Source organism: Agromyces luteolus (assembly GCF_009729855.1).
In the GTDB taxonomy this organism is placed as follows: Bacteria; Actinomycetota; Actinomycetes; order Actinomycetales; family Microbacteriaceae; genus Agromyces; species Agromyces luteolus.
On sequence record NZ_WODA01000006.1, the window covers coordinates 167,765 to 224,650 of the forward strand.

The window sequence follows — 56,886 nt, forward strand, 5'->3', positions numbered from 1 at the left end:
GACATCCGGTCGAGGGCGCCGGGCACGAGCCGGTAGTACGCCCAGGTGCCGCGCTTGCTGCGCTCGAGGAACCCGGCGGTCGTGAGGATCTTCAGGTGGTGCGAGACGGTCGGCTGGCTGAGGCCGACGGGTTCGATGAGGTCGCAGACGCACGCCTCCTCGCCCTCGGACTTCGCGACGATCGAGAGGAGTCGCAGCCGCGTGGGGTCGGCGAGCGCCTTGAACGACGCCGCGAGCCGCTCGGCGCGAGCGGCGTCCATCGGCTCGGTCACGAGCGGGCTGCAGCACGCGCCCGTGCTCCCGACCGGGCCTCCGTCGACACCGAGGCCGACGCCGACGGGCGTGAGTTCGAAGGTCGTCATGCGACCGATCCTACCTCGAATATTGACAAACTTCGATGAATGAGCGCACACTGGACATCGACGAACTTCGATATGTCGGAAAGGCCCGCCATGACCCTGCTCGACCTCACCCGCCCGGCGACGCGCTCAGAGCGCCTCGACACCCTGCCCGTCGCGATCATCGGCGCCGGCCCGATCGGCCTCGCGGCCGCGGCCAACCTGCTCGAGCGCGGCATCGAGGTCGTGGTCTACGAGGCCGGCGAACGCGTCGGGGCGAGCATCCGCGAGTGGGGCCACATCCGGCTCTTCTCGCCGTGGCGCCTGCTCGTCGACTCCGCCTCCCGGCGACTGCTCGAGGCATCCGGCTGGGAGCACCCCGCAGAGGACCGCCTGCCCACGGGCGCCGAGCTCGTCGAGCAGTACCTCGAGCCGCTCGCCGGGCTCGAGCCGATCGCGTCGCGCATCCGCTTCGGCGTCGACGTGACCGCCGTCGCGCGCGAGGGCATGGACCGCACCCGCACGGCGGGGCGTGCGGCGACGCCGTTCGTGCTGCGCGCGCGCGAGGCATCCGGTGCGGTGCAGGATGTCGCGGCGCGCGCCGTCATCGACGCCTCGGGCACCTGGCGCACGCCGAACCGACTCGGCTCGAGCGGCCTCGACCCGCTCGGGCTCGACGAGGTCGCGGACTCCGTGACGCACGCCCTCCCCGACGTGCTCGGCGCCGACCGCGCCCGCTTCGCGGGCCGCCGCGTGACCGTCGTGGGCGCCGGGCACTCCGCCGCGAACACCCTGCTCGCCCTCGCCGCGCTGGCGCGCGAGGTCCCGGAGACCCGCATCACGTGGGCGATCCGCAACGCCTCGGCCGTGCGCGTCACGACCTCGGAGGACGACGGGCTCGCCGCGCGGGCCTCGATCGGGCGGCGCGTCGACGACCTCGTCGCGGCCGGGCGGATCGAGGTGCTCGATCGGTTCGAGATCGTCCGGCTCGGCCGCGCCGCCGACGGCGGCGTGCGCATCGTCGGCTCGCGCGGCGGCGAACTCGTCGAGCACGAGGCCGACCTCATCGTGAATGCGACCGGGTTCAAGCCCGACCTCGACATGCTCCGCGAGATCCGGCTCGAGCTCGACGACGTGGTCGAGGCGCCGAGGCGCCTGGCGCCGCTCATCGACCCGAACGTGCACACGTGCGGCACGGTCGGACCGCACGGCTTCGCCGAGCTCCGCCAGCCGGAGGACGGCTTCTTCCTCGCCGGCATGAAGAGCTACGGCCGCGCGCCGACGTTCCTCCTCGCGACCGGCTACGAGCAGGTCCGCTCGATCGCGGCCTGGCTCGCCGGCGACGCCGCGGGCGCCGCGAACGTGCAGCTCGAGCTCCCCGCGACGGGGGTGTGCTCGACGAGCCTCGACGGGACGAGCGGCTGCTGCTGACCGCCGCCGAGGTTCGGCCGCGGCATCTGACTTCGACATTGAATAGACCACAGTCTATGCTTTGATCGAATCCGATCGAAGCGAGGTCCCGATGTCCGACACGCCCACCGTCCTGTTCGTCTGCGTGCACAACGCCGGCCGCTCGCAGATGGCCGCCGGCTACCTGCGCGAGCTCGGCGGCGGTCGCGTCGAGGTGCTCTCGGCCGGCTCTGCGCCGAAGGACGAGATCAACCCGGTCGCCGTGCAGGCCATGGCCGAGGAGGGCATCGACATCGCCGGCAACGCGCCGAAGGTGCTCACCACCGAGGCCGTCCGCGAATCCGACGTCGTGATCACGATGGGCTGCGGCGACGCCTGCCCGATCTTCCCGGGCAAGCGATACGAGGACTGGGAGCTCGACGACCCCGCCGGCCAGGGCATCGACGCCGTCCGGCCCATCCGCGACGAGATCCGCCGCCGCATCGAGGTGCTGCTCGGCGAACTCCTCCCGGAAGCGGCCCGCGCATGAGCACCCGCGACGGGCAGCTCGCCCTCGACGACCCGCAGTCGGTCCTGCACCGCGGCGCCGAGCGCCTCGCCGCCCGCTACGACGGCATCGTCAACGCCGAGACCGTCGAGCGGATGGTGTTCGAGTCGTACACGGCGCTCGCGCGCACCGCGAAGATCTCGGTGCACCTGCCGAGCCTGGCCCAGCGGTTCGCCAACGAGCGCCTGACCGCGCTCGCGCAGGCGAAGGGGGCCATCCCCAAGACCGTGCCCGAGGTGCTCTACGTCTGCGTGCAGAACTCCGGGCGCTCGCAGATGGCGGCCGCGCTCACGCGCGAGCTCGGCGCGGGCCGCGTGCACGTGCGCTCGGCCGGGTCCGAGCCGGGCAGCGGCATCCTGCCCTCGGTCGTCGAGGTCATGGCCGAGCAGGGCATCGACCTCGGCGAGGAGTTCCCGAAGCCGCTCACCGACGACGTCGTCCGTGCCGCCGACGCCGTGATCACGATGGGGTGCGGCGACGCCTGCCCCGTCTACCCCGGCAAGCGCTACCTGGACTGGCGCCTCGACGACCCCGCCGAGCTCGACCTCGACGGCGTCCGCCGCGTGCGCGACGAGATCCGCTCCCGGGTGGAACGACTCCTCGGCGAGATCGCGCCGTCGCCCTCGCGCGACTGAGCCCTACGCCGTCGGCGGTCGCTCCGAGTCGGAATCCGCCCCGGTCGCTGCGCCCGCGGCGGACGGGACCGGCTTCGGGATGATCCGGAACTCCGGCGCCTTCGACACCAGCAGCCACGCCGGCAGGATGATCACGCAGAGCCACGGGAGGAGCGCGAGGTCGCCGGCGACCGCGGCGGCGACGAAGAGCGCGAGCCATCCGTCCTTCGCCATCACGAGCAGGATGCCGATGAGCGCGCTCGCGACGCAGAGCGCGATCGGCAGCGACGGGATGAGCGCGTGCGCGAGCATGCCGAGCGCCGCACCCGTGAACGCGGCGGGGAAGATGCGACCGCCGCGGAAGGCGGCGCTCGCCGCCACGACCAGCGCGACGAGCTTGACGAGCACGATCACGACGAGCTGCCCGGCGTCGTAGGCATCGGGGTCCTCGAAGAGCTCCCCCATCTGGTCGAGCCCCTTGAACAGCGTGATCGGGCCGCCGATGAGCCCGAGGAGCCCGAGCACCAGGCCGCCCGCGGTCGCGATGAGGATCGGCTGCCGGAGCGAATGGAACGCGCGGTGCGCGAACGGGAAGAGGAACGCCCCGACGAGGCCGATCGCGACGCCCGCGATGGCGATGACGACGCCCGCGAGGAGGAGGATCGGCGTGGTCGGCGCCGTGGGCAGCGTGAACTGGAGCGGCGGCGCGCCGAGCACGTGCATGGTGCCGGCGGCGGCCGCCGCCGACGCGAGCGGCAGGAACAGCTTGTCCCACAGCGCCCCGCCGCCGCGGACGGCGGCCAGCGTGCCCGTGAAGAGGAGGGCGGCGGCGACCGGCGAGCCGAACAGGGCGCCGATCGTGCCGGCGGCCGCCATGAGCATGCCGAGCTTCGCGCCGACGCGCGGCATCATGCGGCCGAGCAGCGCGACCGTGAGCGCGACGTTCACCGCGATGATCGGGTTCTCCGGGCCGAGGCTCACGCCGCCCGCGAGCGCGAGCGCGGTCACGATGATGAGCCCCGGCAGGGTGCGGAGCTTCAGCGGCTCCGCGACGAGCTCGGTCGTGGCCGAGTCGGGCCCGCCGTGCCCGGGCAGGAACTGGAGCCCGAGGCCGACCGCGAATCCCGTCGCCGTGAGCACGACGACGATCCACCAGCCGTCGGGGTCGACGCCCAGCGCGTCCGGCAGCGCCGTCCACAGCACCTGCTGCAACCCGCCCGCCGCGATGTCGAGCGCGCGGAGGACCAGCGCGCAGAGTGCGCCGATGACGATCGCGGGCACGAGGAGCAGGAGGAGCTGGGCCGGGGTGGGTGCCGGCATCGGCACCTCGTCCGTGTCATCCGCCATCGTCGCCCCCCGATCGCCCCGGCGCGCCGCCCCGCCGGCACGCTAGGCACAGCCTCCCACACCGGTGCGCGGCGCGGCGAGGGCCGGGAGGCGGATGCCTCGGCGGCTCAGCCGCGCTCGAGCGGGCGCCAGACGACGACCGCGTTCTCGCGACGCACGCGGGTGCCCGATCGGAGCGTGACGACCTCGCCCTCCGATCCGGCCGCGAACACGCGGCGCCCGGGACGGTTCAGCATCTCGTCGGCGAGCGCGCGCTCGAGCTCGCGCACGCGCTGTCGCAGCTCGTTCACCTCGTTCTCGAGGCCGAGCACGCGGCGGATGCCCTCGAGGCTCACGCCCTCGCTCGAGAGCTGCTGGATCTCGCGGAGCTGCGCGACATCCCGCATCGAGTAGCGACGCGACTTGCCCGCGGTGCGCTTCGGGGAGACGAGGCCCATGCGGTCGTACTGGCGGAGCGTCTGGGGGTGCATGCCCGCCAGCTCGGCCGCGACCGAGATGACGAACAGCGGGCTCTCGCCGTCGACCTGCATCAGGCGCTCCGGGCCTTCCCCAGGAGGTCCTCGCGGGGGTCCTCGTCGGGCAGCTGCGCCGCGAAGTCGCGCAGCTTCTCCTCGGCGTCCTTCGACAGGTGCGCCGGCACCGCGACCTGGACGACCGCGAGCAGGTCGCCCGTGCCCTTCTTCGTCTCGACGCCGCGGCCCTTGACGCGCAGCACGCGCCCGCTCGGCGTGCCGGGCGCGACCCGCAGCTTGACCGGGTCGCCGCCGAGGGTCGGGACCTGGATGGTGGCGCCGAGCGCCGCCTCGGCGAAGGTCACCGGCACCGTCACCCGGAGGTTCAGCCCGTCGCGCTCGAACACCGGGTGCTTGCGCACCTTCACCGTGAGCACGATGTCGCCGGGCTCGCCGCCGTCGGGCGACGGATGGCCCTTGCCGCGGAGCCGGATCTTCTGGCCGTCGGCGACGCCCGCCGGCACGTTGACGCTGATCTCACGCCCCTCGGCGGTCTGCAGCGTGATGCGGTCGCCCTTGGTCGCCGTGATGAAGTCGAGCGTGGTCGACGCGGTCACGTCGCGGCCCTTCGTCGGGCCGCCGTAGCCGCGGTAGCCGCCGGTCGGCTGGCCGAACCGGCCGCCGCCGAAGAGCCCGCCGAGCAGGTCGTCGTAGTCGCCGCCGGCACCGCCCTGGCGGAAGGTGTAGCGGGTGCCGCCGGCGCCCTGCTGGCCGAACATGCCGCCGAAGACGTCCTCGAAGCCGCCCGCGCCCGCCCCGCCGGGCGCCGTGAAGCGGGCGCCGCCGCCCATGGCGCGGACCGCGTCGTACTCCTTGCGCTCCTCGGGATCGGAGAGCACCGAGTTCGCCTCGCTGATCTCCTTGAACTTCGCCTCGGCCGCGGCATCCCCCGGGTTCTGGTCGGGGTGGTACTTGCGCGCGAGCTTGCGGTACGCCTTCTTGATGTCGGCGTCGCTCGCGTCCTTCGAGACGCCGAGGGTGGCGTAGAAGTCCTTGTCGAACCAATCCTGGCTGGCCATCGGCGCCTCCTTCCTGCTGAATCTAGTGGGGTCCGCCCGGTGGTCGAGTAGGACCGGAGGCCCGTATCGAGACCGGGCCCGGTGGTCGAGTAGGACCGGAGGCCCGTATCGAGACCCGCGCTACCCGACCACCGGTGGGATGCCGCTACGCGGGCGTCTTGACGACGACCTTCGCCGCACGGAGCAGCGTGCCGCCGAGCAGGTACCCGGTCTCGACGACGTCGGCGACCGTATCGACCTCGACCTCGTCGGAGTGCTGCTGGAAGATCGCCTCGTGCCGCTGCGGGTCGAACGGCTCGCCGGCCTCGCCGAACTTCGCGAGGCCCAGCTTCTCGACCGACGCGCGCAGCTTGGCCGCGATCGTCGCGAACGGGGTGTCGCCCTCGAGGTCGCCGTGCTTCTCGGCCCGGTCGAGGTCGTCGAGCACGGGCAGCAGCACCGCGACCGTGGCGCCGATCGCGCGCTCGCGCTCGACCTCGCGGTTCGCCTCGGTGCGCTTGCGGTAGTTGGCGTACTCCGCGGTGACGCGCTTGAGGTCGGCGAGGTGCTCGGCCGACGGGTCCTCGACCTCGGCCTGCGCCGCGTTGAGGATGTCGTCGACGGTGAGGGTCTCCTCGTCGCCGTCGGCGGCCGTGTCGGAGTCGGCAGCCGTATCGGCGTCGACGGCCTCCGGCGAGGCGGATGCCGCGGCATCCGCCCCCGCCTCGGGCGCCTTGCGAACCTCACCCGTCTCCGGGTCGATCCGCCGCGCGCTGCCCTTGGAAGGCTCAGGGCGGATGATCGGCTCGTCCTGGTTCTGGTTCTCGTCCGTCATGGTTACTTCTTCTCGTCCTCGTCGTCGATGACCTCGGCGTCGACGACGTCCTCGTCGGAGGACTCGGCGCCCTCGGCGCCCGACGCGGTCGCGTCCTCGCCGGGGTTCGCGCCCGCCGTGGCATCCGCCTGCTGGCCCTGCGCGTAGATCGCCTCGCCGAGCTTGCCCTGCGACTGCGAGAGCTTCTCGAACGCCGACTTCACCGCGTCGTCGTCGTCCGCCGCGAGGGCCGACTTCAGCGCGTCGACGTCGCCCTGGACCTCCGACTTGACGTCGGCGGGGAGCTTGTCGTCGTTCTCCTTGATGAGCTTCTCGACCGAGTAGGCGAGCTGCTCGGCCTGGTTGCGCGTCTCGGCGGACTCGCGGCGCTTCTTGTCCTCGGCCGCGTGCTCCTCGGCATCGCGGACCATGCGCTCGACGTCCTCCTTGGGCAGCGCCGAGCCGCCCGAGATCGTCATCGACTGCTCCTTGCCGGTGCCCTTGTCCTTCGCGGACACGTGCACGATGCCGTTGGCGTCGATGTCGAAGGTGACCTCGATCTGCGGGATGCCGCGGGGGGCCGGCGCGATGCCGGTCAGCTCGAACGTGCCGAGCGGCTTGTTGTCGCGCGTGAACTCGCGCTCTCCCTGGAAGACCTGGATCGCGACCGACGGCTGGTTGTCGTCGGCCGTCGTGAAGGTCTCGCTGCGCTTGGTCGGGATGGCCGTGTTGCGCTCGATGAGCTTCGTCATGATGCCGCCCTTGGTCTCGATGCCGAGGCTCAGGGGGGTGACGTCGATGAGCAGCACGTCCTTGCGCTCGCCCTTGAGGACGCCCGCCTGCAGGGCGGCGCCGACGGCGACGACCTCGTCGGGGTTCACGCCCTTGTTGGGCTCCTTGCCGCCGGTCTCCTTCTTGACGAGCTCGGAGACGGCGGGCATGCGGGTCGAGCCGCCGACGAGCACCACGTGGGCGATGTCGGAGAGCTTGATGCCGGCCTCGCGGATGACATCCTCGAAGGGCTTCTTGGTGCGGTCGAGGAGGTCGGAGGTCATGTTCTCGAACTGCGCTCGCGTGAGCGTCTCGTCGAGGTTGGCCGGGCCGGACTCGGTGAGCGAGAGGTAGGGCAGCTGGATGCTGGTGCTCATGGAGGAGCTCAGCTCCTTCTTGGCCTGCTCCGCAGCCTCCTTCAGGCGCTGCAGGGCGATCTTGTCCTTCGAGACGTCGACGCCCGTCGTGTCCTTGAAGCGCTTGATCAGGTGCTCGACGATGCGCTGGTCCCAGTCGTCGCCGCCGAGGCGGTTGTCGCCGGCGGTCGCGCGGACCTGGATGGTCGAGAAGTCGTCGTCCTTGCCCACCTCGAGGAGCGAGACGTCGAACGTGCCGCCGCCGAGGTCGAAGACGAGGATGAGCTCGTCCTCCTTGCCCTTGTCGAGGCCGTACGCGAGCGCCGCCGCGGTGGGCTCGTTGATGATGCGCAGCACGTTGAGGCCCGCGATCTCGCCGGCCTCCTTGGTCGCCTGGCGCTCGGCGTCGTTGAAGTACGCCGGCACGGTGATGACCGCGTCGGTGACGGTGTCGCCGAGGTACTGCTCGGCGTCGCGCTTGAGCTTCTGGAGGATGCGCGCCGAGATCTCCTGCGGCGTGTACTCCTTGCCGTCGATCGCGGCCGACTTCCAGTCGGTGCCCATGTGGCGCTTGACCGACGAGATTGTGCGGTCGACGTTGGTCACGGCCTGGCGCTTGGCGGTCTCGCCGACGAGCACCTCGCCGTCCTTGGTGAATGCGACCACCGAGGGGGTGGTGCGGAAGCCCTCGGCGTTCGCGATGACGACGGGCTCGCCGCCCTCCAGGACGCTGACGACCGAGTTCGTGGTGCCGAGGTCGATTCCGACTGCACGTGACATGTGTGTATCTCCTTCTGCCGGGGGTCTCGCGTGGTGCCCTCGGCGATCGGCCCGGCGTTCCCCGCCCGCGGCCGAAGTCAGTGATCGGCGAGACTTGAGCCTCGCCGACTCAAGTGTCGAGCGCGCCCGAATCGATGTCAAGTCGGGACCGCAGAACTTGAGCGTACTTGACTCAACTCTCGGCGAGATCACAGTATTCCGCTGCGCGCCGCGCTGCCGCGCCGGCGCTCCCGCGCAGCGCGTTCCGTGCGTCGTGGCGGGGCCGACGGGCGAACCCGTGCGCGAGGGCTACCGCCAGAGGTTGCCCGAACCTAGAGTTCAGGCACGAGCGACGCACGGGAGAGGGAGACAGCATGGGATCGAGGACGAGACTGGTCGGCGGCATCGCGGTGGCGACGCTGGCCCTGGGGGCACTGGGCGCGGCGGGCGCCGTCGCGGCGCCGGGCAAGCCCGGTGAGTCGCGATACACGTCGGGTTCGTCCGGCGTCGGCGACGCCTACTTCCCCTACGCGGGCAACGGCGGCTACGACGTGCAGCACTACGACCTCGACCTCACCTACACGCCGCCGGGGCCGGACCCGGCACCGCTCGTGGGCGAGTTCGAGGGTGTCGCCACGATCGACCTCGTCGCCACCCAGGACCTCGACCGGTTCAACCTCGACCTCCGCGGGATGGACGTGCACGCCCTCAGCGTGAACGGCAAGCCCGCGGCATCCGTCGCCCCGCCGCTCGCCGGCGCAGAGGTCGACGGCGCCGCATACTGGCATGTGCAGGACGACGCGGCACGTGTCTGGGAGCTCACCGTGCAGCCGCGGCCGAAGCTCAAGGCCGGCCAGCAGGTGCAGGTCGTCGTCGAGTACGGCGGCACGACGACCCGGCCCCGCGACATCGAGGGCGCGCTCTACGGCTGGGTGACCCAGCGCGACGGCGCGATGGTCGTGAGCGAGCCCGAGGGTTCGATGACCTGGTACCCGGTGAGCGACCACCAGACCGACAAGGCCACGTACTCGTTCGAGATCACGGTGCCCGAGGGCAAGGTCGCGGTCGCGAACGGCATCCAGCCGAAGCCCGAGGAGACCGCCGACGGGTGGACCACCTGGTACTGGGATGCCCCGGACCAGCAGGCCAGCTACCTGACCACCGCCTCGGTCGGCGACTTCGACCTTCGCGACGCGTACACGTCCGGCAGCGGCGTGCCGATCATCGACGCCGTCGACACGAAGCTCACGGCCACCCGCCTCGCGACCACGAACGCGAGCCTCGGCTGGCAGGTCGACATGATCGACTTCTTCGAGTCGAAGTTCGGGCCCTACCCGTTCGTCGCCTACGGGTCGATCGTCGACAACGACAGTGTCGGCTACGCCCTCGAGACGCAGACCCGGCCCGTGTACTCCACGCAGGCGAGCGAGGGCACCGTCGCGCACGAGGCCGCGCACCAGTGGTTCGGCAACGCGGTGAGCCCCGAGCGGTGGCAGGACATCTGGCTCAACGAGGGCTGGGCGACCTACGCGACCTGGATGTGGAACGAGGAGCAGGGCAGGAACACGGCGCAGACCACCTATGACAACTGGTACGCACCCGCACGAACCCAGGCGTACTGGGACCTGCAGATCGGCGACCCGGGCGAGCTCGGGCTCTTCCTGACGCAGGTGTACAACCGAGGCGCCGCGACGCTGCACGCGTTGCGGCTCGATGTCGGCGACGACGCGTTCTTCGAGGCCGCCCAGCTCTGGGTCGAGCGCTACGACGATTCGGCGGGCACCTCGGAGGACTTCCAGGCGATCTACGAGGAGGTCTCGGGCGAGGACCTCGACGACTTCTTCCAGGTCTGGCTGTACGACCAGCAGAAGCCGCCGGCCACCTGGACGACGCCGTAGCGACGGGTCCTGGGCGGGTCGTTGTGCAGAACGACCCGCCCGGGCATCCCGCCCGCCCTACGCTGAGCGGATGACCCGACTCACCCACCCGCGCATCGTCGCGCCGGTCGTCGCCGCCTTCCTGGCCCTCGGTCTCGCCGGATGCACCGGCGCCGACCCCGCACCGTCGACCTCGCCCGAACCGACCGCGTCCACCGACGCGCCGGCCGACTCCGCGAGCGCGGAGCCGACGCCCGACCCGTCGGTCATCCCCGCGACCTGCGAGACCGTGCTCACGCCCGACGCCTACCAGAAGCTCGCCGCCGACGGCCTCGAGGCCCGCGCCGCGACGCTCTTCGATCCGATCGCGACAGACATCGCCGACGAGGGCGGGCTCGTCTGCTCGTGGGGCAAGGCGAACACCGACAACGTGGTCGACGTCGCGCAGCTCGCGATCGGCGACGACGAGTCCGAGTGGATCGCCGCGCTCGGCGACGCCGGCTACGAGCCGAACGACGACCCCGTGCCCGGCGGCTACCGCGGGCAGCCCGACGCGGCGAACGGCATCAGCCCCGTGGTCGTCATCGAGGCCGGCACGCTGACCTACGTGAGCTCGCCGGTCTACGCGGCGTTCCTCCTCCCCGCGAGCTGACGCGCGCGAACGGCCACGGCACCGCGCATCCAGCGCGTGCACGGGCGTCGGCGCGTACCCTTGGACCATGCCGACCGACGCCCCCGAGACCCCCGCCGGCTCCGCGGGCATCCGCCAGGTCCGCCCGAAGACCGAGGGCTGGAAGCAGGCCAAGGGCCCCGACGGCCGCCCGCTGCTGCAGTTCGCGTCGCCGAAGCGCGGCAAGCCGCCCGCCCACCTCGCCGACCTCGCCCCGGAGGAGTGGACGGCGAGGGCCGACGAGCTCGGCGTGCCCGCGTTCCGCCTGAAGCAGGTCGCGCGCCACTGGTTCACCCGGTGGACGAGCGACCCCGCCGAGATGACCGACCTGCCCGCCGACGGCCGCGAGGAGCTCGTCGCGGGCCTGCTCCCGCCGCTCCTCACCGAGGTCCGGCGCCTCGAGACCGACCGCGGCGACACGATCAAGTTCCTGTGGAAGCTGCACGACGGCGCCCTCGTCGAGTCGGTGCTCATGCGCTATCCGGGTCGCATCACGCTCTGCGTGTCGAGCCAGGCCGGCTGCGGCATGAACTGCCCGTTCTGCGCGACCGGGCAGGCGGGACTCACCCGCAACATGTCGGCGGCCGAGATCCTGGCGCAGGTCGTCGAGGCGAACCGCGTGATCGCGTCGGGCGCCCTGCACGGCAAGCGCGCCGACGACGGCACGCCCGAGCGCGTCTCGAACATCGTCTTCATGGGCATGGGCGAGCCGCTCGCGAACTACGCCCGGCTCATGCGCGCGGTCCGCGCCATGGCGGCGCCCGCGCCGAACGGGCTCGGCATGTCGGCGCGCAACATCACGGTCTCGACCGTCGGGCTGGTCCCCGCCATCCGCAAGCTCGCCGACGAGCACGTGCCCGTGACCTTCGCGCTCAGCCTGCACGCGCCCGACGACGGGCTGCGCGACGAGCTGATCCCCGTGAACTCCCGCTGGAAGGTCGACGAGGCCCTCGACGCCGCCCGCGAGTACTTCGAGAAGACCGGCCGTCGCGTCTCGATCGAGTACGCGCTCATCAAGGACATGAACGACCACGGATGGCGCGCCGACCTGCTCGCCGAGAAGCTCAACCAGCGCGGCAAGGGGTGGGTGCACGTCAACCCGATCCCGCTGAACCCGACGCCCGGCTCGATCTGGACCGCCTCCGAGGTCGAGGTCCAGCGCGAGTTCGTCCGACGCCTCTCCGACGCGGGGATCCCGACGACCATCCGCGACACCCGCGGCAAGGAGATCGACGGCGCCTGCGGGCAGCTGGTCGCGACCGAGGACGACGAGGCGGCCGCGGCGCGCGCCTGAGCGCTCCGACCGCCGCGATCCCGCCCCGACCCCGCCGTGCAGGAACGATGACCTCCCCGACGACGACCACGCGCCGCCGCGCCCGAACAGGTGCCCGACCGCCCCGGCGGCCGCTCGGGACGATCGGCCTCGCGATCGGCCTCGCCGCCGTCGCGCTGTTCGCGGGGATCCGCATCCTGACGCCGGAGGACCGCGGCGACGCCCTCTCGGACGCGGTCCAGGACTTCGTCACGCTCTCGGCGAGCGTCGTGATCGAGAGCCTCCCGTTCGTCTTCCTCGGCATCGTGCTCTCCATCGCCGTGCAGCTCTGGCTGCCGCCGGACTTCCTCATGCGACGGCTCCCGGCGAACGGGTTCCTGCGGCGCGCGGTCATCTCGCTCCTCGGCATCCTGCTTCCCGTCTGCGAGTGCGGGAACGTGCCGCTCGCGCGCGGGCTCCTCCAGCGCGGGCTGACGGTCGGCGAGTCGATGACCTTCCTCCTGGCGGCGCCGATCCTGAACCCGGTCACGATCATCACGACCTACCAGGCGTTCGGGTGGCAGGACGGCATCCTCGTCTGGCGCATCGTCGGCGGGTTCGTCATCGCGAACCTCGTCGGCTGGGTGTTCAGCCGGCATCCCGACCCGACGTCCCTCCTCACACCGGCGTTCCAGGCGGCGTGCGCCCGCGAGCATGCGGATGCCTCGGCGACGCCGCGGCGCGGCGCGCGCATGTTCGTCGAGGAGACCTCGGCGATGCTGCCCGCGCTCTTCGTCGGGTCGGCGATCGCCGGATTCATCCAGGTCGCGGTCTCCCGCGACATCCTGATCACCCTCGGCCAGAACCCCGTGCTGAGCGTGTTCGCGCTCATGCTCCTCGCCTTCGTCGTCGCCCTGTGCTCGAACGTCGACGCGTTCTTCGTCCTGGCGTTCGGCTCGACCTTCATGCCCGGCGCGATCGTCGCGTTCCTCGTCTTCGGGCCGATGGTCGACGTGAAGATGCTCGCGCTCATGCGCACGACGTTCACGACCCGGACGCTCGTGCAGTTGACCGCGATCGTCGCGCTCGCGAGCGCCGCGCTCGGGCTGGCGGTGAACCTTGCTGCATAGCCTCGTGTCCCGTTGGAAGGGCGTCGCGCTCACCCTGGTCTCCGTCGTCGCCGTCCTGTGGCTCGCGGCCACCGGACAGCTCGGCCTGTACATCAACCCCGACCACGCCGGCTTCGCGGTGACCATGACCGTCGTCGGCGGCATCCTCGCGCTCGCCTCGCTCGCCCTCGCACCCGTGCGGGACGACCACGACCACGACCACGACCACGACCACGACCACGGTGGGGCGGATGCCACGGGCGCGGCCACCCCGCGACGCCGCGTCGCCGCCACCGCGTCGGCGATCGTCGTCGTGGCCGGAGCCACCGTCGCGCTGCTGGTGCTCCCACCGGCGACGCTCACCGCGCGCACCGCGATCGACCGCGACGTCGAGGTCACGGCCGCCGAGCTCGCGGTCGACGCACGGAGCCTCGCCGGCGCGGATCCGTCGACGTTCGACCTCTCCGACTGGGCGCTGATCGCGAACCAGTTCGACGACCCGGCCGAGTTCGCCGGGATCGAGCTCGAGCTCGCCGGTTTCGTCTCGCCCGTGCCCGGCGACCCCGACGACAGCTTCTACATCACGCGGTTCAAGATCACGCACTGCGCGATCGACGCCCAGCCGGTCGGGGTCCCGGTCCACCTGCCGGGCTGGAGGGACCGGTTCGCGGTCGACGACTGGGTGGTCGGCACGGGCGGACTCGTCGCCGACCCCGCCGACCAGGACGGCCTGGCGCTCCTGCCGGGCACGGTGGCGGCGACGGAGGAGCCGGAGCAGCCGTATGTCTACTGACCTCCGGAGCCCGCGCGACGCGGATCGGGCGCGGCGAGCCGACGGTCGCCGGTTCCGGCGCGGACTGGCGGCGACGATCGGCGTGCTCGCCGGGGCGTCGGTCATCCTCGGCGCCGCCTCGCTGACCCAGGGCCCGAAGGTGACCGACGCGGCCATCGACGTCGAACGTGCCACGAGGCTCGCCGGCTCGCGACTCGTGCTCGACCTCAACCAGCCCGTCGACCGGGTCGACGGCGACGTCGAGGTGACGCCGGGCGCATCCTCGGAACTCGAGATCGACGGCAACCGGCTGATCGTGTCGTTCGACGAACCGCTGCCGTACCACGAGACGGTGACGGTGACGATCGACGGCGTGGTCGGCACGGCGCAGCCGGCGGCGGCGACGATCGAGTACCGGTTCACCACTGCGGACGAACCCGTGCACACCCTCGTCCGTCGCAGTCCCGACGGACGACCCGATGTCGTCCGGCGTGCGCACGTGGGCGACCCGACGCCCGAGGACGTCCTGGAGGCACCCCGGCTCCGATCGTTCGCCCACGCCGGCGACGCCGTCGTCGGCGTGGCGATCGAGGACGACGACTCGAACACGCTGCGCGTCGCCGGGATCGGCGACGCCACGCAGACGGTCGCGCTCCCCGAGCCGGGGACCGTGAACTCGATCGCCGGCTCGACGACCCAGCCGCTCGTCGGGTTCACGTTCAACGCGACCGCCGCGGGGGCTGAGCAGGCCCCGCAGAGCGTCCTGTACACGCTCGACGTCTCGGGGGCGACGGCGGAGCCCGTGCCGGTCCTCGGTCCCGACGGCACGCCGGTGTCGGTGAACGACTGGGTGTTCGTCCCGGGCACGACGTCGGTCGTGGTGCAGGACGTGGACGGAGCGGTGTTCCTCGCCGACGCCCTCGGACTCTCGCCCGCGCAGCCGCTCGGGACCCACGCCGAGCTCCGCGGCATCCTGCCGGGGACGACCGACCTGGTCCTGGCGGATCCGGATCGGGGAACGATCCTCGACCTCGCGACCGGCGAGACCCGCGAGAACCTCCTCCCGTCCGCCGAACTCCCCGACGAGGCCTACCCGGGACGCGTCGTCCAGCTCGACGACGATGGGACCCACCTGCTCGAGGTCCTCATCGTGTCCGGCGACGGCGCGGGGTCCGTCGCCACCGAGGCGCTCCTGGCCAGGGTCGGCGAGGCCGAGACGGTCGTGCTCCACGCCACCGGCGGCGACAGCCGGCGACTCGCGACCTGCCTCTCGCCGAACGGTCGACTGGTCGCCGTCGAGACGGCGCCGATCGGGGCGGAATCGGACGGCTACCCCGGCGCACCCTCGCTCCTCGGCCGGCTCACGACGGTCGTCGACGTCGAGACCGGCGAGGTGGTCCTGACCCAGAACGGCGGCTCCTCGGACTGGTGCCACTGAGCGCCCTTTACGGATGCCGCGGTCCGGCGTATGCTCATGCGGGCCGCGCCACGCGGCATCCGTCGCCCGATCGGGGCGACCACCACGCCCGCAGCGGGCCGAGACCGGAAGGAGTGAAGCGATGAACACCGTCCTTGTCGCGCGTATCGCAGACACCCTTCCCTGCGAGGCCGCCCGCTAGCATCAGCGACCGGTGGCCTCCACGATCTCGGAGACACCACCGTGAACATGCTGTCGTCACTGGACGATTCCGCCGCGCGATCGCGCGCGGCCACCGCTGCGCCGTTCGGCGCGGCATCCGCCTCACTCGCCTTCTCGGACGTCGAGCCCGGCGAGGACCAGCGCTGGTCGACCTGGCCGGCGACCCAGCCCAGCGAGCGCGGGCCGCAGCCGCGGCCCGACTGGCTCGTCACCTCCGCCGCGGCGATCGACACCGAGCTCGGCATCGTGAAGACCGGCAAGGAGGCCGACCTCTGGCTCATCGAGCGCGCCGTGCCCGGCGCGCCCGCCGACGTGCCCGGGAACGCGACGCTGCTCGCCGCGAAGCGGTACCGCGGCGCCGAGAACCGGCTCTTCCACCGGTCGGCGATCTACACCGAGGGGCGCGGCACGCGTCGCTCGCGCGACGTGCGCGCCGTGCAGCGCTCGTCGTCGTACGGCCGCGAGGTCGCACGCGTCGAGTGGGCGTACGCCGAGTTCGCCGCGCTGTCGCGCCTGACCGAGCTCGGTGCGGCCGTGCCGTACCCGGTGCAGGTCGGCGAGACCGAGGTGCTCATGGAGTTCATCGGCGAGGGCCGGGTCGCTGCACCTCGGCTCGCCCAGGTGCGAGCCGCGCCCGACGAGCTGCGCGAGCTCTTCCAGCAGGTCGCCGCGTTCATGCGGACGCTCGCGCACGCGGGTCTCGCGCACGGCGACCTCTCGCCGTACAACCTGCTCGTCGACCGCGGACGCGTCGTCGCGATCGACCTGCCGCAGGTCGTCGACGTCGTCGCGAACCCGAACGGGTTCGACCTCCTGCACCGCGACTGCGTGAACGTGTGCGAGTGGTTCACGAGGCAGCGGCTCGAGTGCGACGCCGAGGAGCTCTTCGCCGAGCTCGTCGGCGACGTGACGCGGTGATCGAACCACCAGCCACGGGATGAGAGACTGTGGGAGTTTCAGCGAACGACCCTGGGGAGATCATGACCGACACCGGACCCGACCTGAGCGGCGACTGGGACCTCGACCCGGCTCACACGCGCATCGGCTTCTCGGCCAAGCACGCGATGGTGGCCAACGTCCGCGGCGCCTTCAACGAGCTGACCGGCGCCCTGCACGTCGACTTCGACGACCCTGACGCGTCGACGGCCGAGATCGTGCTGAAGGTGGCGAGCATCGACACGCGCAACGCGCAGCGCGACGAGCACCTGCGCAGCGCGGACTTCTTCGACGCCGAGACGTTCCCCGACATCACGTTCCGCAGCACGCGGATCGAGGAGGTCGGCGACAACGCGCTCGTGGTGTCGGGCGACCTCACGATCCGCGACGTGACGAAGCCGATCACCATCCCGATCGAGTTCACCGGCGTCGAGACCGATGCGTTCGGCGCGCTGCGCGCCGGCTTCGAGGGCACCCGCCGCATCGACCGCCGCGAGTTCGGCCTCGAGTGGAACATGGCGCTCGATTCGGGCGGATGGCTCGTCTCCGAGAAGATCACGCTCGAGTTCGAGCTCTCGGCGATCAAGCGCGAGAGCGCGGCGGCGTCGGCCGCCTGACGCGGGGGTTTGGGGGAGCCGGCGGCGTGACCGCTGCCGGCTATTGCGCGCTGCGCCGGAGGCGCTAGCCTGCACGGGATCGACGCGGATCGGGCACCGACCGGGCGCGCCGTCACCGCCCGTTCACCCCACGTCGGAAGACTCCCCCCATGACCGACCAGCCCCAGTCGCCCGAGCCGCCGCGCCCCACCCGTCCCGGGGGCGTCACGCCCCCGCTCTCGACCGCCGAACTGCGCGCCGTCACCGGGCTCGAGCTGCAGGGCGAGCGGACGATCCCGAAGCGACAGGTCTGGTCGTGGGCGCTCTGGGACTGGGCGACGCAGCCGTTCAACTCGGTCATCCTCACGTTCGTCTTCACGGCGCTCTACCTCACGAGCGACTGGTTCCTCGACCCGGCGGTCGCGGAGCTCGGCGAGGGCGACCCGGCGTACGAGCGCGGGCTCGCCGAACTCGCGAGCGGCCTCGGCTGGGCCATCACGATCGCCGGCGTCCTGATCGCCGTGCTGGCCCCCGTGCTGGGTCAACGAGCGGATGTCGCCGGCCGGCGCAAGCTCTGGCTGGGCGGCGCGACCGCGGCGCTCGTGGCCTGCATGCTCGGCCTCTTCTTCGTGCAGGGGACGCCGTCGTTCTTCCTGCTCGGCGTCTCGCTGATCGCCGCGGGCACGGTCTTCAGCGAGATCGCGGGAGTGAACTACAACGCGATGCTCGTGCAGGTCTCGACGCCGAAGACGGTCGGCAAGGTCTCCGGACTGGGTTGGGGCCTCGGCTACCTCGGCGGCATCGTCGCGCTCGTGCTCGTCGTCGTCGCCACGACGTTCGACTGGTGGGGCATGCCGACCGACGACGGGCTCGTCTTCCGCGTCATCGCGGTCGGATGCGCGGTGTGGACGCTCGTGTTCGCCTGGCCCGTGCTCGTCTACGTTCCTGAGGCGCCGCCCGCGCCGGGGCGCGAGCGGGTCGGGTTCCTTCGGAGCTACGCGGTGCTCGTGCAGGACATCGTGCGGCTCTGGCGCGAGTCGCGCCCGACCTTCTGGTTCCTGCTCGCGAGCGCGGTGTTCCGCGACGGGCTGGCGGGCGTCTTCGCGTTCGGCGCCGTGATCGCCGCGGTCGCCTTCCACTTCACCTCGGACGAGGTCCTGATCTTCGGCATCGCGGCGAACCTGCTGGCCGGAGTCTCGACGATCGTCGCGGGCCGCTTCGACGACCGGTTCGGCCCGCGCGCGGTCATCCTGACGGCGCTCGGCGGGCTCGTCGGCGCCGGGCTCATCGTCTTCTTCCTGCATGACGCCGGGAAGCTGCCGTTCTGGATCTTCGGCCTCATCCTCACGCTCTTCGTGGGGCCCGCGCAGGCGGCGTCCCGCTCGTTCCTCGCGCGCGTGACCCCGGCCGGTCGCGAGAGCGAGATCTTCGGCCTCTACGCGACCACGGGCCGGGCGGCGAGCTTCCTGTCGCCGCTGCTCTGGTCGACGTTCATCGCGATCTTCGGTGCGACCTACTGGGGCGTGCTCGGCATCGTGCTCGTGCTCGCCGCCGGGCTCGTGCTCATGCTGTTCGTCCGTGTGCCGCAGCGGGCGACGGATGCCGCGGCCGGGCCGACCGCGCGATAGACGCGAACACGACGACGGCGCGCCGCCCCGGGGAGGGGAGCGACGCGCCGTCGGGCTTGGGGGGCCGGACTACGGTCCGACCGTGACCGTCACCTCCTGCGTGGTGGTGTTGCCGCTCGGGTCGGTCGCCTCGAAGACGAACGTGTACACGGCGCCGAGGCGGGCGAGCACGCGCGCCTCGGTGTCGGAGATCACCTCGACCTGGGCCTTGTGGCCCTCGGCCGTCGCCTCGACCAGCTCGACCGAGACCTCGCCCGAGTCATCCGTCGCATCGATGTCGAACGTGACGGTGCGCCACTTGGCGTTCGGCGGGAAGACGACCTCGGGGTCGACCGTCACCGAGAGCTCCGGCGGAATGAAGTCGAAGCCGACCAGGACGGGGTCGTGGTCGCTCGAGCGGAACGGGTCGGGCGCGAAGATCGCGTCCTGGGCGTCCTTCTTGAACGTCATGTCGTAGTCGAGCAGGCTCGGCTCGTCGGCGTTGATGGCCCACGCCGCCGCGCCCGTGACCTTCGGGAGCAGCCCCGGTCCGGCGAGCGCGTAGTCGAGGTAGCCGAGCTGGCCGTCGAACACGTACGAGTAGGCGTTCTCGCCCTGCTCGGCGAGGAGCAGGTCGGTGTAGCCGGCCTCCGTGAGGACGTCGATCGGGTCCTCCTTGTCGTACGAGTTCAGGTCGCCGATGATCAGGTCGCGTCCCGGCTCGGCACCCGTCGGGCCGGTCGCGAGCCAGTCGACCATCGCCTCGGCGGCCGCCTCGCGGGTCAGGTTGCAGTTGCCCTGGCCGTCTTCCGTGTCCGGGTCGCCCGCGCAGGCGGAGCCCTTCGACTTGAGGTGGTTCACGACGACCGTGACCTCCTCGCCGGTCTCGACATCCGCGAACGTCTGCGCGAGCGCCGGGCGGTTGAGGTCGGTGTCGAAGCGCGGGTCGACGCTCTCGTCGAGGATCGCGAAGTCGCCCGCGAGCTCGACCTCGGACGGCTTGTAGATGAACGCCGTCGTGATCACGTCGGTCCCGATGACGCCCGTGTCGAGCGCCGCGTAGACGTCACCGCCGAGCTCGTCGTTGAGCGCATCGACGAGCGTGAACACGGCCTCGTCGTTGTTCTCGATCTCGATGAGCCCGAACACGTCGGCGTCGATCTCGGCCAGCGCGGCCACGATCTTGGCCTCCTGCCGGTCGAACTCCTCCTGCGTGTTCGCGCCGCGGAAGTCGCCGCCCGAGCCGATCGACGTGAAGTAGTTCAGCACGTTGAAGCTCGAGACGGAGAAGTTCCCACCGACCTCGGGCACCTCGGGCCGCAGGTTCACGGCCTCGTACCCGGCACCCTGCGTGGGCTGGACGCGCCAGAGGTCGAACCGGTAGTCGAGCACGCCGGTGGCGTCGGTGACGAGGTCGCCGCCGCGGAACGTGTTGTCGAGGCCGAACACCTCCCCGTTCGGGTGGATCGCCGGGTCGGGGTTCTCGATGCTCCGGCCGTCGTCGAGCGTGATGCGGTTCGCCTCATTCGCCTCGTCGAGCGCGATCGCCTCGGGCGAGCCCGGCTCGTGGACGGCCGTGGGCTGCATCTGCCGCTCGGTGCCGAGCGCGATCTCGTTGTACCGCCCGAAGTTGAAGTACTCGAGGATCGCGAGGTCCTGCGGCAGCGTCACGCGCATGCCCTCCAGTGCCTCCTTCGCCTCCGGCGTCGCCGGCAGCGTCAGTTCCGCTGCGGGCGGGAGCGCGGCGCCGGACTCGCAGACCGAGTTGGCCGTGGCCGTGATCTCGGTCATGCCGAAGAACTCGCTCACGACGCCGGCGATGTGGACGACGTCGCCCTCCGCGACGGCCATGCCGTTCGGCGCGTAGACGAAGATGCCGTCGGAGGTCGCGGGGTCGCCGTCGCCGGCGTCCTGCACGTAGTAGCCGTCGAATCCGCCGTCCTGGAAGTCGCCGACGACCACGCCCTCGATCTCGACCGAGGATCCGACCACGGGCGAGGCGTCGCCGGAGCCCTGGACCGAGGCGATCGACACGGTCGCGGCGTTGCAGTCCGCCGGGGGCAGCGGCACGACGACGACGGTCAGCGAGTTGGGCGCGCCCGGGGTGTTGGCCGCCTCACCGGTGGCGAGAGTTCCCGCGAAGCCGGGGATGCCGGCGCGGTCGAAGTCGTTGCGCACCCAGTCGGCGGTCGAATCGGTGTCGGCGCCGTCGGGGATGCGCGAGGCACCACCGGGCGGGAAGTCGAGGCCGTCGTACTGCTCGGTGAGGACCGTGTCGCCGTAGGCCAGGTCCCCGGGGCCGCCGTCTTCCACGGCGACCGAGTCGAGGATCTCGAATCCGGCGGCGTCGATGACGCCGTCGTTGTCGGCATCGAGGTCGTCGCCGAGCGCACCGCCGAACCCGGTCACGAGCAGGAGCGAGACGGTGCCGTTCTCGAGCGCGTTCGCGGGGAGCCAGGCGAGCGAGCGACCGCTGTCGTCGGCCGGTCCGAACGAGATGATCTCGTCGACCGCGCCCATGGCGGAGTTGGAGTCGCCTTCGATCTCGAGCACGCGGTAGCCGCTGACGTCGGTGCCGGGTTCGACGAGGATCTCGACGTACTCGGTGTCGGTGCCCGCGGTCGAGGCCGAGAACTCGTTGATGACGGGCGCCTGCGGACCGGTCTCGCCGCACGTGTGGGAGCCGAGGCCGTCGAACGTGTTCTGCGCGTAGCCCGTCCACTCGACGGCCGGGTCGAAGACGTCGGTCGGGTCCGTGTCGCCGACGCAGACGTCCGCGTTCCGGCGGAGGGTGTTGTCCTGGGTCGACGTGAGGCCGGAGCCCCACTCGCTGCCGGGGTCGAAGCCGACCTGGCCGAGCGAGTCGACGAGCGCGCCGTCGTGCTTCAGGACGATCGCGTCGTCGCCGTTCCACAGGTTGCTCGCCGTGGTCTGGTCGGCGTACGCGGCGAGGTCCTCGTCGGCGAACACGAACGCGTCGCCGGCGGCGACCGTGCCCGAGAGGGCGAACGTGCCGGCGGTCGTCGCCGTGGCGCTGCCGTTGAAGTACACCTCGAGGGAGTAGCCGGCCAGCGGGATGTCGGCGTCGGTCGGGTTGTGGAGCTCGACCGCCTTGTTGAAGGACGAGCCCTCGACGTACTCGCTGATGATGAAGTCGGATGGCTCGACCTCGGCGGCGACGGCGGTCGCGGGTACCGCGAGGCCCACCCCCATGAGGGCTGCTGCGGTCAGCCCCACGGTCAGTCGTTGGACGGGTCGTTGCATCTCGGCACCTCCGGCACGCGACAGGGGGCCACCCTGACCCCCGGACGGCGTCAGCCTAGGGAGGTCGACGACGGTCGCGGAACCCCCGTCACGAGACGTTCACGCGCCGCCCGCGAATGTGCAGATTCCGGCCACCCGGCTGCTCAGATGAGCACGGCTCACGAGTGCGGCGGATGCGCTCGGCGGAGCCCCGCGGCGAACCGGCCGAGGAGTTCGGCGAACCGTTCGCGATCCTCGTCGCTGAACCCGTCGAGCGCGGACTCGATCGCGCGGCGCCGGCTCGACGACGCCGCATGCACCGTCGCGCGACCGTCGTCGGTGAGGCGGATCCGCGTGCGCCGGGCGTCGTCGGGGTCGGCCTCGCGCACGACGAGGCCCTCCTCGACCGCCGCCTGCACGAGACGGCTCGCGCGCGGTTGATCGACGCCGACCGCGCCGGCGAGTTCGGTCACCGACATCGGCCGGTCCGCCGCGTCGAGCATCGCGAGCAGGCGGGCACGGGCGACCGGGCCCACGCGGAACTCCCACGGACCGCGGGCGCCGCCGGGACCGCCGCGACCGAACGGCCCTCCGAAGGGGCCGCCGTGCGGACCGCCGAACGGCCCGCCGTGGCGACGGTGCTCGCCGGCCTCGCCATGCGGCGCCCCCCACTGCGGCCGGCCCCCGCGCCGGAGCGAGGCGAGCGCCGCTTCGATGCGCTCGACGGGGTCGCCGTCCCCCGCACCCGAGTGCTGCTCGTCCATCCCCCCAGAATACATGTCACTTGACATGCGATCCGATTGCATGTCATAGTGCATGTACATGTCATGCGACATGGACCGTCGGCCTCCCCGGCACGCGGTCCCACGTCCGGGCACTCGCCCCGACGCCGCGATCGCGGCACCCCGAACACGCCCGCCGACCGATGCGGGCGTCGAACCACGCACCCCGGCGCGCCGACGCGCGCCCACGAGAGGATTCCCATGAACACCCACGATGAATTCGACGAGCACGACCACGACCGGCCCGGCGACGCCGACGGCGCGAGCGACGCGCCCGAGACGCCGGCCCCCGGCATCCGCCCCCTCGGCTTCTGGCTGAAGGTCCTCGAGCGGCGCATCGCCGCCGAGGTCGACGCCGCACTCGCCGAGGAGGGCGTCGGCCTGCGCGACTGGCGCCGCCTCAACCTCGTCGCCGGCGAGGTCCGCGACGAGCGACTCGCGGCGCGACTCGCCACCCGTCCGCACAAGCTCGACGACCTCGTCGAGCGCGGCTGGGTCACCGGCGAGCCCGGCGCCTGGACGCTGACCGACGCCGGGCGCGAGGTGCTCGACCGGCTCACCGAGCGCGTGCAGGCCGTGCGCGACGACGTGCGCTCGGCCGTCTCCGACGAGGAGTACGCCACCACCGTCGCCTCGCTCGAGGCGATCGCGCGCGAGCTCGGCTGGGACGAGTCGACGCCCGAGCCCCGTCGCGGACGCGGGCGGCGACGCCCCCGGCTCGGCGACGACCCCGGCTTCGGACCCGCGCCCTGGATGCGCCGCGGCCGCGGCCGCTGGGGCACGCCGCCGTGGGCGGTCGGCGGGCCGCACGGCGGGCCGATGCGGCATCCGTCGGCGTTCGACGACCACCACGGTCACGACGTCGACGCGTGCGAGCACGAGCGGCGCCGGCACGGTCGCGGCCACGGCCGCCGCCACGACGACGTCCACGTGCACGACGGGCACGGCGGCCGTCGCGAAGGGCGCGGCGGACACCCCGCCGAGCGCTGATGCCGCGCGGCCGGTCCGGACGAGGTCCGGGCCGGCCGCCGGTGTCATCCGCCCCGGACCGCGTGCCCCAGGTACGACACCCGCACGTCGTCGACCTCGCCGAAGTCGAGCCGCCGGCTCAGTTCGCCGTAGCTCATCCGCCCCCGCCGGGTGCGCAGCAGGTCGCGCACCATCGACGGCAGGCCCGCCCTGGGCGCCAGGCCGACGGTCTCGGCGGCGACCAGTCCGTGTCGGTCCAGCGCCGCCGAGAGCTCGGCCGGGGTGATGAACATCGCCCAGTCGTGGATCTCGGGGTCCGTGATCCGCGTCCAGCGCCACTCCTGCATCGCGCGGATGACGAGCAGCCGGCTGCGCCGGGTGCGATTGATGGTGTCGTACAGGAACACGCCGCCGGGCCGGAGGACCCGAGCCACCTCCGCGATCACGCGATCGACGTCGGCGACGTGCTCGAGGACGTCGCAGCAGGCCACGACGTCGACGCTCGCATCGGCGAGCGGCAGCTGCTCGCCCCGCCCGAGGCGGTAGTCGACGGCGAGCCCGCCGGCCCCCGGCGTGGGCGCGCGCGGCGGCGATCGCCACCGGCGACGGGTCGATCCCCACGACCGCGAACCCGGACCGCGCGAACTCCTCGGAGAGGAACCCCGCGCCGCAGCCGACGTCGAGGACGCGGCCGCCGGACACGCCCAGCCGCGCGAGGACCGTCCGGAAGTACCGCATGCGCGCTGGGGTGAAGCTGCCGTGCAGCACGTTGAGCGGATTGTCCTCGTCCCACCACGTCGCGCCGAGCCGGTCGTAGACGTCGTTGTCGATCCCCATCGCCGCGCTCCCCGGCTGCGCCGGGCCTACCGCTCGGTCGCGCCGCGCGCGTTGTAGACGACCGCGTCCGACGCCCCGAACGCGCGGAACACCCCGATCGCCTCGTCGCGGCGCACGCCCGAGTGCACGCGGATGCCGCGTCGCTCGAACTCGTCCATCCAGTCGGCGGGCATCGGGCCCTCGTCGAAGCCGGTGAGCCGCTCGCACTCGTCACCGTCGCCGGCGATGACGAGCCGGCGCACCCCGGACCACATCGTCGCGCCGTAGCACATGACGCACGTCGCCCAGTTGACGACGAGCTCGAGTTCGGCGCCTCCGGCGCCCAGGTCCCATCGACCGAGCCGGCGTTGCGCGAGCGAGAGCGCCGTGACCTCGGCGTGCAGCGAGCTCAACCCGCTCGAGAGCACCAGGTTCACCCCCGCCGAGACCAGTTCGCCGGATGCCGCGTCGACGACGAGCGCCCCGAACGGCCCGCCGCTGCCCTCCCGCCAGTTCCGGTCCGCGAGCTCGATCGCGAGCGCCATCCTCGCGTCGTCGTCGGGGAGCGGTTCGGCCGCGATCCGCGGGAGTTCGGCGACCAGCCACTCGGGCAGCGCGGCGGAGAAGGACGACGTCGGCGTGGCATCCATGGGCCCATTCTCCACCCCGGCGCCGCCGATCGAGATGCCACGTGCGGCGGCATCCGTCGCCCGAGACCGACTGCAGACCGACCGCAGGCGGCAACTCGATGCCGTGGCCTGGCGGTCAGCGCCGCTGCTGCTCGTCGCCGGAGAGCCGCTGGGCCAGCCAGATCGGGATGATCGAGACGAGCACGAGCACCACCGCGATGACCGACACGATCGGCGCCTGGTTCGGCCGGAACATGTTGTTCAGGATGAAGATCGGGAGGGTCGTGACCCCCGACCCTGCTGTGAACGTGGTCACGATGATCTCGTCGAACGACAGCGCGAACGCGAGCAGGCCGCCCGCGAGCAGCGCCGAGCGCAACTGCGGGAAGGTCACGAGCCGGAACGTCGTCCAGACGCCCGCGCCCAGGTCGGCAGAGGCCTCCTCGAGCTTCGTACCGGTGCGGCGCAGGCGCGCGATCACGTTGTTGAACACGGTCACGATGCAGAACGTGGCGTGCGCGATGACCACGGTCCAGATCGACAGCGGCACGCCCATGATCGTGCGGAAGAAGTTGTTCAGCGCGATACCGGTGATGATGCCCGGCAGCGCGATCGGCAGGATCACGAGCAGGTTCACGGTGTGCCGCCCGAAGAAGTCGAACCGCTGCAGCGCGAACGAGATGAGCGTGCCGAGCACGAGCGCGACCGCCGTGGCGATGATCGCGACGAACACGCTCGTGCCGACGGCCTCCATCGCGCCCGCCGACTGGAAGGCGCGCTGCCACCACTCGAGCGTGAAGCCGGGCGGCGGCCAGCTCAGCGAGGTCGAGGTCGAGAAGGAGTTCACGAGCACCACGCCGAGGGGCACGTACACGATCACGAGGATGAGGCCGGCGACGACGGCGAGCGTCGTGCGCGAGAGTCGGGAGAGTCGCATCCGTCGCCCCTTAGAGGTTGTCGAGGGCGCCCGTGCGACGCACGAGCGCGAGGTAGCCGAAGATGATCGCGATCGGGATGAGCGCGATCGCCGCCGCGAGCGGCAGGTTGTTCGCCGCGCCGACGTTCGTGTAGACGAGGTTTCCTAGCATCTGGCTCGCGCCGCCGACGATGTTGACCGTGATGTAGTCGCCGAGCGAGAGCGAGAAGCTGAAGATCGTGCCGGCGATGATCGCGGGCAGCGCCATGGGGAGGACGACGTGGCGGATGGTCGGCCACGTCTTGCCTCCGAGGTCGGCGGATGCCTCGAGCAGCGAGTCGGGCACGCGCTCGAGCCCCGCGAAGATCGGCAGGATCACGTACGGCAGCCACAGGTACGACAGCGTGATGACCGTGGCGGGCAGCCCGTAGCCGGGCGTGTGCAGGCCGAACGGCGCGAGCACCCACTCGAGGATGCCGTCCTGCGAGAGCACCGAGCGCCAGGCGTAGGCCTTCACGAGGTAGCTCGCCCAGAGCGGCATGAGCACCGCGATGACGAGGAGGCGGCGGGCGCGCGGCGAGGCGACCTTCGCCATGTAGAACGCGATCGGCAGGGCGAGCGCCACGTCGATGATCGTGACGAGGAGCGCCACGCCGATCGTGCGGAACGTCACCGTCTGGTACAGCGAGCCGGTGAGCACCGTGATGATGTTGTCGAGCGTCCACTCGGTCGTGATCTCGCCCGTGAAGCTGTTCACCGACCAGAACGCGGTGACGAGCAGCGCGGCGAGCGCCACGACGTAGACGAGGCCGAGCCAGAACAGCGGCGCCGCGAGCAGGAACCCCAGCCGCACCCGCGGGTGCGCGGTGAGGAAGACCGACGCGCGCCGTGCCGGCGTCGCCTTCGGCCTCGGAATGCCGCGGCGAGGCGCTCCACCGGGTGCCGTGTCGGCGCGGTCGGGCTCGGGCGGGTCGGATGCCGCGCCGCGAGCGGATGCCGGTGCCGTCGCGTTCATCGTCATGCTGCTTCCTGTCGGGTGGTGCTTCGGGGGAAACGGGGGTGTGCGGGCCGGGGAGCGTGCTCCCCGGCCCGCGCGGGCCGTCAGGTCAGCCCTTGATCTCCTGCCACGCAGCGGTCCACTGCGCGTAGTCGACGCACTCGACGTCGGTGCGGCCGTCGACGCACTCGGCGATCGGGGTCGTCCAGTACCAGATCTGCGAGGCGTACTCCTCGTCACCGGCGTGGTAGGCCTCGCAGTCCTCGCGGTACTCGCAGGCTTCCTGGCTCGACGGGGCCTCGCCGAAGTAGGCGGTCGCGGTCGCGTTGGCCTCGGGGCTGGCGATGTAGTCGAGCCACATGTAGGCGCAGTTCACGTTCGCCGCGTCGGAGGCGACCATCCAGGTGTCCGACCAGCCGGTCGCGCCCTCTTCGGGGAGGACGACGTCGGTCGACGCGCCCGAGCCCGCGAGCACGTTCTGGATGACCTGCCACGTCGTGCCGACGACCGAGTCGCCGGTCTCGAAGGCCTGGATCTCCTTGAGGTAGTCCGACCAGTACTCGCCGATCGACTCGCGCTGGACCTTCAGCAGGTCGACCGCGGCCTGGAACTGCTCCTCGTCGAGGGCGTAGGGGTTCTCGATGCCGAGCTCGGGCTGGTGGGCCATGAGGTAGACCGCGGCGTCGGCGATGTAGATCGGCGAGTCGTACGCGGTCACCTTGCCGGCGTTCTCACCGGCCTTGTCGAACACGACGTCCCACGAGGTCGGCGCCTCGGCGAAGGTCTCCGTGTTGTACATGAGCAGGTTCGCGCCGTAGCCGTGCGGAACGCCGTAGCTCTGCCCGTCGACCGAGTTCCACTCCTTCTCCTTGAGGAAGTCGAAGATGCCCTCGTAGTTCGGGATGAGGTCGGTGTTCACGGGTGCCACGTCACCGCCGGCGATGAGGCGGAGCGTCGCGTCGCCCGAGGCGGCGACCACGTCGTACTCGCCCGTCTTCATGAGGTTCACGGCCTCGTCGGAGGTGCCGTAGGTCTTCGAGGTGACCTCGCAGCCCGTCTCCTCCTCGAAGGGCGTGACCCAGTCGACGTCCGGGCTGTTGGAGCCGTCCTCGACGTAGCCGGGCCACGCGAGGATCGAGACCTGGCCCTCGGCGTCGCCGAGCTCGGTGAGGGTCTCGTCGGTCGACGCGGAGTCGCCCGACGTGGTGCCGCAGGCGGTCAGGGTGAGCAGGGCGATCGATCCGATCGCCAGGCCGACGGTCGCGCCGCGGCGCGCCGTGCGCGGGGTGCGCATCATGGTTCTCTCCTGGTTTCTCTTGGTGGGTGGAGGTGGTGCGTTCGGTGGGACCCGGTGGTCGAGTGGGCCCGAAGGACCCGTATCGAGACCCGAGACCTAGGCGGCCGGCGCGGATGCGGCATCCGCCCCGCCCAGCGCGACGACGTCGTCGTCGTGCCAGCTGACGACGACGCGATCGCCGCGCTCGTCGTCGTGGACCCGGTTGCGGTCGTTCTGCTCGAGCACGCTGACGCGCACGCCGGCGTCGAGGTCGACGACGAGGCGGATGCCGCTGCCGAGGTAGATCGTCTCGACGACGGTGCCCGGGGCGTTGCGCACGTCGGCGCCGGTCTCGCCCGACCCGACGGCCATCTTCTCGGGGCGCACGGAGTGCACGCCGCCGCGGCCGAGGAGCTCGCGCGAGACCGCGTCGTCGAAGAGGTTCGACGTGCCGACGAAGTCGGCGACGAAGCGGGAGCCGGGGCGCTCGTACAGCTCCGCCGGCGTGCCGAGCTGCTCGATGCGGCCGTTGTTGAACACGGCGACGCGATCGGAGAGCGTGAGCGCCTCCTCCTGGTCGTGCGTGACGAAGATGAAGGTGATGCCGAGCTCGCGCTGGATCTCCTTCAGCTCGACCTGCATCTGCTCGCGGAGCTTGAGGTCGAGCGCGCCGAGCGGCTCGTCGAGGAGCAGCACCTTGGGCTGGACGACGGTGGCACGGGCGAGCGCGACGCGCTGGCGCTGGCCGCCGGAGAGCTGGGACGGCTTGCGGTCGCCCATCTGCTCGAGGCGCACCGACGCGAGGGCCCGGCGGGCGCGCTCGATGCGCTCCCTGCGCCCGATGCCGCGCACGCGGAGGCCGTAGGCGACGTTCTCGAGCACGCTCATGTGCGGGAACAGCGCGTAGTCCTGGAAGACCGTGTTCACGTCGCGGTCGAACGGCGCGCGCTTGGTGACGTCGTCGCCGAAGAGCTCGATCGTGCCGCCCGTGGGCTGCTCGAAGCCGGCGATGAGGCGGAGCACGGTCGTCTTGCCGGAGCCCGACGGGCCCAGCATGGAGAAGAACTCGCCCGCGGCGATCTCGAGATCGACGTGGTCGACGGCGGTGACGGCTCCGAACTCCTTGGTGAGTCCGGTGAGCCGGATGGCCGGCTGCGGGTCGGTCATGGGCCTCTCCTTCGATGGCGTGGTTCCTAATCCTATGAATCCATATGTCATAGTCCAGAGGTTCGTGTTACGGTCGCATCACGGATTCGCCGACGACCGTCCCCAGTCCGGGGGGTGAGCGGGTCCGCAGGTGCTCGATCGAGGAGGACGGATGCCGCACGCCACCGCGCGCGCCGACGCCGCCCGCGCCGTCGTCTTCTCGCCCCTCGAGGGCGCGGGCCGGGCCGAACTGGTCGAGCAGCGCCTCACCGACGCCATCGCGTCGGGCGTCCTCCGCGACGGCGAACGACTCCCCAGCGAGGCCGACCTGGCCAAGTTCCTCGGCGTCGCCCCGGTCACCGCGCGCGAGGCGCTCGTCGCGCTCCGGCACAAGGGACTCGTGCGCACCCGCCGCGGACGCGACGGCGGCAGCTTCGTCACCTACGACGACGACCTGTCGCTGCGCCTCACCGAGGAGCGCGTCCGGGCGCTCAGCCGGATCGAACTGCGCGACCTCTCGCTGCACTACGCCGCCATCGCCGGCATGGCCGCCGAGGTCGCCGCCGACCGCGCGAGCGACGACGACCTGCAGAGCCTCGTCGAGATCGATGCCCGGGCCGACCTCGCCACCCCCGGCGGCGCACGCCGCGCCGTCGGCCGCTTCCAGCTCGAGGTCGCCGCGATCAGCCAGTCGCCCCGGCTCGTGCACGAGGAGCTGCGCCTGCAGGCCGAGACGGGCGCCCTGCTCTGGATGTGCCTGCGCGAACAGGAGTACCGTGACCGCACGAGGGAACACCGCCTCGACGTGATCGCCGCGATCCGGGCGGCGGATGCCGCATCCGCCCGCCGCGCGACGACGACGTGCATCGGCACGGCGGTGGAATGGCTCATCGACGAGAAGGTGCGGCTTGAAGCCGCACTCCCACCGTCCATCGCGCACGAGGAAGGGAGCGCGCCATGACGCAGGCACTCGCCACGGGCGCGGCCGCGATCGCGCGGCGCATCGCCGACGTGATCGACCCGGTGTTCGCGCTCATCGACGGCTGGCAGCAGCGGATGGAGGCGCGGCTCGCACCCGAACCCGAGCCGCGGGCCGCCGACCTCGACCCCGCCGTCGCGGCGACCGTCGCCGCCGAACTCGACCGCCCCGGCACGCTCATCACGGGCGCCGGCTTCGTCGCCGCGCCGGGCTACCTCGCCGACGCGCCCTGGCACCTCGCGTGGTGGCTGAGCGACGGCAACCCGTTCCGCGGCGTGCCTGCCCGTGGCATCCGTCGCCTCGATGCGGTCAGCGACCCGGACGCCGAGTCGTTCCGCGACTACACGACGCTCGAGTGGTGGCGCGTTCCCGAGCGCACCGGCTCACGGCACCTGACCGGGCCCTACGTCGACTACCTCTGCACCGACGACTACACGGTCACCGTCACGACGCCGGTGACGATCGACGGCGACATGGTCGGGCTCGTCGGCGCCGACATGTACGTCGCCCGGCTCGAGCAGGTGCTCGAACCCGTACTGCGCGACGCCGGTCGCACCCTGACCGTCGTGAACGCCTCCGGTCGCATCGTGACCTCGACCGATCCGCACCGGGCGACCGGGGCGCTCCTGCGCCTGGACGGACTCCCCGACGCGCTCGCCCCGCTCCGCGAGGCCGAGGCGGAGGGGCGCGTGACCGCCGCCGTCCGGCTGCCGGACGGTGCCGACGTGGTGCCGTGCGGCGACACGTCGTTGGCGCTCGTCGCCGAGTAGCGGCATCCGCCCGCACCGGGCGTCGATGCGGGGTGACCGAACCCGAAACACGCGCCCGCTATGGTGAGGCCATCGGAACGGGGCGCACGCGCGAGCGCGTGCGACTGACGAGAGGCCGGCGCTCGAGACGTGACGACCACCATCAGGCAGAAGCAGGCCCGCAGGCGGCGCGGCCGGGCGGTCGCCTACGCGGTGGTGACGCTCGCCTGGGCGCTCGCGGTCTGGCTCAGCGCGGTGCTCGCCCCGCCGGACTGGCTGCACGGCATCGCCCTCTTCGTCCACCTCGCGTCGCTCGTCGTCGGGCTCGGCGCCGTGCTCATGATCGAGTGGCACGCATTCCTCTGGGCCACCGGCTGGAGCACCGTGCGCGAGCTGCGGCAGGCCGATCGCACCATGATCCTGCCGGTCTGGGCCGGGCTCACCGGCCTGCTGGCCAGCGGCGCGCTGCTCGAACCGGACCTGATGTCCACGCCGACGCAGGTGAAGCTCGTCGCCGTGCTCGTGCTGACGCTCAACGGGGTGGCGCTCACCAAGTGGACCTCGGACCTCGCCCGCCTCCCCGCGCGGACGACCTTCCGCGGCCTGCCCGGCCGTGCGAAGTTCGGCTTCGTCTCGAGCGCCGTGGTCTCGCAGGCGGCGTGGTGGACGGCCGTGGTCATCGGCCTGCTCAACGCCACCGGGTGAGGCGCGCCGCGGGCCGTGTGGACGTTCCCTGCGAGGTCGCAGGCTGCTGAGCTAGGCTCACGATCGAGCCCAGCCGTCCCCCGACTGGAGGAACGATGACCGACGCACCGAGCCACCCGCCGGCCCGACGCGATCGCAGTCAACTGCGCGAGGAGCGCCGTCGACGGCGTCGGCGTGGCATCCAGGTCGCCGTGGCGGCGGGCATCGCCGCCGTCCTCCTCATCGGCGGCGCCGTCACCGCGATGGTCCTCATCAATCAGGGCTCCACCACGGCGGCGCCCAGCGAGGCGCCCGAACCCGAGCCCATCGTCTTCCCCGACGACGAACCCGCGGCCGAGCCCGGCGCCGAGCCCTGCACGACGGTGTCGGTGCTGTCGTCGTTCGAGAACGCCGAGATGGTCGAGCGGCTCGCCTACGGCTACAACGCCGAGCCGCGCGACGTCGACGGCTCGTGCGTCACGGTCGTCGCCTCGAAGGACAAGTCGGGCATCGCCGCCGAGGAGGCCGCCGTCGGGTTCTCCGAGGCCGCCGAGGACGAGCGGCCGGTCGTGTGGATCCCCGACGCCCGGTCGTGGCTCGGCGTCGCACGCGAGGCCGGCGGCGGAGCGAACGTGCCCGAGGAGGGGACGAGCGTCGGGTCGTCCGACATCGTGCTCGCCATGCCCGAGCCGCTCGCCGCCGCCATCGGTTGGGGCGAGGAGCCGCCCACCTGGGCCGAGGTCTTCGAGACCGCCGCGGACGCCGAGGTCTGGGCCGACCTCGACCACCCCGAGTGGGGCGAGTTCAAGCTCGGCAAGACCAGCCCGGTCATCGCGAGCTCGGGCGAGGCCGCCATGCTCGCCTCGTACGGCGCGGCCGCGGGGTCGGTCGCCGACCTCACGGCCGACGACATCGCCGACGACGAGGTCACCGACGAGGTGAAGCAGCACGAACTGGCGACGAGCCACTACATGGCCACGCCCGAGCACTTCCTCTGGCACGCCCGGCAGTCGGCCGACGCCGGCGGGTCGGCGGCCGACTTCCTCTCGGCCGTGATCGTCGACGAGAAGTCGGTGTGGGACTACAACCGCGGCATCACGAGCCGCGACGGCGTCACGCGCATCGAGAGCGACCCGCCCGCCGAGGCGCTCGTCCCCATCTACCCGAGCGACGGGTTCTACATCGCCGACAACCCGGCCGTCGTGCTCACCGGCTCATGGGTCGACGAGGGCGAAGCCGCCGCCGCGGAGGACTTCCTGCGATTCGCCGGCACGAAGGAGGGCCAGGCGATCGTCCGCGAGACGGGGTACCGCGACCTGAACGGCGAGCTCGACGCCGAGATCCAGGAGGTCGGCGCACTGGCCGAGACCTCCGACGCAGGCCTCGACTTCCCCGAACCGCAGGTCGTGGTGGCGATGCACGAGGCGTTCCCCGACGTGCGCAAGCGCGCGAACGTGCTCTTCCTCCTCGACGTGTCCGGGTCCATGGGCGACCCGATCGAGACCGGCGAGACGAAGCTCGAGGCCGCGAAGCACGCGGTCGAGCTGTCGCTCGACCACTTCTCGGACGGCGACCAGGTCGGGCTCGCGGCGTTCTCCGAGGTCGACGCGCAGGCGCTCGCCCCCGGCGAGGTGAGCGCGGTCGCCGACATCGCCGACACCCGCGACGACTTCGAGTCGGCCCTCGGCGGGCTGGAGCCGATCGAGTGGACGCCGCTCTACGAGGCGGTCGACACGTTCGCCAAGCGGCAGGCCGACGACTGGGACCCCGACCGCATCAACGCGATCGTGCTGCTCAGCGACGGCCGGAACGAGACCGAGGCGCCGAGCACGTCGTCGCAGCAGATGCTCGACACCCTCGAGGAGCTGCACCACTCGACCCCGGTGCTCGTCTTCACGCTCGCCTACGGCGCCGACGCCGACGTGAAGACGCTGCAGTCGATCTCGAGCGCGACGGGCGCGCACTATTACGACGCGACCGACCCGACCGAGGTCGACGAGGTGCTCGGCGACCTCGTCACGAGCTTCTGAGCGGGCTCGGGCGCCGGAGCGCTCGTTCGCTCGTTCGCTCGCTCGCCCGTTCGCTCGCCCGTTCGCCGAGCGCGTGTGCTTCCGACGAGCGCGTTCGCGTACGCACGCGCGCTCGTCGGAACTGCACGCGCTCGTCATGCGGCGTGACACGCGCGCGGCGCGCGGGACCGGGTGCGACCATGGGCGGATGACGCCTCGCCGCCCGCCCGCGCTCGTCGCCGTGTCGCACGGCACCTCGTCGCCCGAGGGCCGTGCCGCGGTGCGCGGACTGTACGACGCCGTGGTCGCGGCGGTCGCCGAGCGGTGGGCGGATGCTGCGTCCGAGACGCGACTCTGCCACGTCGACGTCGAGCAGCCCGACGTGCCGGCCGCGCTCGCCACGCTCCCCGACGGGGAGCCCGCGGTGATCGTGCCCCTGCTGCTGTCGGCGGGCTACCACGTGCACGTCGACCTCGCCGAGGCCGCGGCGGAGGCCCGCGATGGCGGTCGCGTGGTGGTCGTCGCCGATGCGCTCGGTCCCGACGACCGGCTCATCGCGGTCCTGCAGCGCCGGCTCGCCGAGGCCGGCACTCGTGACGACGACCCCGTCGTGCTCGTCGTGGCGGGCTCGAGCGACGTGCGCGCCGTCGAGGCCTGCGAGCGCGTGCGCGACGCGCTGGCCGAGGCATCCGTCGCCGACGTCTCGATCGGGTTCCTGTCGGCGGCCGAGCCGCGGCTGCCCGATGCGGTCGCCGCCGCGCGCGCCGCCGGCGCGGGGCACGGGCCCGGCGCGCGGGTCGCCGCCGCGAGCTACCTGCTCGCGCCCGGGTACTTCCAGGACCTCGCGGCGAGCTCCGCGCCCGACGTGCTCGCCGAGCCGCTGCTGCGCCCCGACGACGCGCCCGCCGAGCTCGTGCAGGTCGTGCTCGACCGATACGCGGAGGCGCTCGCCCGCTCCAAGTGAGTTTTCCGTGCTCGAGTGACGTTCGAGACCGCACTCCGGCGCAGGAGCCTCACTCGGCGCCGAGCCCCGGACGCGCGAGCCGCGGCCGTGCCCTTTCACGGCCCATTTCTGGGATCGAGTACGGCCTGACCCCGTACTCGATCCCAGAAATCGAACTCGGGCGGGCGGCGGCCGGACGTGCTCGAGTGACGTTCGAGTCCGCACTCCGGCGCAGGAACCTCACTCGAGGCGGGGTCGCGTCCGCACGTCATATTTCGCCGTGCGACGCCTCGTGACACGGGGTGACCGCGCGTGACGGGCCCGGGTTCCGGCATCCGCCGGACCCCCGTACCTTCGTCGGCACGTGCCCCGAACGGGGCGCGGACGAGGAGGGGAAACCGTGACGATCGAGACGACGGATGCCGCGACGCGCGCGCCGCGCACCGAGCGCGCCGAGCGTCCCGCGCGCGCGGATCGGCCAGCCCGCGACATCCGCCCGCCCCGACCCTCGGCGAAGCCGAACGGGCAGTGGAAGGTCGACGGCACGACCCCGCTCAACGCGAACGAGGAGTGGAAGCAGGCCGACGGCGGCCTCGAGGTGCGCGAGCGCATCGAGCGGATCTACGCCGACGGCGGCTTCGCGTCGATCGACCCGACCGACCTGCACGGCCGGTTCCGCTGGTGGGGCCTGTACACGCAGCGCAAGCCCGGCATCGACGGCGGCCGGACCGCGACCCTCGAGCCGCACGAGCTCGAGGACGAGTACTTCATGCTGCGCGTCCGCATCGACGGCGGGCAGCTCACGACCGAGCAGCTGCGCGTCATCGGCGGCATCTCGACCGAGTTCGGCCGCGACACGGCCGACCTGACCGACCGGCAGAACGTCCAGCTGCACTGGATCCGCGTCGAGGACGTGCCCGAGATCTGGAGCCGGCTCGAGGCGGTCGGCCTCGGCACGACCGAGGCCTGCGGCGACGTGCCCCGCGTCGTCCTCGGCTCACCGGTCGCGGGCATCGCGGCCGACGAGCTCATCGACCCGACCCCGCAGATCGACGAGATCACGAGCCGGTTCATCGGCGACGAGTCGCTCGCGAACCTGCCGCGCAAGTTCAAGTCTGCGATCACGGGCCACCCCAGCCAGGACGTCGTGCACGAGATCAACGACGTCGCGTTCGTCGCGGTCGAGCACCCCGAGCTCGGCGTCGGCTACGACCTCTGGGTCGGCGGCGGGCTGTCGACGGCGCCGCGCCTGGCCGAGCGCCTCGGCGTCTTCGTGGCGCCCGACCGCGTCGCCGACGCCTGGCACGGCGTCGCGCAGATCTTCCGCGACTACGGCTACCGGCGGCTGCGCAACAAGGCGCGCCTGAAGTTCCTGCTCGCCGACTGGGGCACCGAGAAGTTCCGCGATGTGCTCGAGACCGAGTACTTGGGGCATGCCCTTCCGGACGGCCCGGCCGCGCCGACGCCCGTGACGACCGGCGACCACGTCGGCGTGCACCGCCAGAAGGACGGCCGCTTCTACGTCGGCGCCACGCCGATCGTCGGCCGCGTTTCCGGCCCGACGCTGACGAAGCTCGCCGACCTCGTCGAAGCGCACGGCTCGACCCGCCTGCGGACCACGCCGCACCAGAAGGTCGTCATCCTCGACATCCCGGAGGAGCGGGTCGAATCGCTCATCGCGGGCCTCGACGAGCTCGGGCTCCAGGCGCGACCGAGCCTCATCCGCCGGGGCACGATCGCGTGCACGGGCATCGAGTTCTGCAAGCTCGCGATCGTCGAGACGAAGGCGTTCGCGACGGCGGCCGTGCTCGACCTCGAGGAGCGGCTCGACGCCTTCGACCTGCCGCACCCCATCAGTCTGCACGTCAACGGATGCCCCAACTCGTGCGCGCGCATCCAGACCGCCGACATCGGACTGAAGGGCCAGCTCGTCACGATCGACGGCGAGCAGGTGCCGGGCTACCAGGTGCACCTCGGCGGCGGCCTCGCGTCGCAGGACCGCGACGAAGCCGGCCTCGGCCGGACGGTGCGCGGCCTCAAGGTCACGGCCGACGGCATCGCCGACTACGTTTCGCGCGTGGTGACGCGGTTCCTCGACGAGCGCCACGCGGCGGCCGACGAGACGTTCGCGCAGTGGGCGCACCGCGCCGACGAGGAGTCGCTCCGATGAGCGCGCGGAACGTCGGCCCCGGTGGTCGAGTGGCGCCGAACCCCGGTGGTCGAGTAGCACCGAAGGCGCGTATCGAGACCACCCCGGTGCGCGGTCTCGATGCGGGCGCTTCGCGTCCTACTCGACCGACGGGCTTCCGTTCCCCCGACGAACTGCGTGCCCTCGCCGAGGCCGGCAACGCGGCGCTCGGCAGCCTGACCGACCACGAGGCATCCCCCGCCGAGGTCGTCGCGTGGGTCGCGGCGAACTTCGCGACGGAAGCCGCAGCCGTCGCCTGCTCGATGGCCGATGCCGCGCTCCCCCACCTCGTGGCCGAGCAGCTGCCCGGCGTCGACGTGCTGTTCCTCGACACCGGCTACCACTTCGCCGAGACGCGCGTCACGCGCGACGAGGTCGCCCGGCAGCTCGACGTGCGCGTGGTCGACGTGCTGCCCGAGCAGACCGTCGCCGAGCAGGACGCCGAGTTCGGCGCCCAGCTGTTCGCCCACGACCCCGCGCTGTGCTGCGCACGGCGCAAGGTCGAGCCGCTCCAGCGGGCCCTCGGCGGCTACGAGGTGTGGTTCACGGGCGTCCGCCGCGACGAGGCGCCGACGCGCACGCTCACGCCGCTCGTGACGTACGACGATCGGAACGGGCTCGTGAAGGTGAATCCGGTCGCGGCGTGGACCTTCGACGACCTCCTCGACTACGCGGGCGTGCACCAGGTGCCCGTGAACCTCCTGATGTCGCACGGCTACCCCTCGATCGGCTGCGAGCCGTGCACGAAGCCCGTCGCCGCGGGCGAGGACCCGAGGTCCGGCCGCTGGGCCGGCCTCGCCAAGACGGAATGCGGGTTGCACCTATGAGCGAGAGCATCATCCCCGGTGGTCGAGTGGCGAGCGCCGGCGAGGCCATCCCCGGTGGTCGAGTAGCGAGCGCCGGCGAGGCCATCCCCGGTGGTCGAGTAGCACCGGAGGCGCGTATCGAGACCGCCCGCGTGCAAGGTCTCGATACGGGCGCTGGCGCGTCCTACTCGACCACCGAGAACCTCGATACGGGCGCTGGCGCGTCCTACTCGACCACCGAAGGTCTCGATACGGGCGCTGGCGCGTCCTACTCGACCACCGAAGGTCTCGATACGGGCGCTGACGCGTCCTACTCGACCACCGCCACGCTCGACGCGCTCGACGTGCTCGAGGCGGAGGCGATCCACGTGATCCGCGAGGTCGTCGCCGAGTTCGAGCGGCCCGTGCTGCTCTTCTCCGGCGGCAAGGACTCGGTCGTCGTGCTGCACCTCGCGGCCAAGGCGTTCTGGCCCGCGAAGGTGCCGTTCCCCGTGCTGCACGTCGACACGGGCCACAACTTCCCCGAGGTGCTGCGGTTCCGCGACGAGACGGTCGCTCGGCTCGGCATCCGCCTCGAGGTCGCCTCGGTGCAGGACTACCTCGACGACGGCCGGCTGCAGGAGCGTGCCGACGGCACCCGGAACCCGCTGCAGACGCAGCCGCTGCTCGACGCCATCGCGGCCGGTCGGCACGACGCGGTCTTCGGCGGCGCGCGCCGCGACGAGGACAAGGCGCGCGCCAAGGAGCGCATCATCTCGTTGCGGGACGAGTTCGGCCAGTGGGATCCGCGCAACCAGCGACCCGAGCTCTGGAGCCTCTACAACGGGCGGCACACGGTCGGCCAGCACGTGCGCGCGTTCCCGATCTCGAACTGGACCGAGCTCGACGTGTGGCGCTACATCGAGCGCGAGGGCATCGCGCTGCCGCCGCTCTACTTCGCACACGAGCGCGACGTGTATGCGCGCGACGGCATGTGGCTCGCGGTGAGCGACGTCTCCGCGCCCCGCGCGGGCGAGACGGTCGAACGCCGCACGGTCCGCTACCGCACCGTCGGCGACCTCAGCTGCACCGGGGCGGTCGTCTCGGAGGCCGCGACGCTGTCGGACATCGTGCGCGAGGTCGCGGCATCCACCCTCACCGAGCGCGGTGCGACGCGCGCCGACGACCGCCTCTCCGAGGCGGCCATGGAGGACCGCAAGAAGGACGGGTACTTCTGATGAGCGAGCACATCGGCGATCGAGTGGCGAGCGCGAGCGTGGGTCTCGATACGGGCGCTGACGCGTCCTACTCGACCACCGAAGGTCTCGATACGGGCGCTTCGCGTCCTACTCGACCCACAGCGACCGGCACGCTCTTCCGCTTCGCGACGGCCGGGTCGGTCGACGACGGCAAGTCGACGCTCGTCGGCCGCCTGCTGCACGACTCGAAGGCGATCCTCGCCGATCAGCTCGAGTCGGTGGCCCGCACCAGCGCGGAGCGCGGCTTCGGCGGCGAGCCGGGCGCGATCGACTTCGCGCTGCTCACTGACGGGCTGCGCGCGGAGCGCGAGCAGGGCATCACGATCGACGTCGCCTACCGCTACTTCACGACCGGTCGCCGGTCGTTCATCCTCGCCGACTGCCCCGGCCACGTGCAGTACACGCGCAACATGGTCACGGGCTCGGCGACCGCCGACGCGGTCGTCGTGCTCGTCGACGTGCGCAACGGCGTGCTCGAGCAGACCCGACGCCACCTCGCGGTCGTGCAGCTGCTTCGCGTGCCGCACGTGATCGTCGCCGTGAACAAGATCGACCTCGTCGGCTACGACCGCGCCGCCTTCGACGCGGTGGCGGCGGATGTCGCGGCGCTCGCGAACGACCTCGGCCTGCCCGACGCGCACGTCATCCCGGTCTCCGCGCTCGCGGGCGACAACGTCGTCGAGCGCTCGGCGAACACGCCCTGGTACGACGGGCCGTCGCTCCTCGAGCTGCTCGAGGAGCTGAGCACGATCGACGAGCTCGAGACCGACCTCGAGGCGCTGCGGCTGCCCGTGCAGCTCGTGATCCGCCCGCAGGGCGGGCTGTCGCCGGACGTGACGGATGCCGCGGCCGATGAGCTCCGCGACCATCGCGCCTTCGCGGGCCGCATCGAGTCGGGCACAGTGAAGGTCGGCGATCCCGTCGAGGTGTTCCCCGCCGGCGTGCGGACGACGGTCACGGGCATCCGCCGCGGCCCCGAAGCGCTCGCCGAGGCATCCGCCCCGCTCTCGGTCGCGCTCGAGCTCGCCGACCCCGTCGACGCCGCGCGCGGCGCGGTGATCGCCGCCGCCGGCTCGCTGCCCGCGCCGCGGCGCGAGCTCGACGCTGACGTGTTCCAGCTCGACGCGCGACCGCTCGCGACCGGGGCCCGGGTGCTCGTCAAGCACGGCACCACGACCGTGCAGGCGATCGTCACCGACATCCGCGGACGCCTCGACCTCGACACGCTCGAGACGACGCCGACCGCGTCGCTCGCGACGAACGACATCGGGCTCGTCCGCCTGAAGCTCGCGGCCGACCTCGCCGCCGAGCCGTACGCGGCGCACCGCCGTGCGGGCGCGTTCCTCGTCATCCACCCGCAGGACGGCGCGACCCTCGCCGCCGGCATCGTCGTGGAGGCGCCGGCGTGACCCGCCGCGGGCTCGGTGCACAGCTCGGCGAACTCGTCGCCGGCGTCGCGGTCGCCGCGGCGATCGTCATCGTGCCCGTGGTGATCGGGTCGGTCGGCCGTGCCGCGGCCGAGGGGCCGGGCGCAGCCGGGGCGACGGATGCCGCGGCCCTCCGCCTCGGCTACTTCGCCAACGTCACGCACCTGCCCGCACTCGTCGGCCTCGAGACCGGCGCCATCGCCGACGAGCTCGGGGCGACCGCGCTCGAGCCGCAGGCGTTCAACGCCGGGCCGGCCGCCGTCGAGGCACTGAGCGCCGGCGCGATCGACGCCGCCTACCTCGGTCCGAGCCCGGCGATCAACAGCTTCGTGCAGTCGGGCGGCACCTCGCTCCGGATCGTCGCGGGCGCCGTCGGCGGCGGTGCCGCACTCGTGGTGCGCGACGGCATCGACGACGCCGACGACCTGCGGGGCGCGACGCTCGCGACGCCCCAACTCGGCAACACGCAGGACGTCGCGCTCCGCACCTGGCTCGCCGACCACGACCTCGAGACCTCGCCGACCGGCGGCGGCGACGTCGACATCGTGCCGACCGACAACGCCCGCACGCTCCAGCTCTTCACGACCGGCGCGATCGACGGCGCGTGGCTGCCGGAGCCCTGGGCCTCGCGGCTCGTCATCGAGGCGGGCGCGAACGTGCTCGTCGACGAGGCGGAGCTCTGGCCGGGCGGCGCGTTCCCGACGACGCTGCTCGTCGTGCGCGCCGAGTACCTCGAGGCGCACCCCGACGCGGTCGCTGCGCTCGTCGCCGGGCACGCGGCATCCGTCGACTGGATCTCGACGCACCCCGACGAGGTGCCGGCGCTCGTGAACGCTCGCCTTGCGGCCGACGCCGGAGCGCCGCTGCCCGACGCCGTGCTCGAGCGCGCGCTCGCGCACGTCGCGCCGACGGTCGACCCGTTCGCGGCGGCGCTGCCCGTGCTGCAGCGGAACGCCGTCGCGGCCGGGACGGCGGAGGCGGGCGATCTCGCCGGCATCCTCGACCTCGGGCCGCTCGACGCCGTCCAAGCCGGCGCCGGGCTCGACCCGATCGACGATGCCGGACTCGACGGGGGTGCGCGATGACCGCGGCACCCGCCATCCGCCTCGCCGGCGTCGGCAAGCAGTACGCCGCCGACGGGCCGGTCGTGCTCGACGGCATCGACCTCGCCGTCGCACCGGGCGAGTTCGCGTGCCTGCTCGGTGCGTCGGGCTGCGGCAAGTCGACGCTCCTCGCCCTCATCGCCGGGCTCGAGCAGCCGAGCACCGGCACGATCGAGGTCGACGGCCGCGCCGCGGTCATGTTCCAGGAGGCGTCGCTGCTGCCGTGGCTCAGCGCCCGACGCAACGTCGAGCTCGCACTGCGCTTCGGCGACGCCGGCCTCTCGCGGGCGGCGCGCCGCGACCGCGCGCTCGAGCTGCTCGACGTCGTGCACCTCGCGGATGCCGCGGACAAGCGACCGCACGAGCTGTCCGGCGGCATGCGGCAGCGCGTCGCGCTCGCGCGCGCCCTCGCTCAGGACCGGTCGGTGCTGCTCATGGACGAGCCGTTCGCCGCGCTCGACGCCATCACGCGCGACCTGCTGCACGAGGAGCTCGAGCGCGTCTGGCGCGAGACCGGCCGGACGATCGTGTTCGTCACGCACAACGTGCGCGAGGCCGCGCGGCTCGGGCAGCGCGTGCTGCTCATGTCGAGCCGCCCGGGCCGCATCGTCAACGAGTGGCGCATCGCCGACGACGGGCCGCGCCGCATCGAGTCGCCCACCGTGTCCGAGCTCTCGGTCGAGATCACCGAGCACCTGCGAAGGGAGATCCGCCGCAATGCCGCATGACACCCTCCCCGCCGCGACCGGTGGTCGAGTAGCGAGCGACAGCGAGCCCCACCCCGGTGGTCGAGTAGCGAGCGACAGCGAGCGTATCGAGACCCCCTCGCCGGGTCTCGATACGGGCCCTTCGGGTCCGACTCGACCCACGGAACAGAGCGACAGCGAGCGTATCGAGACCCCCTCGCCGGGTCTCGATACGGGCCCTTCGGGTCCTACTCGACCCACGGAACAGCTCGACACCGAGCTGCGTGGGCTCGACCGGCTGCAGACGACCGCCGAGCGCCGCACCCCGTGGTGGCGCCGGGCGATCGACGGCGTGCTCCCGCCCGTGCTGCTCCTCGTCGTGCTCGTCGCGGCCTGGCAGGCCTACACGGTCATCGCGCAGCCGCGGCCCGACCTCGCACCCGGCCCGCTCGACGTCGCCGCCGCGCTCGGCCAGGCCTGGGAGGACGGACGCCTGCAGCTCGCCGTCGCGACGAGCCTCGAGCGCGGCATCCTCGGCTTCCTCATCGCGGTCGCCGTCGGCACCCCGCTCGGCCTGCTGCTCGCCGAGTGGGCGCCGCTCCGGCGCGCGCTCGGCCCGCTCATCTCGGGCCTGCAGGTGCTGCCGTCGGTCGCGTGGGTTCCCGCCGCGATCCTCTGGTTCGGGCTGTCGGATGCCACGGTGTACTTCGTCGTGCTCATGGGCGCGATCCCGTCGATCGTGAACGGGCTCGTCGCCGGTGTCGCGCAGGTGCCGCCGCAGCTGCGCCGGGTCGGCACGGTGCTCGGCGCGTCGCGGCTCGAGCTCGCGGCATCCGTCGTGCTGCCTGCGGCGCTGCCCGGCTACCTCGCCGGGCTCAAGCAGGGGTGGGCGTTCTCGTGGCGCTCGCTCATGGCGGCCGAGATCATCGCGTTCGGCGGATCGATCGGCTTCGGCGTCGGCTCGCTGCTGCAGCAGGGCCGCGACCTCGCCGACCTCGCGAGCGTGCTCGGCACCATCCTCGTGATCCTCGCCATCGGCGTCGTGATCGAGTTGCTCGTCTTCGCCCCGGTCGAGCGCGGGATGCTGCGCCGCCGCGGACTCACTGGAGGAACCCCATGACCGAGAACATCCCCGGTGGTCGAGTAGCGCCGGAGGCGCGTATCGAGGCCCCCACGCGAGGTCTCGATACGCTCGCTGACGCTCGCTACTCGACCACCGGAGACGACCGGAAGGGCCACGTCGCACTCGTGGGCGCGGGCCCCGGCGAGCCCGGGCTGCTCACCATCCGCGGGCTCCGCGCGCTCGAGGCCGCCGACGTGATCGTCGCCGACCGGCTCGGCGCCCGCTCGGTGCTCGACGGCCTCGCCGCCGAGGGCGTCGAGCTTCGCGCCGAGGTCGTCGACGTGGGCAAACTGCCCGGCCACCACGCCGTGCCGCAGGACGCGATCAACGAGCTGCTCGTCACGCTCGCCCGCGACGGCAAGCGCGTCGTGCGCCTCAAGGGCGGCGACCCGTACGTGTTCGGCCGCGGCGGCGAGGAGCTCGCGTACTGCCGCGAGGGCGGCGTGGACGTCGAGGTCGTGCCCGGCATCACGAGCGCGGTGTCGGTGCCCGCGATCGCCGGCATCCCGCTCACGCACCGCGGGCTGGCGACGACGTTCACGGTCGTGACCGGCCACGACCAGATCCAGTCGCTCGGCGGCACGCGCGACCACACCGTAGTGCTGCTCATGGGCGTCGGCACGCTCGCGAACTCGGCCATCACGCTCGCCCGCGGCGAGCGCGGTGCCGACTGCCCCGTCGCGATCGTGGAGGATGGATACGGCCCTCGCCAACGAGTGACGATCGGCACGCTCGGCACGATCGCCCACCAGGCGGCGGTGCGGGGCGTGCGGTCGCCCGCGGTCGTGGTGGTCGGCGACGTGGTGCGGCTGAGTCCGTACGCGCCCGCCGAGCTCGCGGCATCCGCCCTCACGGCGCCCCCGGCCCTCGACTGACCCGCCGTCCACCCTGTCCCGACCTTCTCCGTACTCCCCGAAAGGCCATGCCCTCATGACCCTCAACCTCCGTGTCGCGATCGTCGGCGCCGGCCCCGCCGGCATCTACGCGGGCAACATCCTGCGCCGCCAGGTCGACGAGGCCGGCGGCGAGGTCGCGATCGACCTGTTCGAATCGCTGCCCGCGCCGTACGGCCTGATCCGCTACGGCGTCGCGCCCGACCACCCGCGCATCAAGGGCATCGTCAACTCGCTGCACGAGATGCTCGACGAGGGCACGATCCGCCTCATCGGCAACGTCGAGGTGGGCCGGGACGTCACGGTCGACGAGCTGCGCGAGCGCTACGACGCCGTGATCTTCGCGACGGGCGCGCTGAAGGACGCCCCGCTCGACATCCCCGGCATCGACCTGCCCGGCTCGTACGGCGCGGCCGACCTCGTCGCCTGGTACGACGGCCACCCCGACGTGCCGCGCGACTGGCCGCTCGAGGCGGAGTCGATCGCGGTTATCGGCAACGGCAACGTCGCGCTCGACGTCGCGCGCGTGCTGGCGAAGCATCCGGCCGACCTGCTGTCGACCGACATCCCCGCGAACGTCCACGCGGGCCTCCTCGCCTCGCCCGTGACCGACGTGCACGTGTTCGGACGCCGCGGCCCGTCGCAGGTGAAGTTCACGCCCATCGAGCTGCGCGAGCTCGGCGAGGTGCCCGACGTCGACATCGTCGTGTACGACGACGACTTCGCGCGCGCCGAGGGCGACGAGCATGCCGCGCACCTGCTCGCGACGAACAACCAGGTCAAAGTCATGACGCGCACCCTCAACGGATGGCGCCGCGCCGACGACCGGCCGTACACCGCGTCGCGTCGCCTGCACCTGCACTTCTTCCACTCACCCGTCGAGGTGCTCGGCACCGACGCCGTGGAGGCCGTGCGCTTCGAGCGCACCCGCCCGGTCGGCGACGGCTCGGTCGCGGGCACGGGCGAGTTCGTCGACGTGCCCGTGCAGGCCGTGTACCGCGCGGTCGGCTACGCGAGCTCGCCGATCGACGGCGTGCCGTTCGACGGGTCGGCCCGCGTGATCCCGAACCAGGGCGGGCGGGTGACGGATGCCTCCGGCGCCCCCGTCGCCGGCGTCTACGCGACGGGCTGGATCAAGCGCGGCCCCGTCGGGCTCATCGGCCACACCAAGGGCGACGCGCTCGAGACGGTCACGAACCTCGTGGCCGACGCGCAGGCCGGCGTGCTCGCCGCGCCCGGCGTCGCACCGGTCGTCGAGGCGGCCGACGGAGACGAGGTGCTCGAGCTGCTCGAGGCCCGAGGCATCCGCTTCACGACCTGGGCCGGATGGCTCGCCCTCGACGCGCACGAGCGCTCGCTCGGCGAGGCGTTCGAGGGTCCGGTCGCGCGCGAGCGCGTGAAGGTCGTGCCGCGCGACGAGCAGGTCGACCTCTCGCGCGACGGCGCGCTCGTCGCCGGCTGAGGCGGCGGCCGCCCACCGCCCTCGCGGTTCGCAGGAGAACCCGCGATTCACAGGACCGATCCAGGCCGGACGTCCTGTCGCGCCACGGTTCTCGTGTGAACCGGGGGCTGGCTACCTGACCGTCAGGCGTCGGAGACGGCGGCGAAGACGTCGACCGCGGCCGGGTCGGCGCCGACGGCGCGGAGGCGCGCGACGATGCCGCGACGGGCCCGCGCGTAGGAGGCGTTCGAGCCGCGCATGACCGAGTCGCGGTTCGCGAGGTCGAGGAGCGCGTTGAACTCGAACGCGAGCTGGTCGGGGTCGTCGAGCGCGGGCAGCTCTCCGAGCGAGCGAGCGTGGCCGAGGGATGCCGCGAGGTAGCCGCTCCAGTCGGCGAGCGCGTGGTCGATGGCGTCGCGCACCGGTCCGGGCTTGGCGTCGAAGTCGGCGGCCGCCTCGGCGAAGAAGCACCCGCCCGGGAACACCCTCCCGCGCGAGTACGCGATCCAGCGGTCGGCCAGCGCGAGGACCCGGCCGAGTCCACGGGGAAGCTCCCGCGCGGGTTCGACGACCGTCTCGACGAAGCGCAGCCGCGCGGCCTCGACGGTGGCGAGCTGCAGGCGTTCCTTGCTGCCGAACAGCGTCGCGACGCCGCTCTTCGACACCGATGCGGCGTCGGCGATCCGCGCGATCGAGAGCTGGTCGAGCCCCTCGACCGAGGCGAGGTCGACGGCGGCGGCGAGCACCTGGCGACGCGACGCGTCACCCCTGGCGCGTCGGCCGTCGGCGACGTCGATCGAGATTCCCGTGCTCACCCTCTCGATTTTACGCACGAACGTTCGTATACTCAACGTACGACCGTTCGTATTCTTTGATCGGAGTCCTCGTGACCACCATCGCCGAGACCGCGACCACCGCGGCACTCCTGACCCGCGTCGCCGCCGTCCGCGCCGCCGAATCCGTCTCCCCCGAGGCATCCGCCGCCGTCGCCCTGCCGCTCTTCATGCGCGTCGGCGGGCGCCTGCCGGTCCGGCCCGCCGACCGTGCGGTCCACGAGTCGGCGAAGCGCTCGACCATCCGCGTGCGGGGTCGCGACCTCGCGACCTACGAGTGGGGCAGCGGGCCCGACACGATCCTGCTGGTGCACGGATGGCGCGGCCGCGCGTCGCAGTTCGCGCCCATCGTGCGCGAGCTCCGCTCCGAGGGCTTCCGGCTGCTCGCGTTCGAGGCGCCCGCCAACGGCGAGTCGCCCGGCCGCCGCACCGACATCCGCGACTGGCTCGGCGCGATCGACGCGCTCCAGGCCCGCGAGGGTCGTTTCCACACGATCATCGGGCACTCGTTCGGCGCGATGGCGGCCCGCGCGGCGCTCTCGGACGGCGTCGCCGCCGGCGGGCTGGTGGCCATCGCCGGCCCCTCGCGCGCGAGGTTCCTGATCGACGCCTTCACCCAGCGCATCGGCGCCCGCCCGAGCACCGCCGACGCCCTCGCCGCGCGCTTCGCGCGCCGCATCCTGCCCGACGTGGCCGACCCGTGGCCGCGGTTCGACGGCGCCGCGAACCCCCTGCCCGAGCGGATGCCGCTGCTCGTCGTGCACGACCGCGGTGACCGCGAGGTCCCCGCGAGCGAGGGCATCCGCCTGCACGACGCGCACGGGGCCCGCTCGCGCCTCGTCCTCACCGACGGCGCGGGCCACAACCGGGTGCTCGGCGCGGATGCCACGCTCGACGCGGTCACCGCGTTCGCGACGGGCGGGCCGACGCACGTCGACCGCATCCGGCTCGCCGCCGCGGCGTCGGACTCCGCGACCCTGCCCGCTACGACCTAGCGCTGCCGCTCGCCGGCGCACACGCCCTCGCCGACGGAGGTCCGTTCGAGCCGGCGCGCACGGCCGCTACCGCGCTCAACGCCACCCGGGGGACGGTTTCCTCCGCGTCCGTCGGAGAAAGGTATCCGGCGGATACCCTTCTCCCTGCTCCGGCCAGCAAACCGTGTCCGGATGCGCGGCACGGCGGTCGCACCGGGAGGACCCGGGGGGCTTCGAGGTGTGCGCGAGCGAGATCCCCACCGGCGGGTGCGGGAGGGGGCGCGCCCTCCGGCTCCGCCGGAGTCGCACGACGATCAGAGTTCGAGCACCCCGAACCGGATCGAGCCGGCGATCCGACCGGCGCGGCGCGCCGCCCGACCGACCCAGTCCCTCCGTCGGTCGACCGACCAGATCGAGAAGGGCGCCATCGCGACGAGGCCCAGCATGCGGACGGCCCCGCCGAGCGAGGACGAACGCGGGGCGCCGTGCTCGCGGAAGAGCACGTAGAGCTGGACCGAGCCGATGCCCCACCGGTACTGCTGGCGCCAGAGTTCGCGGAGCGAGGTCCTCATCCGATACGTGACGTGCGCCCCGTCGACCCGGACGAGCGGGTGACCGCGCAACTGCGCATCCCAGCAGAACGCCGTGTCCATGCTCGCGAGCATCGACTCGCGGAACCCGCCGACCTCGCGCCAGACCTCCGCGCTGACGCCGAGGTTGTTGGTGGCGGCCGCGTCGAGGAACCCCTTCGACGGCAGGATCGCCGACCACTTGGTCGTCCGCCCCATGCCGGCCCGCGGATCGGACGCGGAGTCGTGCGAGGCGGTGGACACCCCGGCGATGAACGAGTGCTCGGCGGCCGCGGCGGCCATCGCCGCCAGCCACCCCGGCTCGGCGATGTCGTCGGCATCGAGGAACAGCAGGTAGTCGCCCGACGCGGTCTCGGCGGCCACGTTCCTGGCATGGCTCGCGCCCGGTACCGACGAGGCGTCGACGACGCGCAACTCGGGGAGGCGGTCCCGGCACGCCTCGGCCCGGGCGACGGTGTCGTCCCGGGAGCCGTTGTCGGCGACGATCACCTCCCATGGGCCCTGCCATCCCTGTGCGGCGAGGGCCTCGAGCTGGGTGCCGATGGTCGCCCCCGCGTCACGCGCGGGGATGATCACGGAGAGGTGGGGGTACTCGGGCACCCGCTCATCGTAGGCGGCGGAGTCGGCACCGCTCCAGAGGCACCCGCGGGAACGGCCTACCTCGCGGACGCGGCGAGCACTCGCTCGTAGACGTCGAGATGGGCGCGCGCGACCGCGAGGTCGTCGAGCAGGCCCGGGGTCGCGGCGGCCGCCCCGGAGAGGCGCGCGCGCAGCGCGGCGTCCTCGTCGAGCCGCGTGAGCGCGGCGGCGAGCGCGCCGACGTCGCGCGGCAGCACGAGCAGGCCGTTCACGCCGTCGGCGACCCACTCGGCGGGGCCGCCCTCGTCGGCCGCGACCGTCACGCGACCGGCCGCGAGGTACTGCAGCACGTTCTGGCCGAGCGGCTCGGCGCGCGTCGAGTACTGCACCGCGACGTCCCATCCGTCGAGCAGCCTCGCCACGTCGTCCACGTGCCCGAGCACGTCGACCTGCGCGCCGACGCCGAGTTCGTCCGCCCGGCGGTGCAGCTCGGCGAGGTACGCCTCGTGCCCGAAGGGCGCGCCGCCGGCGAACTGCAGGCGGATGTCGCGTCCCGCGAACGCACGCGCGAACGCCTCGAGCAGCTCGGCCTGGCCCTTCCAGGGGTCGATCCGGGCGAGCATGCCGATCGTGCGCAGCGGGGCATCGGCGCTGACGAGCAGGGCGGCACCGATCGCGAGGCCGGAGGCGCTCGGCACGACCTCGGCCACGGCGTCGGACCGGAGGAAGCGCCGCGCCGAGTCGAGGGTGGCGCGCGAGTTCGCGATGACGCCGTCGGCTCGGGGCAGCACGACCCGGGTCATGAGCGCGTGCCCCGGCCCGCCGAGCGACTCGGGGTCGACGAGGTCGCGCAGGTGCACCACCAGCGGGGTGCGGGCGACCCGCGCGGCGAGCGCGCCGTAGGCGGCCGAGCGCGCCGTGTTCGCATCGACGAGGTCGGCCGACCGGAACGCTGCGGACGTCCGCACCGCGAGCGCCTGCACGGCGAGCCGCGCGCCGAACCCGAGCACCGCGAGCGGGCCGCCGGAACTCGCGCCCGCGGGCTGGCGCACCCCTGCCGATCTCCGGGGCACGCGCGGCGGCACGGCGTCCCACACGTTCGGGCCCGGCTCGAGCGGCGGGGTCTGCAGCACGGCCGACCAGTCGGGTCGGGCCTGCAGCATCCGCACGAGCGCCAGTTCGGCGCCGCCGGCCGCACCGGTGTGGTCCAGGTGCAGCACGCGAAGCGGCCGCTCCCGCGCGCTCACGTGTCGCGCCTGCCGAACCAGCGGCGAACGCGACCCCCGCGCGACGTCGCCGAAGCGCCGCCCGACCCGGAGGCGTCCGACCTGCCGAGCCCCTCGAACGAGAACGCGTCGGGATCCTCGACCGTCGCCCGAAGCGAGTGGACGTCGGCCGGCGGCATCCCGAACAGCGTCGCGGCGATCGACGCCAGCGGCGGCACCTCCTCGCGCGCCATCGCGCGGTAGGCGTCGTCGTCGCGGCCCTGCGGGTCGGTGATGTCGCCGTCGTCGTCCACGCCGAACGCGCGCCGACGGCCGAACGCGGCGACGCGGGACCGGAGCTCGTCGACGGAGGCCGGAGCGGGCGCAGGGCCCAGCCCCGCGGCGATCCCGCCGGCCTCCCGGATCGTGAAGGTGGACCGCAGCATCGACGGCACCATGCCGAGCACGCCGTCGCGATGCGCGACATCCGCCGTGAGCACGAGGTCGGCGCCGCCGATGACGCGCTCGTCGACCTGGGTCGCGCGGTGCGCCCGGCCGTCGGCGCCGAGCCGTTCGGTGATCGCTCGCGTCCGGCTCCGCATGGGCCGGCCCACGGGCGCGGCGAGGCCGGCGCTCGTGACGACGACGCGGGCCGCGGCATCCGTCGGCAGGTACCGGTCGACCCAGGTCCGCAGGAGCGCCGCGGCGAGCGCCGACCGGTTGATGTTGCCCGTGCAGACCACGAGCACGCGGAACTCGTCGGGATCCATGCGCGATCACCCCCGGCTCGCCACGACCGGGGAGCGGGGCCCCGGATAAGGTTTCTGCAACGGAAGTCTAGAGGGGGTGCGGTGCGCGTACTCAGGGTCTCGCACAGTGCCGTCGTCGACGAGTGGCGCGGTCGCGAGCGTGCGCTCACCGCGCTCGGCGTCGACGTCGAGCTGTGCTGCGCCCGGCGGTGGCACGCCGGCGGCGCTCCCGTGATGCTGCACGCCCGACCCGACGAGCGGGTGCGCGGCGTGCGCACGCTCGGGCGGCATCCGGCGCTCTTCGTCTACGACCCGCTGCCGCTGTGGCGGGCGCTGGGCCACGAGGTCGACGTGATCGACGTGCACGAGGAGCCGTTCGCGCTCGCGACCGCCGAGATCCTGCTGCTGCGGGCACTGCGCCGGCAGGCCCGTCGCACGCCCGTGGTGCTCTACACCGCGCAGAACCTCCGCAAGCGGTACCCGATCCCCTTCCGCTGGCTCGAGCGGTGGGCGCTCCGCGCCGCGTCGGGCGTGTCGGCGTGCAACACCGAGGCCGCTCGCATCGCGGAGGACAAGGGCTTCGTCGGTCGGGCGCGCGTGATCCCGCTGGGCGTCGACCTCGAGCGGTTCACGCCGGCGGATGCCGCGACCACGACCGGCGGTCGAGTCGGCGCGCCGGCGCCGACTCGAGACCCCGCCGCCCCGATCACCGTGGGCTTCATCGGCCGGCTCGTGCCCGAGAAGGGCGTGCTCCTGCTGCTCGACGCGCTCGCGCGCGAGCCCCGGCTGCGCCTGCGCGTGGTCGGCACCGGACCGCTCGCGTCCGAGTTGCCCGCGCACGCGGCATCCGTCGGCGTCGCCGATCGCGTGGAGGTCGTGGGGTCCGTCGACCCGGCCGGCATCCCGGAGATCCTGCGGACGTTCGACGTGCTCGCCGTGCCGTCGCTGCCGACGGCCTCGTGGACCGAGCAGTTCGGCCGGGTCGCGGTCGAGGCGATGGCGTGCGGCGTCCCGGTCGTGTCGAGCGATGCGGGCGCGCTGCCCGACGTCGTCGGAGGCGCGGGCGTCGTGGTGCCGACGGGCGACGCGGCGGCGCTCGCCGACGCCCTCGTGGACGCGGCCGGCCCACGTGCCGCCGAGCTGCGCGCCGCCGGCTTCGTCCGCGCCGAGGAGTGCAGCTGGGGCGCGGTCGGCCGCGACTACCTCGAGCTGTACCGGTCGATCGTGCACGAGGCATCCGTCGCCCCCGAGCCGACGCCCACGCTCGAGGTCATTGTGGTCGCCTATGGTGCGCCAGAGCTGCTGCGTCGCGCGCTCGAGCCGGTCGCGGGCCTCCCGGTCACGGTCGTCGACAACTCGTCGCTGCCCGCGATCCGCGCGCTGTGCGACGAACTCGGCGTGCGCTACCTCGATCCCGGCCGCAACGGCGGCTTCGCGGCCGGCGTGAACCACGGCCTCGCGAACCTGATCGCGCCCGGCTCCGACGTGCTGCTGCTGAACCCCGACGCCGAGATCTCGGCCGACGACGTCGCCCGGCTGCACCGCGCGCTGCGCGCGCGCCCCGACCTCGCGAGCGTCGGCCCCGCGCAGGTCGACGGGCAGGGCCACGAGGCGCGCGTCGAGTGGTGGCTGCCCTCGCCGTCGGGCACGTGGCTCGAATCGCTCGGGCTCGCGCGGCTCCGCCGCGACCCGTCGTACGTCATCGGCTCGGTCCTGCTGCTCCGCGCCGAGGCGCTCGACCAGGTGGGATGGTTCGACGAGCAGTACTTCCTCTACGCCGAGGAGGCCGACTGGGCCCACCGCGCGCATCGGCTCGGCTGGCGGCACGCGGTCGTGCCCGAGGCGCGCGCGGTGCACGTCGGCGCGGGAACCGGCGGCGATCCGCGCCGGCGCGAGGCGCACTTCCACGCGTCGCAGGAGCGGTTCCTCCGCAAGCACTTCGGCGCGGCCGGCTGGCAGTGGGCGCGTACCGGCCAGTGGCTCGGTGCGACCGTTCGGTCGATCGTGCTCCCCGGCGAGCGAGGCCGTGCCGCGCGGCGCCGCGCGGCGCTCTACCGGCTCGGGCCGGCGCGGGTGGAGGCGCGATTCGGGCGAGCGGATGCCGCGAGCACGAGTACGGTGGCGCATGCGACCCCGACCACCGACACCCCAGCGGAGGCCACGGCATGACCCGCATCGTGCAGATCGTCCCGTTCATCGGCCCCGGCACGGGCGTCGCCGGCGTGGCGTGGCACCTCCAGCAGGAGCTGCAGGCGCTCGGCGCGACCGTCGAGGTGTTCACGTTCCAGTCCGCCCGCCGTGGGCGATCGACGCCCCGGTCGTCGCGCAACACGATCCTCGCCCGGATTCGCGGCGGCTGGCGCATGATCTGGTTCAGCACCGTCGGCACCCGCTGTGCGAAGCAGTACCTCGCCGAGCGTCCGGACGCGATCTCGATCTGCCACAACAACGTGGTCGCCGGCGACGTCTACGTCAACCACGGCCTGCTGCTCGCATCGATGCGTGCCCGAGGACGATCGTGGTGGGGCATCTACCGCAATCCGGTGCACGACTTCATCTACCTGCGCGACCGCATCCGGTACCGCGGGCGCACGCACCGGGTCGCCGTCTGCCTGTCGGAGGGCGAGGCCGACGACCTGCGGGCGACGTACGGCCCGATCGGCCCGCGCATCGAGGTCATTCCGAACGGCGTCGACCTCGACCGGTTCCGTCCGCCGACGCCGGAGGAGCGCGCCGCGGCGCGCTCGGAACTCGGGCTCGGCCCCGATCAGCGCGTCGGCGTCTTCGTGGGGCACGAGTTCTCGCGCAAGGGGCTCTCGTTCGCGATCCGCGGGCTCGCGTACGGCCCGAGCGCGCTGCTGATGGTGATCGGCGGGAACGACGAGATCATCGCGGAGGCGCATGCCGAGGCGATCGAACACGGCGTCGGCGACCGCGTGCTGTTCCTCGGGGTGCGGAAGGACCTCCCGCACCATCTCGCGGCCTGCGACTTCTTCGTCTTCCCGAGCGCGTACGAGGCGAACGCCCTGGTCGTGCTCGAGGCGCTCGCGAGCGGCCTGCCGGTGATCGCGACCCCGGTCGGCTTCGCGCCCGAGATCGTGCGCGACGGCGAGAACGGCTACCTGGTCGAACGCGACCCGGTGGCGGTCGGCGCGCGGATGGAGGAGCTCGCGACGCTCGACGACGAGTCGTTCGCGGCGTTGCGTCGTGGGGCGCGGGCGTCGGCCGAGGCGTACGGATGGCGCGAGGTCGCCCGCCGCTACCTCGAACTCGCCGAGCGGCTCGAGGCCGAGCGGAGCGGTGCGGGAACCGACGCCGCCTCAGCCGACCGGACGACCGGATGACCGGATGACCGGATGACTCGGATCGTCCAGATCGCGCCGTCGATCGAGCCCGGCAGCGGCGTCGCCGGCGTCGCCTACGCACTCGAGCGGGAGTTCCGCGCGGCGGGCGTGCCGGTCGAGCGCTTCACGGCGGCCGAGGCCGGACGCACCCTCGACCGACCGCACCGCACGACGCTCGGCCTGCACCTCGCGCGCGCGGGCAACGTGATCTGGTTCAGCACGCTCGGCACACGGCGCGCGAAGCGCTACCTCGCCGAGCGGCCCGACGCCGTGTCGTTCACCCACAACGACGTCATGGCGGGCGACGTCTACGTCAACCACGGCCTGCTGCAGGCGGCGATGCGTGCCCGGGGCAACTACGCCTGGCGGATGGTGCGCAACCCGGTGCACCTGTTCACCGCGTTCCGCGACCGCATCCGCTATCGCGGCCGCACGCATCGCGCCGTGGTCGCCCTGACCGGGGAAGAGGCACGGCTGCTGACCGAGGTCTACGGGCGCGTGCGGCCACCGGTCACGGTCATCCCGAACGGCGTCGACGTCGAGCGGTTCAGCCCCGGCGATGCCGCGGGGCGCGCGGCCGTCCGCGGCGAACTCGGGATCGCGGTCGACGCCACGGTCGCGATCTTCATCGGCCACGAGTTCGAGCGGAAGGGGCTGCACCTGGCGATCGACGCGCTGCGGATGGCGCCGGGCGTCGTACTCCTCGTCGTCGGCGGCAGCTCCGACATGATCCGGCGCGCCGGTTCGCAGGCACGCCGAGCGGGCGTCGCCGGTCGCGTGGTGTTCGCGGGCGAGCGGCCGGATCCCGTGCCGCTGCTGCGCGCGGCCGACGTGCTCGTGCTGCCGAGCGCCTACGAGGCGAACGCGCTCGTCGTGCTCGAGGCGCTCGCCTGCGGCGTGCCGGTGGTCTCGACGCACGTGGGCTTCGCGCCCGACATCGTGGTCGACGGCGAGAACGGATTCCTCGTCGAGCGCAAGGTCGCACCGATCGCGACTCGCCTGGCCGAGCTCGACGGCCTCGACGCAGCGACCCGCGAGGAGTGGCGCCAGCGCGCACGGCGGACGGCCGAGCAGCACTCGTGGCGCGAGGTCGCGGCGCGGTACCTCGAGCTGGCCCGCTCGATCGAGGCGCGGAAGGCGGCGGGCCGGCCGACGGACCGCGCGGCGGGCGCCTCGTGACCGAGCCGCTCCGCATCCTGCACGCCATCCGCTCCGACGGCTTCTCCGGCGTCGAGCAGTTCGTGCTGAGGCTCGCCCGCACGCAGGCGGCGGACGGGCACGCCGTGCACGTGATCGGCGGCGACCCGCCGCGCATGCGGCCCGGCCTCGACGATTCGGGGATCGGGCACACCGCCGCCGCCCGCACGATCGAGGTGCTCCGCGCGGTGCGCGGCCTGGCCGACGAGGTCGACGTCGTGAACACGCACATGACCGCGGCGGATGTCGCGGCCGTCGCAGCCCTCGCGACCCGCGGGCGCGCGCGCCGGCCCGCGGTCGTCGCGACCTGCCACTTCGCGAGGCCGCGCGGCCGGGTCGGCGCCGTGCCGATCGAGGCCCTGGTGCGCGGCCGGATCGATGCGCAGCTCGCGATCTCCTCCGCCGTTGCGTCGGCCGTCGAGGGCCCGAGCACGGTCGTCCACACGGGCATCGACCCACGCCCGGCGGGCGACCCGGGCGCGCGCGAGCGCACGGTCCTCATGGCCCAGCGCCTGCAGCCCGAGAAGCGCACCGACGTCGGGGTGCGCGCGTTCGCCGCGTCCGGACTGGCCGACGAGGGCTGGACGCTCGACGTCGCCGGGATCGGCCCGGACCGGGAGCCGCTCGAGGCGCTCGTCGCGGAGCTCGGCATCGCGGCATCCGTGCGCTTCAGCGGGTACCGCACCGACCTGCCGGAACTACTGACGCGCGCCGGCATCCTGCTCGCGCCGTGCCCCGTCGAGGGGCTCGGCCTGACGCTCCTCGAAGCCATGGCATCGGGTCTGCCGCCCGTCGCCGCGGACGCCGCGGGCCATGTCGAGCTGCTCGACGGCCTCGACGAGCGGGCGCGCTTCGCGGCGGGCGATGCGGATGCCGCGGGCGAGCGCCTGCGGTCCCTCGCCGCCGACCCGGCCGGACGTGCCGCCCTCGGCGCCGCCGCACGCGAACGCCAGCAGTCGGAGTTCTCGCTCCGCGCCCAGGCCGACGGGACCGAGGCCGTCTACCGGAAGGCCATCGGATGACCGACCTCGTCGTGCTGTCGCTCGAACGCTGGGACCAGGTGTGGCGACGCAACCAGCACCTCGTCGCGGGGCTGTTGCGCACCGACCCGGAGCTGCGCGTGCTCTTCGTCGAACCCGCCGCCGACCCCGTGCACGACCTCTCGTCGCGCCGGCGGCCGGCCACCGGCCAGCGCGTGACCGAGGTCGGCGACCCGGCAGCCGGGCGACTCTGGACGTATCGTCCGACGAAGTGGTTGCCGCGCCGGTTCGATGCGCGAGCAGACGAGCGCCTCGCGGCGGGCGTCGTGCATGCAGCGCGATCGCTCGGCATGGAGCATCCGCTGCTCTGGATCAACGACCCGGGCGCCGTCGAACTCGCCGAACGCACGGGCTGGCCGACGCTCTACGACGTCACCGACGACTGGCTCGCGGCCGACCGCTCGGAGG

At 72.8% G+C, this 56,886-nt stretch carries 50 protein-coding genes and 1 pseudogene (2 of these 51 only partly in view); 33 read left to right on the top strand and 18 right to left on the bottom strand.

Going from position 1 to position 56,886, the window contains the following annotated elements:
* A protein-coding gene (locus tag GLX25_RS04400; RefSeq protein ID WP_155840991.1) for an ArsR/SmtB family transcription factor crosses the window boundary here: on the bottom strand, window positions 1-362 show its 5' portion. It extends 22 nt beyond the left edge of the window; 362 of the gene's 384 nt are visible here — the first part of the coding sequence; the start codon lies at window positions 360-362; its stop codon lies beyond the left edge, outside the window.
* 90 nt (window positions 363-452) lie between these two features.
* On the opposite strand from GLX25_RS04400, the gene GLX25_RS04405 reads away from it, so the two are divergent.
* The 3 genes from GLX25_RS04405 to GLX25_RS04415 all read left to right on the top strand — a co-directional run bounded on the left by GLX25_RS04405 (window position 453) and on the right by GLX25_RS04415 (window position 2,930).
* Window positions 453-1,769: an FAD-dependent oxidoreductase gene (locus GLX25_RS04405; RefSeq protein ID WP_155840993.1), complete on the top strand. Its 1,317-nt coding sequence runs from the start codon at window positions 453-455 to the stop codon at window positions 1,767-1,769.
* A 91-nt stretch (window positions 1,770-1,860) separates the two neighbouring features.
* Window positions 1,861-2,277, top strand: a complete 417-nt coding sequence (locus GLX25_RS04410) for an arsenate reductase ArsC (protein WP_155840994.1) — start codon at window positions 1,861-1,863, stop codon at window positions 2,275-2,277.
* Window positions 2,274-2,930: an arsenate reductase ArsC gene (locus GLX25_RS04415; RefSeq protein ID WP_155840996.1), complete on the top strand. Its 657-nt coding sequence runs from the start codon at window positions 2,274-2,276 to the stop codon at window positions 2,928-2,930. Before GLX25_RS04410 ends, GLX25_RS04415 begins: the two co-directional genes overlap by 4 nt.
* A gap of 3 nt (window positions 2,931-2,933) precedes the next feature.
* Here GLX25_RS04415 and GLX25_RS04420 read toward each other — a convergent pair whose 3' ends face one another.
* The 5 genes from GLX25_RS04420 to dnaK form a co-directional block, all read right to left on the bottom strand.
* Window positions 2,934-4,256 (bottom strand): ion channel protein, encoded by a 1,323-nt coding sequence (locus tag GLX25_RS04420; RefSeq protein WP_155840998.1) that lies wholly within the window; start codon window positions 4,254-4,256, stop codon window positions 2,934-2,936.
* A 107-nt stretch (window positions 4,257-4,363) separates the two neighbouring features.
* Window positions 4,364-4,786, bottom strand: coding sequence for a heat shock protein transcriptional repressor HspR (locus GLX25_RS04425; protein ID WP_155841000.1), 423 nt, complete (start codon window positions 4,784-4,786; stop codon window positions 4,364-4,366).
* Window positions 4,786-5,787, bottom strand: a complete 1,002-nt coding sequence (locus GLX25_RS04430) for a DnaJ C-terminal domain-containing protein (RefSeq protein WP_155841002.1) — start codon at window positions 5,785-5,787, stop codon at window positions 4,786-4,788. The genes GLX25_RS04425 and GLX25_RS04430 overlap by 1 nt, the downstream gene beginning before the upstream one ends.
* Window positions 5,788-5,932: 145 nt before the next feature.
* The gene (locus GLX25_RS04435) at window positions 5,933-6,601 is read right to left on the bottom strand and encodes a nucleotide exchange factor GrpE (RefSeq protein WP_155841004.1); all 669 of its coding nucleotides are present in this window, start codon (window positions 6,599-6,601) and stop codon (window positions 5,933-5,935) included.
* Between the two features lie 2 nt (window positions 6,602-6,603).
* The gene (gene dnaK / locus GLX25_RS04440; RefSeq protein ID WP_155841006.1) at window positions 6,604-8,487 is read right to left on the bottom strand and encodes a molecular chaperone DnaK; all 1,884 of its coding nucleotides are present in this window, start codon (window positions 8,485-8,487) and stop codon (window positions 6,604-6,606) included.
* A 353-nt stretch (window positions 8,488-8,840) separates the two neighbouring features.
* Between dnaK and GLX25_RS04445 the strand changes: the two genes are divergently transcribed.
* From GLX25_RS04445 to GLX25_RS04485, 9 genes are all read left to right on the top strand, one after another.
* Window positions 8,841-10,364 carry a M1 family metallopeptidase gene (locus GLX25_RS04445; protein WP_155841008.1) on the top strand — a complete coding sequence of 508 codons (1,524 nt, stop codon included), beginning with the start codon at window positions 8,841-8,843 and terminating at the stop codon, window positions 10,362-10,364.
* Between the two features lie 70 nt (window positions 10,365-10,434).
* Complete coding sequence (locus GLX25_RS04450) at window positions 10,435-10,995, top strand: hypothetical protein (RefSeq protein WP_155841010.1); 561 nt, start codon at window positions 10,435-10,437, stop codon at window positions 10,993-10,995.
* 67 nt (window positions 10,996-11,062) lie between these two features.
* On the top strand, window positions 11,063-12,307 hold the full coding sequence (gene rlmN, locus GLX25_RS04455) for a dual-specificity RNA methyltransferase RlmN (protein WP_155841012.1): 1,245 nt from the start codon (window positions 11,063-11,065) through the stop codon (window positions 12,305-12,307).
* 47 nt (window positions 12,308-12,354) lie between these two features.
* Entirely contained in the window at window positions 12,355-13,395 is a 1,041-nt protein-coding gene (locus GLX25_RS04460; RefSeq protein WP_155841014.1) for a permease, read from the top strand.
* A 4-nt stretch (window positions 13,396-13,399) separates the two neighbouring features.
* On the top strand, window positions 13,400-14,167 hold the full coding sequence (locus tag GLX25_RS04465; protein WP_166548438.1) for a TIGR03943 family putative permease subunit: 768 nt from the start codon (window positions 13,400-13,402) through the stop codon (window positions 14,165-14,167).
* Window positions 14,157-15,584, top strand: a complete 1,428-nt coding sequence (locus tag GLX25_RS04470) for a hypothetical protein (protein ID WP_155841018.1) — start codon at window positions 14,157-14,159, stop codon at window positions 15,582-15,584. Before GLX25_RS04465 ends, GLX25_RS04470 begins: the two co-directional genes overlap by 11 nt.
* Window positions 15,585-15,812: 228 nt before the next feature.
* Window positions 15,813-16,703: a serine protein kinase RIO gene (locus GLX25_RS04475; RefSeq protein WP_155841020.1), complete on the top strand. Its 891-nt coding sequence runs from the start codon at window positions 15,813-15,815 to the stop codon at window positions 16,701-16,703.
* Between the two features lie 62 nt (window positions 16,704-16,765).
* Window positions 16,766-17,338 (top strand): YceI family protein, encoded by a 573-nt coding sequence (locus GLX25_RS04480; RefSeq protein WP_155841021.1) that lies wholly within the window; start codon window positions 16,766-16,768, stop codon window positions 17,336-17,338.
* A gap of 149 nt (window positions 17,339-17,487) precedes the next feature.
* On the top strand, window positions 17,488-18,945 hold the full coding sequence (locus tag GLX25_RS04485; protein ID WP_155841023.1) for an MFS transporter: 1,458 nt from the start codon (window positions 17,488-17,490) through the stop codon (window positions 18,943-18,945).
* A gap of 69 nt (window positions 18,946-19,014) precedes the next feature.
* Here GLX25_RS04485 and GLX25_RS04490 read toward each other — a convergent pair whose 3' ends face one another.
* Both GLX25_RS04490 and GLX25_RS04500 read right to left on the bottom strand, forming a co-directional pair.
* Complete coding sequence (locus GLX25_RS04490; protein WP_240898142.1) at window positions 19,015-22,188, bottom strand: ExeM/NucH family extracellular endonuclease; 3,174 nt, start codon at window positions 22,186-22,188, stop codon at window positions 19,015-19,017.
* A 158-nt stretch (window positions 22,189-22,346) separates the two neighbouring features.
* Window positions 22,347-22,931: a MarR family winged helix-turn-helix transcriptional regulator gene (locus GLX25_RS04500; protein WP_155841025.1), complete on the bottom strand. Its 585-nt coding sequence runs from the start codon at window positions 22,929-22,931 to the stop codon at window positions 22,347-22,349.
* Between the two features lie 219 nt (window positions 22,932-23,150).
* On the opposite strand from GLX25_RS04500, the gene GLX25_RS04505 reads away from it, so the two are divergent.
* Entirely contained in the window at window positions 23,151-23,939 is a 789-nt protein-coding gene (locus tag GLX25_RS04505; RefSeq protein ID WP_155841027.1) for a MarR family winged helix-turn-helix transcriptional regulator, read from the top strand.
* Between the two features lie 44 nt (window positions 23,940-23,983).
* Here GLX25_RS04505 and ubiG read toward each other — a convergent pair.
* From ubiG to GLX25_RS04535, 6 genes and pseudogenes are all read right to left on the bottom strand, one after another.
* Window positions 23,984-24,697, bottom strand: a pseudogene (ubiG, locus tag GLX25_RS19305) (bifunctional 2-polyprenyl-6-hydroxyphenol methylase/3-demethylubiquinol 3-O-methyltransferase UbiG); the annotation flags it as partial.
* Window positions 24,698-24,781: 84 nt separating this feature from the next.
* Window positions 24,782-25,384: a nucleoside deaminase gene (locus GLX25_RS04515; RefSeq protein WP_155841029.1), complete on the bottom strand. Its 603-nt coding sequence runs from the start codon at window positions 25,382-25,384 to the stop codon at window positions 24,782-24,784.
* Window positions 25,385-25,499: 115 nt separating this feature from the next.
* Complete coding sequence (locus GLX25_RS04520; protein ID WP_155841031.1) at window positions 25,500-26,300, bottom strand: ABC transporter permease; 801 nt, start codon at window positions 26,298-26,300, stop codon at window positions 25,500-25,502.
* Window positions 26,301-26,310: 10 nt separating this feature from the next.
* Window positions 26,311-27,300 (bottom strand): ABC transporter permease, encoded by a 990-nt coding sequence (locus GLX25_RS04525; RefSeq protein ID WP_240898143.1) that lies wholly within the window; start codon window positions 27,298-27,300, stop codon window positions 26,311-26,313.
* An 85-nt stretch (window positions 27,301-27,385) separates the two neighbouring features.
* On the bottom strand, window positions 27,386-28,573 hold the full coding sequence (locus tag GLX25_RS04530; protein WP_155841033.1) for an ABC transporter substrate-binding protein: 1,188 nt from the start codon (window positions 28,571-28,573) through the stop codon (window positions 27,386-27,388).
* Between the two features lie 96 nt (window positions 28,574-28,669).
* The gene (locus tag GLX25_RS04535; protein ID WP_155841035.1) at window positions 28,670-29,719 is read right to left on the bottom strand and encodes an ABC transporter ATP-binding protein; all 1,050 of its coding nucleotides are present in this window, start codon (window positions 29,717-29,719) and stop codon (window positions 28,670-28,672) included.
* Between the two features lie 151 nt (window positions 29,720-29,870).
* On the opposite strand from GLX25_RS04535, the gene GLX25_RS04540 reads away from it, so the two are divergent.
* From GLX25_RS04540 to GLX25_RS04605, 14 genes are all read left to right on the top strand, one after another.
* Window positions 29,871-30,659, top strand: a complete 789-nt coding sequence (locus tag GLX25_RS04540) for a FadR/GntR family transcriptional regulator (protein ID WP_155841037.1) — start codon at window positions 29,871-29,873, stop codon at window positions 30,657-30,659.
* Entirely contained in the window at window positions 30,656-31,447 is a 792-nt protein-coding gene (locus GLX25_RS04545; protein ID WP_155841039.1) for a PDC sensor domain-containing protein, read from the top strand. The genes GLX25_RS04540 and GLX25_RS04545 overlap by 4 nt, the downstream gene beginning before the upstream one ends.
* A 129-nt stretch (window positions 31,448-31,576) precedes the next feature.
* Window positions 31,577-32,131 (top strand): hypothetical protein, encoded by a 555-nt coding sequence (locus GLX25_RS04550; protein WP_155841041.1) that lies wholly within the window; start codon window positions 31,577-31,579, stop codon window positions 32,129-32,131.
* Between the two features lie 95 nt (window positions 32,132-32,226).
* Entirely contained in the window at window positions 32,227-34,140 is a 1,914-nt protein-coding gene (locus GLX25_RS04555) for a vWA domain-containing protein (RefSeq protein ID WP_155841043.1), read from the top strand.
* Window positions 34,141-34,327: 187 nt separating this feature from the next.
* The gene (locus tag GLX25_RS04560; RefSeq protein WP_155841045.1) at window positions 34,328-35,083 is read left to right on the top strand and encodes a sirohydrochlorin chelatase; all 756 of its coding nucleotides are present in this window, start codon (window positions 34,328-34,330) and stop codon (window positions 35,081-35,083) included.
* A gap of 469 nt (window positions 35,084-35,552) precedes the next feature.
* On the top strand, window positions 35,553-37,232 hold the full coding sequence (locus tag GLX25_RS04565; protein ID WP_166548447.1) for a nitrite/sulfite reductase: 1,680 nt from the start codon (window positions 35,553-35,555) through the stop codon (window positions 37,230-37,232).
* Window positions 37,229-38,077 carry a phosphoadenylyl-sulfate reductase gene (locus GLX25_RS04570; RefSeq protein ID WP_155841047.1) on the top strand — a complete coding sequence of 283 codons (849 nt, stop codon included), beginning with the start codon at window positions 37,229-37,231 and terminating at the stop codon, window positions 38,075-38,077. Before GLX25_RS04565 ends, GLX25_RS04570 begins: the two co-directional genes overlap by 4 nt.
* Entirely contained in the window at window positions 38,074-39,273 is a 1,200-nt protein-coding gene (gene cysD / locus GLX25_RS04575; protein ID WP_240898144.1) for a sulfate adenylyltransferase subunit CysD, read from the top strand. The genes GLX25_RS04570 and cysD overlap by 4 nt, the downstream gene beginning before the upstream one ends.
* The gene (locus GLX25_RS04580) at window positions 39,273-40,703 is read left to right on the top strand and encodes a sulfate adenylyltransferase subunit 1 (protein ID WP_155841049.1); all 1,431 of its coding nucleotides are present in this window, start codon (window positions 39,273-39,275) and stop codon (window positions 40,701-40,703) included. The genes cysD and GLX25_RS04580 overlap by 1 nt, the downstream gene beginning before the upstream one ends.
* The gene (locus GLX25_RS04585) at window positions 40,700-41,806 is read left to right on the top strand and encodes an ABC transporter substrate-binding protein (RefSeq protein WP_166548439.1); all 1,107 of its coding nucleotides are present in this window, start codon (window positions 40,700-40,702) and stop codon (window positions 41,804-41,806) included. Before GLX25_RS04580 ends, GLX25_RS04585 begins: the two co-directional genes overlap by 4 nt.
* Window positions 41,803-42,552 carry an ABC transporter ATP-binding protein gene (locus GLX25_RS04590; protein WP_155841051.1) on the top strand — a complete coding sequence of 250 codons (750 nt, stop codon included), beginning with the start codon at window positions 41,803-41,805 and terminating at the stop codon, window positions 42,550-42,552. The genes GLX25_RS04585 and GLX25_RS04590 overlap by 4 nt, the downstream gene beginning before the upstream one ends.
* A complete protein-coding gene (locus tag GLX25_RS04595; protein WP_155841053.1) occupies window positions 42,542-43,630 on the top strand; it encodes an ABC transporter permease in 1,089 nt (362 codons plus the stop codon). Before GLX25_RS04590 ends, GLX25_RS04595 begins: the two co-directional genes overlap by 11 nt.
* Complete coding sequence (cobA, locus tag GLX25_RS04600) at window positions 43,627-44,508, top strand: uroporphyrinogen-III C-methyltransferase (protein ID WP_155841055.1); 882 nt, start codon at window positions 43,627-43,629, stop codon at window positions 44,506-44,508. Before GLX25_RS04595 ends, cobA begins: the two co-directional genes overlap by 4 nt.
* A 55-nt stretch (window positions 44,509-44,563) precedes the next feature.
* Window positions 44,564-45,988, top strand: a complete 1,425-nt coding sequence (locus GLX25_RS04605; RefSeq protein ID WP_155841057.1) for an FAD-dependent oxidoreductase — start codon at window positions 44,564-44,566, stop codon at window positions 45,986-45,988.
* Between the two features lie 122 nt (window positions 45,989-46,110).
* Here the strand turns inward: GLX25_RS04605 and GLX25_RS04610 are convergent, their stop codons facing one another.
* Entirely contained in the window at window positions 46,111-46,782 is a 672-nt protein-coding gene (locus tag GLX25_RS04610) for a TetR/AcrR family transcriptional regulator (RefSeq protein WP_271192345.1), read from the bottom strand.
* A 71-nt stretch (window positions 46,783-46,853) separates the two neighbouring features.
* Here GLX25_RS04610 and GLX25_RS04615 point away from each other — a divergent pair, with 71 nt between their 5' ends.
* Window positions 46,854-47,795, top strand: coding sequence for an alpha/beta fold hydrolase (locus tag GLX25_RS04615; RefSeq protein WP_155841060.1), 942 nt, complete (start codon window positions 46,854-46,856; stop codon window positions 47,793-47,795).
* Between the two features lie 293 nt (window positions 47,796-48,088).
* On the opposite strand, the gene GLX25_RS04620 is transcribed toward GLX25_RS04615, so the two are convergent.
* From GLX25_RS04620 to GLX25_RS04630, 3 genes are read right to left on the bottom strand one after another with little or no spacing between them, the layout of a single operon-like run.
* Complete coding sequence (locus tag GLX25_RS04620; RefSeq protein WP_155841062.1) at window positions 48,089-48,964, bottom strand: glycosyltransferase family 2 protein; 876 nt, start codon at window positions 48,962-48,964, stop codon at window positions 48,089-48,091.
* Window positions 48,965-49,020: 56 nt separating this feature from the next.
* On the bottom strand, window positions 49,021-50,190 hold the full coding sequence (locus GLX25_RS19310; protein WP_155841064.1) for a glycosyltransferase family 4 protein: 1,170 nt from the start codon (window positions 50,188-50,190) through the stop codon (window positions 49,021-49,023).
* Window positions 50,187-50,918, bottom strand: a complete 732-nt coding sequence (locus GLX25_RS04630) for an arsenate reductase/protein-tyrosine-phosphatase family protein (RefSeq protein WP_155841066.1) — start codon at window positions 50,916-50,918, stop codon at window positions 50,187-50,189. The genes GLX25_RS19310 and GLX25_RS04630 overlap by 4 nt, the downstream gene beginning before the upstream one ends.
* 81 nt (window positions 50,919-50,999) lie before the next feature.
* Between GLX25_RS04630 and GLX25_RS04635 the strand changes: the two genes are divergently transcribed.
* The 5 genes in view from GLX25_RS04635 to GLX25_RS04655 are tightly spaced (at most 12 nt apart) and all read left to right on the top strand, a layout consistent with a single transcriptional unit that may run on beyond the window.
* Window positions 51,000-53,066, top strand: coding sequence for a glycosyltransferase (locus tag GLX25_RS04635; RefSeq protein WP_166548440.1), 2,067 nt, complete (start codon window positions 51,000-51,002; stop codon window positions 53,064-53,066).
* Window positions 53,063-54,241, top strand: a complete 1,179-nt coding sequence (locus GLX25_RS04640; RefSeq protein ID WP_155841068.1) for a glycosyltransferase family 4 protein — start codon at window positions 53,063-53,065, stop codon at window positions 54,239-54,241. The genes GLX25_RS04635 and GLX25_RS04640 overlap by 4 nt, the downstream gene beginning before the upstream one ends.
* 12 nt (window positions 54,242-54,253) lie before the next feature.
* The gene (locus GLX25_RS04645) at window positions 54,254-55,420 is read left to right on the top strand and encodes a glycosyltransferase family 4 protein (RefSeq protein ID WP_155841069.1); all 1,167 of its coding nucleotides are present in this window, start codon (window positions 54,254-54,256) and stop codon (window positions 55,418-55,420) included.
* On the top strand, window positions 55,417-56,460 hold the full coding sequence (locus GLX25_RS18760) for a glycosyltransferase family 4 protein (RefSeq protein ID WP_155841070.1): 1,044 nt from the start codon (window positions 55,417-55,419) through the stop codon (window positions 56,458-56,460). Before GLX25_RS04645 ends, GLX25_RS18760 begins: the two co-directional genes overlap by 4 nt.
* Window positions 56,457-56,886 carry the beginning of a glycosyltransferase gene (locus GLX25_RS04655; RefSeq protein WP_155841071.1) on the top strand. It continues 704 nt past the right edge of the window, so the window shows 430 of its 1,134 coding nt (coding positions 1-430); the start codon lies at window positions 56,457-56,459; the stop codon falls past the right edge of the window. The genes GLX25_RS18760 and GLX25_RS04655 overlap by 4 nt, the downstream gene beginning before the upstream one ends.

Bases quoted from the DNA above. Each gene is read 5' to 3' on its own strand.
- GLX25_RS04490 (WP_240898142.1), bottom strand. From the start codon at position 22,188: ATGCAACGACCCGTCCAACGACTGACCGTGGGGCTGACCGCAGCAGCC.
- GLX25_RS04535 (WP_155841035.1), bottom strand. From the start codon at position 29,719: ATGACCGACCCGCAGCCGGCCATCCGGCTCACCGGACTCACCAAGGAG.
- GLX25_RS04560 (WP_155841045.1), top strand. From the start codon at position 34,328: ATGACGCCTCGCCGCCCGCCCGCGCTCGTCGCCGTGTCGCACGGCACC.
- cobA (WP_155841055.1), top strand. From the start codon at position 43,627: ATGACCGAGAACATCCCCGGTGGTCGAGTAGCGCCGGAGGCGCGTATC.
- GLX25_RS04640 (WP_155841068.1), top strand. From the start codon at position 53,063: ATGACCCGCATCGTGCAGATCGTCCCGTTCATCGGCCCCGGCACGGGC.
- GLX25_RS04485 (WP_155841023.1), top strand. From the start codon at position 17,488: ATGACCGACCAGCCCCAGTCGCCCGAGCCGCCGCGCCCCACCCGTCCC.
- GLX25_RS04645 (WP_155841069.1), top strand. From the start codon at position 54,254: ATGACTCGGATCGTCCAGATCGCGCCGTCGATCGAGCCCGGCAGCGGC.
- GLX25_RS04460 (WP_155841014.1), top strand. From the start codon at position 12,355: ATGACCTCCCCGACGACGACCACGCGCCGCCGCGCCCGAACAGGTGCC.
- GLX25_RS04430 (WP_155841002.1), bottom strand. From the start codon at position 5,787: ATGGCCAGCCAGGATTGGTTCGACAAGGACTTCTACGCCACCCTCGGC.
- GLX25_RS04405 (WP_155840993.1), top strand. From the start codon at position 453: ATGACCCTGCTCGACCTCACCCGCCCGGCGACGCGCTCAGAGCGCCTC.
- GLX25_RS04480 (WP_155841021.1), top strand. From the start codon at position 16,766: ATGACCGACACCGGACCCGACCTGAGCGGCGACTGGGACCTCGACCCG.
- GLX25_RS04580 (WP_155841049.1), top strand. From the start codon at position 39,273: ATGAGCGAGCACATCGGCGATCGAGTGGCGAGCGCGAGCGTGGGTCTC.
- GLX25_RS04445 (WP_155841008.1), top strand. From the start codon at position 8,841: ATGGGATCGAGGACGAGACTGGTCGGCGGCATCGCGGTGGCGACGCTG.
- GLX25_RS04470 (WP_155841018.1), top strand. From the start codon at position 14,157: ATGTCTACTGACCTCCGGAGCCCGCGCGACGCGGATCGGGCGCGGCGA.
- GLX25_RS04410 (WP_155840994.1), top strand. From the start codon at position 1,861: ATGTCCGACACGCCCACCGTCCTGTTCGTCTGCGTGCACAACGCCGGC.
- GLX25_RS04515 (WP_155841029.1), bottom strand. From the start codon at position 25,384: ATGGATGCCACGCCGACGTCGTCCTTCTCCGCCGCGCTGCCCGAGTGG.
- GLX25_RS04595 (WP_155841053.1), top strand. From the start codon at position 42,542: ATGCCGCATGACACCCTCCCCGCCGCGACCGGTGGTCGAGTAGCGAGC.
- GLX25_RS04425 (WP_155841000.1), bottom strand. From the start codon at position 4,786: ATGCAGGTCGACGGCGAGAGCCCGCTGTTCGTCATCTCGGTCGCGGCC.
- GLX25_RS04475 (WP_155841020.1), top strand. From the start codon at position 15,813: ATGCTGTCGTCACTGGACGATTCCGCCGCGCGATCGCGCGCGGCCACC.
- GLX25_RS04525 (WP_240898143.1), bottom strand. From the start codon at position 27,300: ATGACGATGAACGCGACGGCACCGGCATCCGCTCGCGGCGCGGCATCC.
- GLX25_RS04505 (WP_155841027.1), top strand. From the start codon at position 23,151: ATGAACACCCACGATGAATTCGACGAGCACGACCACGACCGGCCCGGC.
- GLX25_RS04420 (WP_155840998.1), bottom strand. From the start codon at position 4,256: ATGGCGGATGACACGGACGAGGTGCCGATGCCGGCACCCACCCCGGCC.
- GLX25_RS04415 (WP_155840996.1), top strand. From the start codon at position 2,274: ATGAGCACCCGCGACGGGCAGCTCGCCCTCGACGACCCGCAGTCGGTC.
- GLX25_RS04435 (WP_155841004.1), bottom strand. From the start codon at position 6,601: ATGACGGACGAGAACCAGAACCAGGACGAGCCGATCATCCGCCCTGAG.
- GLX25_RS04540 (WP_155841037.1), top strand. From the start codon at position 29,871: ATGCCGCACGCCACCGCGCGCGCCGACGCCGCCCGCGCCGTCGTCTTC.
- GLX25_RS04500 (WP_155841025.1), bottom strand. From the start codon at position 22,931: ATGGACGAGCAGCACTCGGGTGCGGGGGACGGCGACCCCGTCGAGCGC.
- GLX25_RS04605 (WP_155841057.1), top strand. From the start codon at position 44,564: ATGACCCTCAACCTCCGTGTCGCGATCGTCGGCGCCGGCCCCGCCGGC.
- GLX25_RS04545 (WP_155841039.1), top strand. From the start codon at position 30,656: ATGACGCAGGCACTCGCCACGGGCGCGGCCGCGATCGCGCGGCGCATC.
- cysD (WP_240898144.1), top strand. From the start codon at position 38,074: ATGAGCGAGAGCATCATCCCCGGTGGTCGAGTGGCGAGCGCCGGCGAG.
- GLX25_RS04450 (WP_155841010.1), top strand. From the start codon at position 10,435: ATGACCCGACTCACCCACCCGCGCATCGTCGCGCCGGTCGTCGCCGCC.
- rlmN (WP_155841012.1), top strand. From the start codon at position 11,063: ATGCCGACCGACGCCCCCGAGACCCCCGCCGGCTCCGCGGGCATCCGC.
- GLX25_RS04520 (WP_155841031.1), bottom strand. From the start codon at position 26,300: ATGCGACTCTCCCGACTCTCGCGCACGACGCTCGCCGTCGTCGCCGGC.
- GLX25_RS04630 (WP_155841066.1), bottom strand. From the start codon at position 50,918: ATGGATCCCGACGAGTTCCGCGTGCTCGTGGTCTGCACGGGCAACATC.
- dnaK (WP_155841006.1), bottom strand. From the start codon at position 8,487: ATGTCACGTGCAGTCGGAATCGACCTCGGCACCACGAACTCGGTCGTC.
- GLX25_RS04570 (WP_155841047.1), top strand. From the start codon at position 37,229: ATGAGCGCGCGGAACGTCGGCCCCGGTGGTCGAGTGGCGCCGAACCCC.
- GLX25_RS04555 (WP_155841043.1), top strand. From the start codon at position 32,227: ATGACCGACGCACCGAGCCACCCGCCGGCCCGACGCGATCGCAGTCAA.
- GLX25_RS04530 (WP_155841033.1), bottom strand. From the start codon at position 28,573: ATGATGCGCACCCCGCGCACGGCGCGCCGCGGCGCGACCGTCGGCCTG.
- GLX25_RS04590 (WP_155841051.1), top strand. From the start codon at position 41,803: ATGACCGCGGCACCCGCCATCCGCCTCGCCGGCGTCGGCAAGCAGTAC.